The organism is Hymenobacter swuensis DY53, assembly GCF_000576555.1.
GTDB lineage: Bacteria > Bacteroidota > Bacteroidia > Cytophagales > Hymenobacteraceae > Hymenobacter > Hymenobacter swuensis.
Map to the genome: position 1 here is coordinate 1,318,500 of NZ_CP007145.1, position 57,671 is coordinate 1,376,170.

The 57,671-nt window shown below is 58.2% G+C and carries 50 protein-coding genes (2 of these 50 cut by a window edge); 30 read left to right on the forward strand and 20 right to left on the reverse strand.

What is annotated here, in order from left to right; translation table 11 throughout:
* From HSW_RS07130 to HSW_RS07140, 3 genes are all read left to right on the forward strand, one after another.
* On the forward strand, positions 1-66 hold the end of the coding sequence (locus HSW_RS07130) for a 4-hydroxy-3-methylbut-2-enyl diphosphate reductase (RefSeq protein WP_044001386.1). Its footprint begins 783 nt before the window's first position; only the last 66 of its 849 coding nucleotides appear in the window; its start codon lies beyond the left edge, outside the window; its stop codon occupies positions 64-66.
* A 59-nt stretch (positions 67-125) separates the two neighbouring features.
* Complete coding sequence (locus HSW_RS07135) at positions 126-833, forward strand: fatty acid desaturase (protein WP_044004243.1); 708 nt, start codon at positions 126-128, stop codon at positions 831-833.
* Positions 834-1,122: 289 nt separating this feature from the next.
* Positions 1,123-3,015, forward strand: coding sequence for a tetratricopeptide repeat-containing sensor histidine kinase (locus HSW_RS07140; protein ID WP_071883075.1), 1,893 nt, complete (start codon positions 1,123-1,125; stop codon positions 3,013-3,015).
* Here the strand turns inward: HSW_RS07140 and HSW_RS07145 are convergent.
* Positions 2,996-3,733 (reverse strand): LytR/AlgR family response regulator transcription factor, encoded by a 738-nt coding sequence (locus tag HSW_RS07145; protein ID WP_044001388.1) that lies wholly within the window; start codon positions 3,731-3,733, stop codon positions 2,996-2,998. The two genes, HSW_RS07140 and HSW_RS07145, sit on opposite strands and share 20 nt — an antisense overlap.
* A 275-nt stretch (positions 3,734-4,008) precedes the next feature.
* Here HSW_RS07145 and HSW_RS07150 point away from each other — a divergent pair, with 275 nt between their 5' ends.
* A complete protein-coding gene (locus HSW_RS07150; RefSeq protein ID WP_155832864.1) occupies positions 4,009-4,584 on the forward strand; it encodes a hypothetical protein in 576 nt (191 codons plus the stop codon).
* Positions 4,585-4,668: 84 nt separating this feature from the next.
* On the opposite strand, the gene HSW_RS07155 is transcribed toward HSW_RS07150, so the two are convergent.
* From HSW_RS07155 to HSW_RS07165, 3 genes are all read right to left on the reverse strand, one after another.
* The gene (locus tag HSW_RS07155; protein WP_044001390.1) at positions 4,669-5,037 is read right to left on the reverse strand and encodes a heavy-metal-associated domain-containing protein; all 369 of its coding nucleotides are present in this window, start codon (positions 5,035-5,037) and stop codon (positions 4,669-4,671) included.
* 80 nt (positions 5,038-5,117) lie between these two features.
* Positions 5,118-7,409 carry a TonB-dependent receptor gene (locus HSW_RS07160; RefSeq protein ID WP_052346205.1) on the reverse strand — a complete coding sequence of 764 codons (2,292 nt, stop codon included), beginning with the start codon at positions 7,407-7,409 and terminating at the stop codon, positions 5,118-5,120.
* A gap of 95 nt (positions 7,410-7,504) precedes the next feature.
* Positions 7,505-7,942 (reverse strand): hypothetical protein, encoded by a 438-nt coding sequence (locus tag HSW_RS07165; RefSeq protein ID WP_044001391.1) that lies wholly within the window; start codon positions 7,940-7,942, stop codon positions 7,505-7,507.
* A gap of 296 nt (positions 7,943-8,238) precedes the next feature.
* Here HSW_RS07165 and mraZ point away from each other — a divergent pair, with 296 nt between their 5' ends.
* The 14 genes from mraZ (at position 8,239) to ftsZ (ending at position 25,288) form a co-directional block, all read left to right on the forward strand.
* Positions 8,239-8,715 carry a division/cell wall cluster transcriptional repressor MraZ gene (gene mraZ / locus HSW_RS07170; protein ID WP_044001392.1) on the forward strand — a complete coding sequence of 159 codons (477 nt, stop codon included), beginning with the start codon at positions 8,239-8,241 and terminating at the stop codon, positions 8,713-8,715.
* Positions 8,712-9,653: a 16S rRNA (cytosine(1402)-N(4))-methyltransferase RsmH gene (gene rsmH, locus HSW_RS07175; RefSeq protein WP_071883076.1), complete on the forward strand. Its 942-nt coding sequence runs from the start codon at positions 8,712-8,714 to the stop codon at positions 9,651-9,653. The genes mraZ and rsmH overlap by 4 nt, the downstream gene beginning before the upstream one ends.
* 149 nt (positions 9,654-9,802) lie before the next feature.
* Positions 9,803-10,534: an FtsL-like putative cell division protein gene (locus HSW_RS24725; protein WP_231501366.1), complete on the forward strand. Its 732-nt coding sequence runs from the start codon at positions 9,803-9,805 to the stop codon at positions 10,532-10,534.
* Complete coding sequence (locus tag HSW_RS07185) at positions 10,518-12,821, forward strand: penicillin-binding protein (protein ID WP_081768299.1); 2,304 nt, start codon at positions 10,518-10,520, stop codon at positions 12,819-12,821. Before HSW_RS24725 ends, HSW_RS07185 begins: the two co-directional genes overlap by 17 nt.
* A gap of 102 nt (positions 12,822-12,923) precedes the next feature.
* A complete protein-coding gene (locus tag HSW_RS07190) occupies positions 12,924-14,387 on the forward strand; it encodes a UDP-N-acetylmuramoyl-L-alanyl-D-glutamate--2,6-diaminopimelate ligase (protein WP_052346791.1) in 1,464 nt (487 codons plus the stop codon).
* A 180-nt stretch (positions 14,388-14,567) separates the two neighbouring features.
* Complete coding sequence (mraY, locus tag HSW_RS07195; protein ID WP_044001393.1) at positions 14,568-15,788, forward strand: phospho-N-acetylmuramoyl-pentapeptide-transferase; 1,221 nt, start codon at positions 14,568-14,570, stop codon at positions 15,786-15,788.
* A gap of 126 nt (positions 15,789-15,914) precedes the next feature.
* Complete coding sequence (gene murD / locus HSW_RS07200) at positions 15,915-17,300, forward strand: UDP-N-acetylmuramoyl-L-alanine--D-glutamate ligase (protein ID WP_044001394.1); 1,386 nt, start codon at positions 15,915-15,917, stop codon at positions 17,298-17,300.
* Between the two features lie 80 nt (positions 17,301-17,380).
* On the forward strand, positions 17,381-18,559 hold the full coding sequence (locus HSW_RS07205; RefSeq protein WP_044001395.1) for an FtsW/RodA/SpoVE family cell cycle protein: 1,179 nt from the start codon (positions 17,381-17,383) through the stop codon (positions 18,557-18,559).
* A 12-nt stretch (positions 18,560-18,571) separates the two neighbouring features.
* Positions 18,572-18,772 carry a hypothetical protein gene (locus HSW_RS24140; protein ID WP_044001396.1) on the forward strand — a complete coding sequence of 67 codons (201 nt, stop codon included), beginning with the start codon at positions 18,572-18,574 and terminating at the stop codon, positions 18,770-18,772.
* A 4-nt stretch (positions 18,773-18,776) separates the two neighbouring features.
* Complete coding sequence (gene murG, locus HSW_RS07215) at positions 18,777-19,910, forward strand: undecaprenyldiphospho-muramoylpentapeptide beta-N-acetylglucosaminyltransferase (RefSeq protein ID WP_044004251.1); 1,134 nt, start codon at positions 18,777-18,779, stop codon at positions 19,908-19,910.
* 81 nt (positions 19,911-19,991) lie between these two features.
* Positions 19,992-21,449, forward strand: a complete 1,458-nt coding sequence (locus tag HSW_RS07220; protein ID WP_052346792.1) for a UDP-N-acetylmuramate--L-alanine ligase — start codon at positions 19,992-19,994, stop codon at positions 21,447-21,449.
* Complete coding sequence (locus HSW_RS07225; protein ID WP_044001398.1) at positions 21,433-22,197, forward strand: cell division protein FtsQ/DivIB; 765 nt, start codon at positions 21,433-21,435, stop codon at positions 22,195-22,197. The genes HSW_RS07220 and HSW_RS07225 overlap by 17 nt, the downstream gene beginning before the upstream one ends.
* 84 nt (positions 22,198-22,281) lie before the next feature.
* The gene (ftsA, locus tag HSW_RS07230; protein WP_044001399.1) at positions 22,282-23,682 is read left to right on the forward strand and encodes a cell division protein FtsA; all 1,401 of its coding nucleotides are present in this window, start codon (positions 22,282-22,284) and stop codon (positions 23,680-23,682) included.
* A 109-nt stretch (positions 23,683-23,791) separates the two neighbouring features.
* A complete protein-coding gene (ftsZ, locus tag HSW_RS07235; protein ID WP_044001400.1) occupies positions 23,792-25,288 on the forward strand; it encodes a cell division protein FtsZ in 1,497 nt (498 codons plus the stop codon).
* A 70-nt stretch (positions 25,289-25,358) separates the two neighbouring features.
* On the opposite strand, the gene HSW_RS24145 is transcribed toward ftsZ, so the two are convergent.
* The 3 genes from HSW_RS24145 to HSW_RS07245 are packed head-to-tail and all read right to left on the reverse strand — an operon-like array spanning position 25,359 to position 27,795.
* Positions 25,359-25,514 (reverse strand): hypothetical protein, encoded by a 156-nt coding sequence (locus tag HSW_RS24145; protein WP_155832865.1) that lies wholly within the window; start codon positions 25,512-25,514, stop codon positions 25,359-25,361.
* Positions 25,511-26,662, reverse strand: a complete 1,152-nt coding sequence (locus tag HSW_RS07240; protein WP_155832866.1) for an acyltransferase family protein — start codon at positions 26,660-26,662, stop codon at positions 25,511-25,513. Before HSW_RS07240 ends, HSW_RS24145 begins: the two co-directional genes overlap by 4 nt.
* 50 nt (positions 26,663-26,712) lie before the next feature.
* Positions 26,713-27,795, reverse strand: a complete 1,083-nt coding sequence (locus HSW_RS07245; protein WP_197031958.1) for a cytochrome-c peroxidase — start codon at positions 27,793-27,795, stop codon at positions 26,713-26,715.
* Between the two features lie 187 nt (positions 27,796-27,982).
* On the opposite strand from HSW_RS07245, the gene HSW_RS07250 reads away from it, so the two are divergent.
* Positions 27,983-29,257, forward strand: coding sequence for a chloride channel protein (locus HSW_RS07250; protein WP_052346793.1), 1,275 nt, complete (start codon positions 27,983-27,985; stop codon positions 29,255-29,257).
* Positions 29,258-29,423: 166 nt separating this feature from the next.
* Here HSW_RS07250 and HSW_RS07255 read toward each other — a convergent pair whose 3' ends face one another.
* From HSW_RS07255 to HSW_RS07290, 8 genes are all read right to left on the reverse strand, one after another.
* Positions 29,424-30,422 (reverse strand): hypothetical protein, encoded by a 999-nt coding sequence (locus tag HSW_RS07255; protein ID WP_155832867.1) that lies wholly within the window; start codon positions 30,420-30,422, stop codon positions 29,424-29,426.
* A 107-nt stretch (positions 30,423-30,529) separates the two neighbouring features.
* Positions 30,530-31,588: a cytochrome-c peroxidase gene (locus tag HSW_RS07260; RefSeq protein ID WP_052346208.1), complete on the reverse strand. Its 1,059-nt coding sequence runs from the start codon at positions 31,586-31,588 to the stop codon at positions 30,530-30,532.
* 12 nt (positions 31,589-31,600) lie between these two features.
* Positions 31,601-32,368: an MbnP family protein gene (locus HSW_RS07265; protein WP_044001403.1), complete on the reverse strand. Its 768-nt coding sequence runs from the start codon at positions 32,366-32,368 to the stop codon at positions 31,601-31,603.
* A 110-nt stretch (positions 32,369-32,478) separates the two neighbouring features.
* Positions 32,479-32,862 carry a hypothetical protein gene (locus tag HSW_RS07270; RefSeq protein ID WP_044001404.1) on the reverse strand — a complete coding sequence of 128 codons (384 nt, stop codon included), beginning with the start codon at positions 32,860-32,862 and terminating at the stop codon, positions 32,479-32,481.
* An 80-nt stretch (positions 32,863-32,942) separates the two neighbouring features.
* Complete coding sequence (locus HSW_RS07275) at positions 32,943-33,470, reverse strand: NADPH-dependent FMN reductase (RefSeq protein ID WP_044001405.1); 528 nt, start codon at positions 33,468-33,470, stop codon at positions 32,943-32,945.
* A gap of 149 nt (positions 33,471-33,619) precedes the next feature.
* The gene (locus HSW_RS07280) at positions 33,620-34,375 is read right to left on the reverse strand and encodes a succinate dehydrogenase/fumarate reductase iron-sulfur subunit (RefSeq protein WP_044001406.1); all 756 of its coding nucleotides are present in this window, start codon (positions 34,373-34,375) and stop codon (positions 33,620-33,622) included.
* Between the two features lie 150 nt (positions 34,376-34,525).
* Entirely contained in the window at positions 34,526-36,460 is a 1,935-nt protein-coding gene (locus HSW_RS07285) for a fumarate reductase/succinate dehydrogenase flavoprotein subunit (protein WP_044001407.1), read from the reverse strand.
* Between the two features lie 19 nt (positions 36,461-36,479).
* Positions 36,480-37,154 carry a succinate dehydrogenase cytochrome b subunit gene (locus tag HSW_RS07290; RefSeq protein WP_044001408.1) on the reverse strand — a complete coding sequence of 225 codons (675 nt, stop codon included), beginning with the start codon at positions 37,152-37,154 and terminating at the stop codon, positions 36,480-36,482.
* A 610-nt stretch (positions 37,155-37,764) separates the two neighbouring features.
* On the opposite strand from HSW_RS07290, the gene HSW_RS07295 reads away from it, so the two are divergent.
* The 3 genes from HSW_RS07295 (at position 37,765) to fabD (ending at position 41,689) form a co-directional block, all read left to right on the forward strand.
* Positions 37,765-40,263, forward strand: a complete 2,499-nt coding sequence (locus HSW_RS07295) for a T9SS type B sorting domain-containing protein (RefSeq protein ID WP_052346209.1) — start codon at positions 37,765-37,767, stop codon at positions 40,261-40,263.
* A gap of 77 nt (positions 40,264-40,340) precedes the next feature.
* Positions 40,341-40,673, forward strand: coding sequence for a hypothetical protein (locus HSW_RS07300; protein WP_044001409.1), 333 nt, complete (start codon positions 40,341-40,343; stop codon positions 40,671-40,673).
* A 128-nt stretch (positions 40,674-40,801) separates the two neighbouring features.
* Entirely contained in the window at positions 40,802-41,689 is an 888-nt protein-coding gene (gene fabD, locus HSW_RS07305) for an ACP S-malonyltransferase (RefSeq protein ID WP_044001410.1), read from the forward strand.
* Positions 41,690-41,749: 60 nt separating this feature from the next.
* Here the strand turns inward: fabD and folK are convergent, their stop codons facing one another.
* Complete coding sequence (folK, locus tag HSW_RS07310) at positions 41,750-42,229, reverse strand: 2-amino-4-hydroxy-6-hydroxymethyldihydropteridine diphosphokinase (RefSeq protein ID WP_044001411.1); 480 nt, start codon at positions 42,227-42,229, stop codon at positions 41,750-41,752.
* A 4-nt stretch (positions 42,230-42,233) separates the two neighbouring features.
* Positions 42,234-43,106, reverse strand: coding sequence for an alpha/beta hydrolase family protein (locus tag HSW_RS07315; protein ID WP_044001412.1), 873 nt, complete (start codon positions 43,104-43,106; stop codon positions 42,234-42,236).
* A gap of 143 nt (positions 43,107-43,249) precedes the next feature.
* Between HSW_RS07315 and HSW_RS07320 the strand changes: the two genes are divergently transcribed.
* Positions 43,250-44,230: a polyprenyl synthetase family protein gene (locus tag HSW_RS07320; RefSeq protein WP_044001413.1), complete on the forward strand. Its 981-nt coding sequence runs from the start codon at positions 43,250-43,252 to the stop codon at positions 44,228-44,230.
* 110 nt (positions 44,231-44,340) lie between these two features.
* On the opposite strand, the gene HSW_RS07325 is transcribed toward HSW_RS07320, so the two are convergent.
* Positions 44,341-44,640 (reverse strand): hypothetical protein, encoded by a 300-nt coding sequence (locus tag HSW_RS07325; RefSeq protein ID WP_044001414.1) that lies wholly within the window; start codon positions 44,638-44,640, stop codon positions 44,341-44,343.
* Positions 44,641-44,822: 182 nt separating this feature from the next.
* On the opposite strand from HSW_RS07325, the gene HSW_RS07330 reads away from it, so the two are divergent.
* The gene (locus HSW_RS07330; protein ID WP_197031959.1) at positions 44,823-46,211 is read left to right on the forward strand and encodes a cytochrome P450; all 1,389 of its coding nucleotides are present in this window, start codon (positions 44,823-44,825) and stop codon (positions 46,209-46,211) included.
* Between the two features lie 27 nt (positions 46,212-46,238).
* On the forward strand, positions 46,239-46,811 hold the full coding sequence (locus HSW_RS07335) for a GNAT family N-acetyltransferase (protein WP_052346211.1): 573 nt from the start codon (positions 46,239-46,241) through the stop codon (positions 46,809-46,811).
* 105 nt (positions 46,812-46,916) lie between these two features.
* On the opposite strand, the gene HSW_RS07340 is transcribed toward HSW_RS07335, so the two are convergent.
* The gene (locus HSW_RS07340; protein ID WP_081768302.1) at positions 46,917-48,260 is read right to left on the reverse strand and encodes a TlpA disulfide reductase family protein; all 1,344 of its coding nucleotides are present in this window, start codon (positions 48,258-48,260) and stop codon (positions 46,917-46,919) included.
* Between the two features lie 231 nt (positions 48,261-48,491).
* On the opposite strand from HSW_RS07340, the gene HSW_RS07345 reads away from it, so the two are divergent.
* The 4 genes from HSW_RS07345 (at position 48,492) to HSW_RS07360 (ending at position 56,476) form a co-directional block, all read left to right on the forward strand.
* On the forward strand, positions 48,492-50,774 hold the full coding sequence (locus HSW_RS07345) for an aconitate hydratase (protein ID WP_044001415.1): 2,283 nt from the start codon (positions 48,492-48,494) through the stop codon (positions 50,772-50,774).
* 256 nt (positions 50,775-51,030) lie between these two features.
* Complete coding sequence (locus tag HSW_RS07350; protein ID WP_044001416.1) at positions 51,031-51,387, forward strand: hypothetical protein; 357 nt, start codon at positions 51,031-51,033, stop codon at positions 51,385-51,387.
* A 158-nt stretch (positions 51,388-51,545) separates the two neighbouring features.
* On the forward strand, positions 51,546-54,422 hold the full coding sequence (locus tag HSW_RS07355) for an MSEP-CTERM sorting domain-containing protein (protein ID WP_044001417.1): 2,877 nt from the start codon (positions 51,546-51,548) through the stop codon (positions 54,420-54,422).
* Between the two features lie 740 nt (positions 54,423-55,162).
* Positions 55,163-56,476, forward strand: a complete 1,314-nt coding sequence (locus HSW_RS07360; protein WP_197031960.1) for a hypothetical protein — start codon at positions 55,163-55,165, stop codon at positions 56,474-56,476.
* A 41-nt stretch (positions 56,477-56,517) separates the two neighbouring features.
* On the opposite strand, the gene HSW_RS07365 is transcribed toward HSW_RS07360, so the two are convergent.
* Positions 56,518-56,928, reverse strand: a complete 411-nt coding sequence (locus tag HSW_RS07365) for a hypothetical protein (RefSeq protein ID WP_197031961.1) — start codon at positions 56,926-56,928, stop codon at positions 56,518-56,520.
* Between the two features lie 142 nt (positions 56,929-57,070).
* Here HSW_RS07365 and HSW_RS07370 point away from each other — a divergent pair, with 142 nt between their 5' ends.
* Positions 57,071-57,671 carry the 5' portion of a TIGR02117 family protein gene (locus tag HSW_RS07370; protein ID WP_044001419.1) on the forward strand. 92 nt of this gene lie beyond the right edge of the window, so only the first 601 of its 693 coding nucleotides appear in the window; the start codon lies at positions 57,071-57,073; its stop codon lies off the right edge, out of view.

The window sequence follows — 57,671 nt, forward strand, 5'->3', positions numbered from 1 at the left end:
TGCGGGGCTACCAGCACCCCAATGTGGCAAATGGAACAAGTGCGCGACGCTCTGCTGGCGCTATAACGACTATGAGTGCGTTGCTGCCAGCCAACTCTGCCGCGCCTTTGGCCAGCCTCCCGCGCGTGAAACCGACGCCGCTGGGCTACAAAGGCGTACTAGTGGCCAGTCTGATTTTAGGGAGTTGGCTGGGCCTGCTAACGTTTCTGCTGGCTTGGTACGAGCCCGACTGGCGCACGCCCTGGCCTTATCTGCTGGTACTGGTACAGACGCACCTGTACACCGGCCTTTTCATTACGGCGCATGATGCTATGCACGGCGTGGTGAGCCCTCACAAGCGGTTTAATAATGCCATCGGCACCCTTACGGCCGGCTTATTCGCCTATAACTGGTTTCCGGGCATGCTGGCCAAGCACCACGCCCATCACCGCCACGTTGCCACCCCCGATGACCCGGACTTTCATGATGGGGAGCACCCAGGCTTTCTGCGGTGGTTCGGGCGGTTTGCCTGGAACTACGTGACGGTGGCGCAGGTGGTACTGATGGCCGTTACATACAATGGGCTCAAGTATTTCTTTCCGCAGCCCAACGTTATTGCGTTCTGGATGGTACCGGCCATTCTAGCTACGCTGCAGCTATTTTACTTCGGTACGTACCTGCCGCACCGGGGCGAGCATGCGCCGGAAAACCCGCATAAATCGCGCAGCCAGCTCCGTCATCACGCGTGGGCGTTTATAAGCTGCTACTTTTTCGGGTACCACTATGAGCACCACGATCAGCCCTATCTGCCGTGGTGGCGGCTGTGGCAAGCTAAAGAACTGCAGGGGCGCTAAAAGCCCAGAATACAGAATAGGACGGAAGCCATGCCTTTTTGTATATTGAGCAGATAGTCGGCTTCTCCAACAGGCCGATGTCTCTTGTGCCTGTTTCTCCAACCACCTCCCCATGCAGCGAATGTTCCTACTTGGAAGCAGTATGGCTTACCATGGGGTATGGAGGAGATGGGCAGTAGTATTCGGGGCAGCAGCCGTTTTGGTAACTACCTCTGCCACGACAGCAGAATCCACTGATGCGCCTCGTAATGAGCTTTCTGTAACCCAGGCCCAGGCAGTAGTGCTCCGTATGGTTCCGCAACTGGCAGTAGCTCAACGCTACCACGATACCCTGCAGCTCCGGCAGCTGCATTGGCGGATAGGGCAGGCCAACCATACATTGCAGCGTTACGACGCGGCCCTGAGGCATTACCGCCAAGCTGCGCGACTCAGCCCGTCACTTAGTGCGGAAGCAGCTTGGTCGGGTTGGCTGTTGGGGCGCACACTGTTCAGCCAGGGTGACACCGGTAAAGCCCGCCAGACGTATGGTAGTGCCTTCGCCACCTTTCGGCAGTTGCGGCACCTCACGGGCCAGGGTCAGGTGCTGGAGCAGATGGGGGAGCTGTATGGCCAGACCGGTCATTGGCCGCAGGCCCAGACCAGCTACGAGCAGGCCTTATCTGTCTGGCAGCTTACAAACGACCAACCGCATGTGGCACAGGCACTGAATCGGCTGGGAACTGCCCACCTAGAGCAGAAGCACTACAGTCGGGCGCTATACTACCTGCGGCAAAGCCTGAACATGGCCCGCCGCCACCAGGATAGTACCCAAATCAGCCAGACGCTAAACGGAATGGGCCGCGTTTACCAGACGCTCAATAACCAAGAAGTTGCCAGCTCCTTTTTCACGCAGGCACTACAAACTCTGCCGGCCACTGCCCGGCCCCACACCCGGGCAGTGGTTCTGCTCAACCTAGGTGTTATGTCCGATTCGTTGGGTAACCACGTTGCCGCCGCACAGTACCTGCAACTGGCGCTCGGGCCAGCCTGCCAAACGGGTTCCAAGGTGCTGGTTAGTGAGGTGTACGGGGCGCTGGTTGCGCTGCACCGCCGACGGGGGCAGTCCCAAGCAGCCCTGGAGGCGTTGGTTCATTACACCGAATTGCAGGACAGTGTATTTGCAGAACAGCGTTCGGCTCAGGTTGCGGAGCTGCAAACCCGCTACGAAATCGAAAAAAAGGAAAAGGAAATTCAGCTGCTGCTAAAGGGCCGCCAGTTGCAGCAGGCGAACCTGCGCCGGCAAACGCTGTTGCGCAACTTGCTGACTGCGGGTAGCCTACTGTTGCTGCTGACGGTAGTAGTCATGTACCGGGCACATCGTCGGCAGCAGGTTAGCAACAAGTTGCTGCAGCGGAAAAATGCCGCTATTCATCGGCAGAAAGAAGAGCTGGACCGTCTTAATCATACCAAAGACACGCTGTTCTCCATTATTTCGCACGATTTGCGGGGGCCGCTCAGCTCCCTGTATTCCCTGCTGGCCCTCATGAAACTGGGCCGCCTTCCTGCCGAGCGGCTGGCTTCGCACTCCGAGCGGCTCACGCGCATGCTCGACGGCACGCTGCACCTGCTGGATAACCTGCTCAACTGGTCGGCGGCGCAATTAAAAGGTGAAGGTAGCGCCCGGGCAGAACGGATTCGGCTGGATGAGCTGGCCGATGAAACCGTTGCCCTCTTTCAGGGGGATGCCGAGCGGAAGGATATTGGGCTGCACAACGAAATGCCGGAAGTATGCCTAGCCCGCGCCGACGTGAACATGACCCGCCTGATTCTGCGCAACCTGCTGAGCAACGCCCTGAAATTCACCGGTAGCGGCGGCACCGTTACGCTGGCGGCCCGGCGGCAGGGGCAATGGTGGGAAATAACGGTGCAGGATACCGGCGTGGGCATTGAGCCGGCGCATCAGAACCGGTTGCTGGGCAACGGAGCACACTTCACTACTCTGGGCACTGCACGCGAGAAAGGCACCGGCCTGGGCCTGCGCTTATGTCAGGAATTTGTGCTGCGCAATGGGGGCGAGCTTACGTTCCAAAGCCAGCCAGGAGCTGGCTCCCTGTTCCGATTCACGCTACCGGCTCTTGATGAAGGCAGCTTCGCTCAAGCTATGCCACCGGCCGCGGCCGTAGCTAGTGCTGCCGCCGAATAAGGGAGCGGTTGACAATTCGCTCGGTTACCCGCTCCCGGTACGTTTGGCCCAGAGGCAGGGCATGTCCTCCCACTTTCACTTCGAGGTTGCTCACCGAATCGATGCGGGAGGAGTTCACTAGGTAGGAGCGGTGCGTACGTACGAACAGGCCGGGGGGCAGTTGCTCCTCCAGGTTTTTCAGGTTAACCAGCGTCAGGTGCGTGCGGCCGTCGGCGGTGTTGATTTTGGTGAAATCCTTCAGGGCTTCAATGTAGAGTACTTCGCGGTAGTGCAAGCGTACAAACTGCGCATCGGTACGAATGAAAAACGACCCCCAACCCGTCAGAGTATCGTTCTGGGCGTCCGAGTTGGTTGTGTTGACGCGCAGAATGCCGGCCACTTTATTCACGGCTTTCAGAAAGCGGTCCAGGGAAATCGGTTTCAGTAAAAAGTCGATAACATCCAGGTTGAAACCTTCCATAGCATACTGCGGATAGGCCGTCATGAGTACCACCAACGGGGGCTGCTGCAGGGACCGTACCAGGTCAATGCCGCTCAGGTGCGGCATCGTAACGTCGGAGAACAACACCTGCACTGTGTGCTCCATCAGGTACCGATGTGCGTCCAGCGGATCAGTGAAGGCCGCTTTTACGTCCAGAATGTCTGTCATAGCCACATAGGCTTGCAGCAGGTCGAGCACAAGCGGATCATCGTCAAGAAGCAGGCAGGAAATCTTCATAGAGGAAGCAGAATACCGGGGGAGTTGGGTGAATATAAAAGGATAAAACTGAATTGTCTTATAAATTATTGAAAGATAACAATTCTAGGCGCGCTCAGCAGCCTGCTGGTCTACTTTTAAGCTGGCTTGCTATACTTTAACAAGATGAATTATAATTGCTTAACTATCTTATTACGTATTGTACTGTGCTACTACTGCTGCTGCTGCTGCTACCGGCTCGTTTGCGCTTCTCTCGCTGATGACCGCCCACCTGAACACTCCTATTCATATCAGCCATGAAACCTGCCGTCAACCCTGTTCCTGCGAATGCCCCCCCAGTAATGCTGGGGGTGGCACTCACTATTGCCAACCACGAAGGTTTGCGCCGCTCGTTACGCTCTGCTTTCGGGCTAAGTACCAGGGCTATTAACTTGCGCATCGACCCCGGAATGGACCTGATTTTCCTGTGTGAAACCACATTGCCCAGCTCCTTGCCATGTCTGGCTTCGCTCACGCACCCCGGAGTTACGGCCGTCACCCTCCGGGAGGCCGTCCTGACTTGGGCTCCCGACCCGGAACACGCCATTGGTCGGGGTACGCCCACGCTGGGAGCCCTGGAGAGTGGCAGCTGCTTCCTGACCGCGAATAGTCGCAAAATCCCTATTGCCACGTTCAACTCCCGCAACGTGCAGTCAACCCACATTGATATGGAACTGTTAGGTCAGCCCAACCTGCTGGAATTTCTGCGCTCCGAGTGGTTTACGCTGGAAATATCGGGAACTAACCGCCGCCGCCTGAACCGGCCGCTGGCGTTTCAGGCCAACCTGAAGTTTGAGGTCCGAATGCTGCCGCAAACGGCCGCGGCGGCTTAGCCACAAGGCCAGTTGCTTCCCTTGATACACCAGCATAAAAAAGGCTCCGGAAGATATCTTCCGGAGCCTTTTTGCAGCTTCTCGTTAGTGAACGTTATTGGTTTTCTTGCAGCAGTCCGGCAACCGGTCATACGCCCGGGCATCGGCTGTCTGCTTATCGGCGTCGTAGCCTGTTTGTTGCACGGCGGTACGCAGCGCAGTGGGAGTCGTTTTGTCGGGGCGGTAGGTGACGGTGAGAACCTGGCTGGGCACATCGAGGATAGCCGCCTGCACGCCTTTTTCATAAGCCAGCGACTTTTCTAGGCGGGCTTTGCACATATCGCACACGGCGGAAGTTTTTACCTGCAGCGTTTCAGTAGCGGGGCCTTTGGCTTTGGGCTTTCCTTGAGCAAATGCGCCAGTAGAAGAAACAAGCAGAGAAAGTGCAAGCAGGAAAGAAGGGAAGAACTTCATAAAAGCAGAAACAGAAAGGTTTGTTGAAAAATGCCCGCTCGGGCCACTAGAAAGAACTGTGCCGAAAACCAGCAGCGGTTTTACTGTAAGGTGAAACGCAGGCCGGCATACGTGAGGCGCCCAACTACCGGCCCCCAGATCATGGCGGCATCAAAGTTGGGCCCGAAGGGCTGGCTGGCCCCCTCAATGGGGTTAGACTGGCGGTAGTTGGTCAGGTTCTCGACGCCGGCATACACCTCGAACCGCTTAAAGGCCCGCGTGAGTTGGGTGTTGAGCAACGCGTATCGGGGTGCATAAGGCAGGGTTTTCTCGCCGGTGCCGTGCTGGTGGCCCATACTGCCCGGGCCATGCGCCAGCGGCCGGCGCCCGAAGCCCTGCACCGTAACATCGGCCCGCCACTTATCAAACGCCGTTGCGTAACCCAGGTTCAAAAACAGCCGATGCCGGGGCGTGAGCACCTTGGGCAGCAACTCGCCCTCGTAAGAAGTCTGCACATCGAGGTATTTATAAGCTGCCTTGGCCTGCAACCCCTTCACCGGCTCCAACTGCACCTCCGTCTGGAAGCTGCGGGAGTAGCTGCGTCCACCCGGCTCCAGGTTCCCAATCAGTAGTTGGGCTGAAGCCGAATAGGGGTCGGATACCACCTGGTTCTGAAACTCGGTGTGATAGTAGTCGGTGATGAATGTGGCGGGCCGGCCGAAAGCGGTGAAGTACTGCGTGACCGAGCCCCCCACGTTCCAGGCAGTTTCGGGCCGCAGGTTAGGGCTGATAATGAACTCGCGGGAGCTGACCAGCATACCAGAGTTTTCGGCCAGCGGGTTGGCCGTGCGCTGGCCCCGGCCCGCTGCCAGCCGAAGCACGGTATTTTTGGCGGGGTCGTACTTCACATTGAGGCGGGGCGTCAGAAACCAGCCGTACAGGTTGTGGCGGTCGAGGCGCAGGCCGGTTACTACCGTAAGGTTGCGGGCGTTCTGGTACGTGTACTCGGCAAAGGCTCCGGGCACCTGCTCCAGGCGGTTGCGGTGCTCCCGGGCGTACCGCTCGGCGGGCGTCTCCGTCACGTAGGTGAAGCCGGTACGGTACACTTCCCGGAAATCATCGTGCAGGAAGCTCAGGCCGGCCCGGTAGGTGTGCGCCGTGGTACCGATGATGCTTTGGAACAGCAGCGTGGCCAGGCCCGTGCGCTGGGTACCGTCGTAGGTGCGCAGGCCGTAACGGGAGGTGAAGTCGTGGCTGGTGCCGCTCAGCAGCAGCCCCAGGCTCTGGTAGGGGCGGCCGGGCCAAGTGTAGCTGGTTTTGGCGTACCCCGTGTACCGGTCGGTTTCCTGAGTGGTGCCGTAGAAGCCGCCGGGGTTTTCCTTGCGGTAGCCTAGCTGGCCGCCCTGGCGGGTTTCGCGCAGCGCGCCCAGGCCCACTTCCGTCACCAGCCCCGTCCCGGAAATGTACTTCCACTTATTGAACAGGTTGAACTGCGTGGCCAGCGGCAGGTCCAGAAACCGGTCGTCATTGCGGTCCACGCGGCGGCCCAGGTGGTCGGTGTGCAGCAGCAGGGTGGTGCTGAGCTTCTTGCTGACGCGGGTGGCCAAGTTCAGGTTTACATCGAACTTGCCCAGGTCGTTGCCATAGGCGTTGAACAGCAGCCGGTCGGCCTTGTCGGGCTCCTTGAGGCGCACGTTTACCTGGCCCGAAATGCTTTCGTAGCCATTCACCACTGAGCCCATACCTTTTATGATGTCGATGCTCTCAATCCAGGGACCAGCCAGATAATTGAGGCGGTACGGGGTAGAAAGGCCGCGCAAGGCCGGCAGGTTATCAATGGTGAGCAGAGAATAAGCCCCATCCAGGCCAAGAAGCTGAATCTGCTTGGCCCCGGATACGGCATCCGTAGTCGAAACCTCTACTGAAGCGTTGGTTTCGAAGCTCTCGGCCAAGTTACAACAGGCCGATTTAGTCAGGTCGCGGCTGGTAATAACCTGCGTGTTGGCAGGCGTGAGGCCGGAGTAGGAGGGAGCCCGCTCCTCAATTTTCACTTCCGCCAGTTCGCCGGAGCGGCGCAACGGCACGCGCAGGTAGCCGCTGGCGGCCTGCACGGTGTCGGGCAGGTAGCCCAGGAGGTTGACGATCAGGCGGGTATCGGTACCGGCCGGGCGCAGCAAGGAAAACGCGCCCTGATTATCAGTAGTGGCGGCGCCGGTGGGGGTGCTCAGCCAGCGTACTACGGCTCCCGGTACGGGCGTATTGGTGGTGGCATCGAGCACTTGGCCGCGCACGGGGGCGGTAGCCGCGTCGGGCGTTTGGGCCGCCACCGTGGTGGCAACGGCCAGCAGACCGGCCGCTGCCACTAACCGGAAAGGCTCGGGTAAGGCATTCATATCGTCAGGAAGTTAACAGTTCTCGCCAAGGAAAAGCAGCCGGCCCCGTAGCGCACGGCCAAGCTGCCCCAAGCCGGAGCAGCCGCGAGAAAAGACTAGACGACCAGCACGCCCACGAACGTGAGCAAGGTCCGTCCCGCCCGTAGCGGCGGCGACGAATCGGCCGCGTGCCAGGCGGCGGGAGCGGCTACCTGGGCCGCCGGCATTGCACGCCATGCCGGGGCTGTGGGCCAGCCGGGTAACAAGGCTGGCAGCGGAGCGTGTACCCAGTTTAGTTGAGCTGAAGGGGCGTCGAGCTTATGGAAATGCGCCCCGAACTCACAGCAGGGCTTGGTGAACTGCGCCTTATTGGTGTGGTGGGCAAGGGGCTGCGGGGCCGGGCAGCCGTGGCGGGCCGGGCTGAACGCTACGCCTGCCGTGTGCCGCCCGCTCTGCCGACAGGTACGCTGCTGCACCGTGAGTCCCACCGAGGAGGTGAGCACGAGCAGGGCCAACCAGAAGCTGCAGAACCGGTGAAGAAGCGGGCGTTTCATATCCGGAGGCAAAGATACGACGCCGGCGGTATGGATTACGGACTAAGCCGGTATGGAATTTGGCAGCCGGGTGGTACAGTAACCGTTCAGAGTAGAACCCGGCGGAAAAAAACAGGCGAAGTGAGGGCCTGATATTCTGGCTTACGGTAGTGTGGTTGCGAATGAAAATACCTCAAATAGCGTTTAAACGACGCTTTTTTTGCGAGTGGTAGAAAATGGTAAATCGTGGTTGGGTTTTCCGGGGGGTTGCGTACTTTTGCTATATCCCGTTCCCATGGCCACTCCACACCTCGCGCATGTCTCAGCTGCTCTCCGGCGAATACGAGTGCAAACTCGACCCCAAAGGTCGGTTGGTGCTGCCGGCGAAGGTGAAGGCGAACCTGCCGGAAGCATCGGGTAGCCAGCTGGTGCTGGTGCGTGGGTTTGAGCCCTGCCTGGTGCTGTACCCCCGGGCCGCGTGGCGGGTGATTCATGAGAAGGTGATGGCGCTGGATGAGTTCAATGAGGAGTACCGGCAGTTTCAGCGGAATTTCTTCCGGGGCATGACGGAGGTGGAGCTGGATAGCATCGGGCGGTTTATGCTGCCGCGCACCATGCTGCGCTACTCCGGCATCGAGAAGGAGGCCATTATCGTGGGGCTGGGTAACCGTTGCGAAATCTGGGACCCGGACCGCTACGACGACTTCCTTATCAAAGACCAGCAGAGCTTCTCGAAGCTGGCACAGAAATTTTTAACTACCGAACCCGGCCCTGGCGGCCCCCTGGCCGCATGAACGACAGTTTGAACGAATACCAGAACGATACCGCCTACCACCGTCCCGTGATGCTGCGCGAGTGCCTCGAAGGCCTCGACCTGCAGCCCGGTGGCCGCTACGTGGACGTTACCTTCGGCGGCGGCGGCCACTCGGCCCGAATACTAGAGCACCTCCGCAGCCCCGGTCACCTCTACAGCTTCGATCAGGACGCTGACGCTGAGCGGGAAGCCGCCCAACTGGCCCGGCCCGAGTTTACCTTTATCCGCAGCAATTTCCGCCAGCTTTTTCAGGAGCTCAAGCGCCACGACGCCCTGCCCATAGATGGCCTGTTGGCCGACCTGGGCGTATCGTCGCACCAGTTTGATACGCCGGAGCGCGGCTTCAGCACCCGCTTCGATGGCCCGCTGGATATGCGCATGGATTCGGAAGGGGAGGATGCCTCGGCAGCGGATATCATCAATGAGTACTCGGAAGCCGAACTGCACCGCATCTTTGGGATGTACGGCGAGGTGACCAATGCCCGCACCCTGGCCAATACTGTGGCCACGGCCCGGCGCGGCCACAGTATTACGACCATTGCCGGCCTCAAAAAGGCCATTGCGCCCTGCACCCCGCGCGGCAAGGAAAACAAGTACCTGGCCCAGGTTTTTCAGGCGCTACGCATTGAGGCCAACGACGAAATGGCCGCCCTGCGCGAGATGCTGGAACAAACGGCCCAGGTGCTGCGTCCCGGCGGCCGGCTGGTGGTAATGAGCTACCACTCGCTGGAAGACCGGCTGGTGAAGAACTTCATTGCCAAGGGCAAATTCTACGGTGAAGTGGAAAAGGATTTGTTCGGCCGCTCCAACGTGCCGTTTGAAGCTCTTACCCGCAAACCCGTGGAAGCCTCGCCGGAAGAAATTGCCCTCAACAGCCGCGCCCGGAGTGCAAAGCTGCGCATCGCCAGTAAAAATTGAGCCCCCCGAATGAACGACTGCCTCCTTCGCTGCGCCAAGTATTCGCTGCCTGCCCTGCTTCAGGTGCAGCAGTGGCATGCTATAGGTCGTGGTGAGGCCGTTGCGTCTTTGTTCGTAGTTGTTGAGTGCTGATTGTTAATTCCGATACAGTGGCTACTAATACCATCAAACCCATCACGAACCAGCCGCGTACCAACGCGCCTCGTGCCATTATGCCGGAACCGGTAGCCGTGCCGGAGCCAGAGCCGACGCCCCCGCCGGCCCCCAAGCCACCACGGGCGGCGCGGCCGGCCGCGCAACCGCGCGTAGCCGCTTCCTGGAGCGTATTTACGCTGCTGGAGCGCGTGACCCGGGTAGATGGCCTGTTCCGGGAGGGGCTGCCGGTCCGGTTCCTGCCGCACCTGCTGTTCATCATGTTCCTGACGCTGGTATATATCGGCAATACGCATTACGCCACCCGGATGAACCGCAGCATTCAAAAGCTGAAGCTGGAAACCGAGGACCTGCGGGCCGATTACACTACCCTGTCGTCGGATTACATGGAAGCCAGCAAGCAAAGCGAAGTAGCCCGCAAAGTGGCCGCCTATGGCTTAGTGGAAAGCTCCTCGCCGCCCTTCCGCATCACGGTGCCGGCCGGCCATATTGATGAGGCCAAACTGGAGGAAGTGCCGCTGCTGACTGCCGACTCCGTAATAGCCATGACGGCCCGCGCCAAAGCCGACTCCGTGCGCCGCGCCGCCGAGCGGGTAACCACCGACAGCAACGCCGCTGTCACCGAAGCCGCCCCGCCCGCGCCCATCGACGTGGACGTAATCGAACCCGCAACGCCCGAACCTTCTTCCAATCGTTCAGCCCCCCGCCGCAATGAAAGGAAACGTTAAAAAAAGTATTGTTACCCGCATCCGGCTGGCGTTTCTGGGCGTCTGCCTGTTCTCGGTGGCCATCGTCTGGAAAATCACCCAGGTGCAGTTCAACGAAGGGGCCCGCTGGCGCGCCCTGGAGCAGGAGCGGCGCGTGGTGTACCAGCCCGTATTTGCCACCCGTGGCAACATCTTTGCCTCCGATGGCCGCAGCATCATGGCTACCTCGCTGCCTTTCTACCGGGTGGCCTGGGACCCGAGTGTGGTGAACGACGCGCTGTTCAGTCAGAAAAAAGACTCCCTGGCGCTGTTGTTGTCACGCTTTTTCGGCGACCGGAGCACGCAGGAGTACCTGCGCCGCCTGAAAAATGCCAAGAGCGGCAAAGTGCGCTACCTGCGGCTGAACTCCCGCCAGATCAACTTCCAGGAGAAGAAGGAGCTGGCCCAGTGGCCCATTTTCCGGGCAGGTAAGAACAAGGGCGGCGTCATCTTCGAGAAGGTAGATAAGCGGTTCCGGCCCTTCGGCGGGCTGGCCCAGCGCACCATTGGCTTCGTGAACGAGGACAAGAACGGGGCGGGCCTGGAGTTTACCTTCAACCGCCACCTGGCCGGCAAAGACGGGGAGGCCCTGTTTGAGCGGGTACCCGGCGGCAACAAGCCCATCTACGACGGCACCGAGGTGAAGCCCCAGCCCGGCTTCGACATCAAAACCACCCTCGACATCAACCTGCAGGACGTGGCCGAAAACGCGCTGTACAAGTCATTGGTGGACAACGACGCGCAGTACGGCTGCGTAATTCTGATGGAGGTGAAAACCGGCGAAATCCGGGCTGTGGCCAACCTGGGCAAGGTGGCCGAGGGCGTGTACCGCGAGGATTACAACTACGCCATTGCCGACCAGGGCCGCACCGAGCCGGGCTCCACGTTCAAGCTGGCCTCTATGATGGCGTTGTTCGAGGATAACCCCGAACTGGAGCTGACCGATACCGTAAATACTGGCAACACCGGCATGATGAAAATTGCCGGGGCCGTGAAAACCGACACCCACCCCAACGGCCGCATTCCCATCCAGAAGGTGATTGAGCAGTCGTCGAACATCGGGGTGGCCAAGCTCATCAACGACCACTTCTTCTCCAAGCCCGAGAAGTACACCGACTACCTGAAAACCTTCGGGCTGGACAAGCCCCTGGGCTTCCAGATGGCCGGCGAGGCCCGCCCCTACATCAAGGACCCGCGTGACCGGAGCTGGAGCCGCACCTCCCTGTCCACCATGAGCATCGGCTATGAGTTGAAGCTGGCCCCGCTGCAGACACTGGCCTTCTACAACGCCATTGCCAACAACGGCGTCAAGATCGAGCCCATCATCGTGCGCGAAATCCGTCAGGCCGACAAGGTGCTGGAAAGCTACGAGGCCCGGGTGCTCAACCCCAAAATCTGCTCCGAAAGCACCCTGCTCAAGATGCAGTCGATGCTGAAAGGGGTGGTGCTGAACGGCTCGGCCCGGGGCATCCGCACCGATGGCTACTCCATTGCGGGCAAAACGGGCACCGCCTGGAAGTTCAAGAACGGCCACTACACCCGCATGTACTCCACCAGCTTCTGCGGCTATTTCCCGGCCGATGAGCCCAAGTACAGCTGCATCGTGGTGATTGACTCGCCCCGGCGCGGCCGTATCTATGGCGGCACGGTGGCAGCCCCGGTGTTCCGCGAGGTAGCCGACAAAGCTATGGCCCGCGACGCGGCCAGTCTGCGGCCGTTGCTGGCCCGGGTCCCCTTGGCAAAGTCGCGGGTGCCGTTTGTACAGGCTGGTATGCAGGACGAATTGTCATTGGTATTCACGCAGCTGGGCGTAAGCCACAACGGCGTAACCGGCACCGACGACTGGGTGCGCACCAAAGCCGATTCCGAATCGGCCTCATTGGCCCTGAAGCCGATGGCCGTGCGCCCCGGCCGGGTGCCCAACGTGCAGGGCCTGACCCTGCGCGACGCGCTGTTCCTGCTGGAAAATCGGGGCCTGCGGGTGCGTTCCTACGGAACAGGCCGGGTGAAAACCCAGTCGGTAGCGGCCGGCACCACGGCCCGGCGCGGCACCACCGTAGTGCTCCAGATGGAGCCCATCGGCGGCACGCCCGCCCCTGTGGTCCTGCCTACACCCGCGGCAGACCCAGCTACCGAAGCGCGGACACCCCGCACGGCGGCAGAGCCTTCAACAGACGCCAAACGAGCTGCCAACGCCGCCAGAAAACCTACAACTGCGCCTAAGAAAGCCACGGCTGCCGTGAAGCTTGTCACTCGTCCCAAAGCCTGATGAATTGCCGGTTGGTAGTAGTAAGTAGTCTGCTACTCCTTGCTGCCTATTTCTCACTGCACCTTACTTATTGACCTTCCCTCAGCCTTGAACCCCTCCGCTATTTCTCTTTCTGCACTGCTGCCAGCCGTAACCGTGCGCGGCCAGCATGGTCCGGCCGACGTTTTCGTAACCAGCCTCACCCTCGATTCGCGGCAGGCGGGCCCCGGTACGGTATTTTTTGCGTTGCGCGGCACCGCTGCCGATGGGCATCAGTTCATCGCCAAAGCAGTGGAGCAGGGCGCTGCGGTTATTGTGTGCGAGGAGTTGCCCGCCGAGCTGAATCCTGCCACCACTCACGTACAAGTGCCTGATTCGGCGGAAGCTATGGCCAGCATGGCGGCCGAGTTCTACGGCCACCCCTCGCGCCAGTTGCAGCTGGTAGGCATTACGGGCACCAACGGCAAAACCACCTGCGCCACCATGCTGCACAAGCTGTTCCGGGAGCTGGGCTACCATTGCGGGCTGCTGAGCACGGTGCAGAATCAGATTGATGAGGAAGTTATTCCCAGCACCCATACCACGCCCGACGCCATCCGGCTGAACGAGCTGCTGGCCCGCATGGTGAAAGCCGGCTGCACCCACGTATTTATGGAGGTGAGCAGCCACGCCGTGGTGCAGCATCGCATTACGGGCCTGCACTTCGCGGGCGGCATCTTCACCAACCTTACCCATGACCACCTCGATTATCACGGCACCTTCGATGCGTATTTGAAGGCCAAAAAGGGCTTTTTCGACCAGCTGCCGAAGTCGGCCTTCGCCCTCACCAACGCCGACGACAAGCGCGGCCCGGTGATGCTGCAGAACGTACCGGGCCGCCGCGAAGCCTATTCTATGCGCGGCAACGGTGCGTTCCGGGGCAAGCTCATCGAAAATGCCGTGCACGGTCTGCACCTGGAGGTAGACGGCCGCGAGGTGCAGTTTCGCCTGATCGGGGTGTTCAATGCCTACAATCTGCTGGCTATTTACGGGGCGGCGGTGCTACTGGGTGAGGACCCCACGGAGGTACTCACAGTGCTGTCGGGCCTGACCTCGGCCCCCGGCCGTTTCGAGCCGGTGGTATCAGAGAAGGCGCGCATCACGGGCATTGTGGACTACGCCCATACGCCCGACGCGCTGGAAAACGTGCTCCAGACCATTGCCGACATCCGCCAGCACAGCCAGCAGGTAATTACAGTGGTGGGCTGCGGCGGCAACCGCGACGGGGCCAAGCGGCCTATCATGGCCCGTCTGGCGGCCCAGCTTTCCAGCCGCGCCGTACTGACCTCCGACAACCCCCGCTTCGAGGACCCCAACGATATTCTGGCCCAGATGCAGGCCGGCGTGCCCGCCGAAGCGCAGGGGAAAGTCCTGACTATTGCCGACCGGCGCGAGGCCATCAAAACAGCCGTAGCCCTGGCCGGCCCCGGCGATATTGTGTTAGTAGCCGGCAAAGGCCACGAAAACTACCAGGAAATCAAAGGCGTTAAAACCGACTTCGACGATAAGCAGGTGCTGCAGCAGATGTTTGATCTGCTGGGGAAATAAGTTTTTGGTTGTTCGTTTTTGGTTGTTCGGGGCTGTCCTAATAAAACACGCATGTCAACAAGGGCTTGAAAAACAGCGCATAACCAGAAACGAACAACGAAAAACGAGAAACGAACAACGAAAAACTGAATCTTTGCAGCTTGGAAATTCTCTGCCTGCCAACTGCTGACCCCCGCGCTCATGCTGTATTACCTCTTTAACTACCTCTACAAAGTGTACCACCTGCCGGGTACGGGCGTGATGCAGTATAGCTCGTTCCGGGCGGCGCTGGCGGTAGTTACCTCCCTCATTATTGCGCAGTTTTTTGGGGCTCCCCTTATTCGGGCGCTGCAGCGGCAGCAAATTGGCGAGTCGATCCGGGACCTGGGTTTACAGGGGCAGATGGAAAAAAAAGGTACCCCAACGATGGGCGGACTCATCATTCTGCTGGCCATTCTGGTGCCGGTGCTGCTGTTTGCCAAGCTTGACAACATATACATTGTGCTTATGCTGCTGAGCACCGTATGGCTGGGGCTCATCGGGTTCGTGGACGACTATATTAAGGTAGTAAAGAAGGATAAGGAGGGGCTGGCCGGCCGCTTCAAGATTCTGGGCCAGGTAGGCCTGGGCCTCACGGTGGGCTGGGTGTTGTTCTTCTCCAACGACGTGACCGTGCGCCAGTACGCGCTGCCCAACGGCTCGTTCTCGGCCGTGGATGCTAGTTCCGTCTATCAGGATGTGAAGCTGATGATTACCACCGTACCCTTCCTCAAGAACAACGAGCTCAACTACGGCGACCTGTTTGCCACGGCCGGCGACTTCTTCAACGAGTATTACGCCTTCTTCTACATTCCCATTGTCATTGTCATCATCACGGCCGTCAGCAACGGAGCCAACATCACCGACGGCCTCGACGGGCTGGCGGCGGGTACCTCGGCCATTATCGGCATCACGCTGGCTATTTTCTGCTTCGTGAGCGGCAACGCGCTCCTGGCTGATTACTTGGACGTGATGTTTATTCCAAACTCGGGGGAACTGGTGATTTTCTGTGCTGCCTTCGTGGGGGCTTGCGTGGGCTTTCTGTGGTACAACTCGTACCCGGCCCAGGTATTCATGGGGGACACCGGCTCGTTGGCCATTGGCGGCATCATTGCCGTGCTGGCCATCATCGTGCGCAAGGAGCTGCTGATTCCGGTGCTGTGTGGGGTGTTCCTGATTGAAAACCTCTCGGTGATGGTGCAGGTGAGCTACTTCAAATACACCCGCCGCAAGTACGGCGAAGGCCGCCGCCTGCTGCGCATGTCGCCGCTGCACCACCACTACCAGAAGCTGGGCTACCACGAATCCAAAATCGTGTCGCGCTTCTGGATTGTGGGCATCATGCTGGCTGTGCTGACACTCGTAACCTTGAAATTGCGCTAATCCTGAGGAGTAATGAGTAGTGCGTAATGAGTAGTTAGAATAGCAGGAGTTATTGTACTGATTCTTTGCTGCCTGATACTATATGCTGTACTCACTACTAAGTACCCAATACTCAATACTGAAAGAATGCACTACGTCATCCTGGGAGCCGCGGAGAGTGGGGTAGGGGCCGCGCTGTTGGCGCAGGCCAAGGGCCACACCGTGTTTGTGTCCGATAAAAGCCCCATTAAGCCCGCCTACAAGCAGAAGCTGACGGCAGCTGGTATTCCCTTTGAGGAAAACCAGCACACCATGGAGCAGGTGCTGGCGGCCGATGAGGTGGTGAAAAGCCCCGGCATTCCAGAAAAGGCCCCCGTGATTCAGGCGCTCCGCGAGAAGGGCACGCCCATCATTTCGGAGATTGAACTGGCCGGCCGGTACACCCAAGCCCGGTGCATCTGCATTACGGGCACCAACGGCAAAACCACCACCACGCTGCTCACTTATCACCTGCTGAAGGCCGCCGGTCTGAACGTGGGGCTGGCCGGCAACGTGGGCTACTCCCTGGCCGAGCAAATCATTGCCGACGCCCACGACTACTACGTGGTGGAGCTGAGCTCCTTCCAGCTCGACGATACCTACGAGTTCCAGCCCTGGATTTCGGTGCTGCTCAACATCACCCCCGACCACCTCGACCGGTACAACTACTCGCTGGAAGCCTACGCCCAGGCCAAGCTGCGCATAATGCGTAACCAGGACAGCACCGGCCACTTCATCTACAACGCCGACGACGAGAACATCCAGCGCTACTTCAAGGCGGCCCTGCGGCCGGTGCAGCAACTGCCCTTCAGCCTGCACCACCGCCCCGATTACCACTTGGGCGCGTATTACATCGATGAGGAACAGGTGTGCGTAGACCTGCAGCCTGGCTTCTACAGCAAGACCGAGAAAATAAGTACGGCCGCCTCGCCGCTCATCGGGCAGCACAACCGCCAGAATATGCTGGCCGCCGTGCTCTGCGCCCGGCTGGCCGGTATTGATAAGAAGCAAATTGAAGCCAGTCTGGCCTCATTCCACAACGCCGACCACCGCCTGCAGCCCGTGGGCGAGCTGAACGGCACCCGCTTCATCAACGACAGCAAGGCCACCAACGTGGAAGCTGCCTGGTTTGCCCTCGACGGCATTCGGCAGCCCATCGTCTGGATTGCCGGCGGTACCGACAAGGGCAACGACTACTCCTCGCTGATTCCGCTGGCCGAAAACCGGGTAAAGGCCCTGATTTGCCTGGGCCTGGACAATGAGAAGCTGAAAGCCAGCTTCGGGCCGGTGGTATCTCACCTGGAAGAAACCCGTAGCATGGCCGATGCCGTGCAGCGCGCTGCCGCCCTCGCCGCCCCCGGCGACGTGGTGCTCCTCTCACCCGCCTGCGCCTCTTTTGACCTGTTCCAGAACTACGAGGACCGGGGCCGGCAGTTCGCCCAAGCCGTGCAGCAGCTCACTGACAACCAGACCAACGAAGAAGCCAACGAGTAGCATAACAGTCATGCTGAGCTTGCTGAAGCATGACTGTTCTGTTTATCCTCTCATTCACTCACTTCACCGCTTCACCGCCCATGGACACGATTACCAATTGGCTCCGGCAAAACCTGAAGGGTGACCCCATTCTGTGGGGCATCGTGCTGCTGTTTTCGTTTATCTCCATTGCGGTGGTGTACTCGGCTACGGGTACGCTGGCCTACAAGAAGATGGGCGGTAACACCGAGTACTTTCTGTTCAAACATACCAGCCTGATTTTCGTGGGCCTGTTCTTCATGTGGCTGGCCCACCGGATCGACTACCGCTACTACTCGCGCCTCTCGCTCTACGCGCTGCTGGCCTCGGTGCCGTTGCTAATTTTTACGTACATCATGGGCGGCGACATCAACGGGGCTTCCCGCTGGCTGACCATCCCGGTCATCAACCAGACGGTGCAGCCTTCCGACCTCGCTAAGCTGGCCCTGATTTCGCACCTGGCTTCCATGCTCAGCCGCCGTCAGCAGCACGTCGATGACTTCAAAACCACGCTGCTGCCCGTAATGCTGTGGGTAGGCGTGATTTGCGGCCTGATTATTCTGTCGAATGCTTCCACGGCGCTGTTGCTGTTTGCTACCTGCCTGCTGCTGATGTTTATCGGGCGGGTGCCATTCAAGCAGATGGCCGTGATGGTGGCCATTGGTATTGTGGTGGGCGGTGTAGGGCTTACCTCCGGGCAGCGGTACAAAACGGTACTATCCCGTATTGAAAGCTTCACCGATAAAAGCAAACCCGTGCCCTTCCAGTTGGAACACGCCTACATTGCCGAAGCTACGGGCGGTATTTTCGGTAAGGGCCCCGGCAAAAGCACGGAGCGCAACATCATGCCCCACCCATACTCCGACTTTATCTACGCCATCATCATCGAGGAATACGGCCTAGTGGGCGGCGTGGTCGTGGTATTCCTGTATCTGGCCTTCCTGTATCGGGGGCTGAAAACGGTAATGAACAGCTACGGCGCATTTGGCGGGCTGCTGTCGGCCGGGCTGAGCTTTAGTCTGGTGCTGCAGGCCATGGTGAACATGGGCGTGGCCGTAGGACTGGGCCCGATTACCGGTCTGCCGCTACCGCTACTGAGCATGGGCGGCACTTCCCTCATCTTCACCGGCATCAGCATCGGCATCATCCTGGCGGTAAGCCGCGGCGAGCGGGAAATCCGCCCGATGGTGGGTGAGCCCGCCGATACGGCTCGGATTCCCCGCGTGTCGCAGTACGCGTAGTATCGATTAATAATGAAGCTGACCGCCTATCATGAAGATTTTTGCTTTATGATTGAAGAGGACCTGCCGGAAATTGGGTGGTACCTCTTTGTATACAATCAGAACCAGTCTTGTCTTTTTGATTACCTGCAAAACAGTCAGGAGCTAGCGAAAGAATTTGCTCAGCAAGAGTTTGGGGTGCCACTGTCTGCCTGGAACCTACTTGAACATTGATTTCATGTCTATAACCCCCGCAACATCTACTTCGGCTCCCTTCCGCATTATCATCAGCGGCGGCGGTACCGGCGGGCACATTTTCCCGGCCGTGGCCATTGCCAACGAAGTACGCCGCCGTCATCCAGAGGCCGAAATCCTATTTGTGGGTGCTAACGGCCGCATGGAAATGACCCGCGTGCCCGAGGCCGGCTACGACATTGTGGGCCTCGATATTGCGGGCCTGCAGCGTAGCCTCACGCCCAAAAACCTGCTGTTCCCTATTAAAGTGATGCGCGCCGTGCGCAAGGCCGGCAAAATCATCGAGAAGTTCCGCCCCGACGCCGTAGTAGGAGTGGGGGGCTACGCATCGGCCCCGGTGCTCATGGCCGCTACCTCCCGCAGTATTCCGGCTCTGATTCAGGAGCAGAATTCCTACGCCGGCCTCGTGAACAAGCTCATGGCCCGGCGGGTGCAACGCATCTGCGTGGCCTACGACGGCATGGAGAAGTTCTTCCCCGCCGACCGGCTGGTACTCACCGGCAACCCGGTCCGCACCGAAATTGCCGACGGGCAGCGAGCTGAGGCCCTGAAATTCTTCGGACTGGATGCCGCCCGGCCGGTGCTGCTGGTAATTGGGGGCAGCCTGGGGGCCCGCACGCTCAACCAGGCCACGGCCGCCGCGCTGCCGCGCCTGCGTGAGGCGGGCGTGCAACTGCTCTGGCAAACGGGCAAAACCTACTTCCCGGAAGCCGAAAAGCAGGCTGCGCCCTTCGCTGCCGATAACCTGAAGGCATTGGAGTTCGTGCGCCGCATGGACCTAGCCTACGCTGCCGCCGACGTGGTTATTTCGCGGGCCGGTGCCTTATCGGTTTCGGAACTGTGCCTCACGGGTAAGCCCAGCATTTTGGTGCCCTCGCCCAACGTGGCCGAAGACCATCAGACCAAAAATGCCTTAGCCCTCACCCAAAAAAACGCTGCCTTACTGGTGCGCGACGCCGAAGCGGAAGCTGTACTGTACGATCAGGCGCTGAATCTATTACAGGACCCGGTCCGGCAACAGCAGTTGGCTACCAACATCCGCCAACTGGCGTATCCACAGGCCACTACTACCATCGTGGACGAGTTATTGCAGTTGATTCCTAACCGCCGTTCCTAGCTTCCCGCCCCCCGTTTCTTGCTTCTAATTTCTGGCTACTTGAAAAAATACGTCTTCTTTCTCGGTATTGGTGGCATCGGTATGTCGGCGCTGGCGCGGTGGTTCCGGGCTAATGGCTATGCCGTGAGTGGCTACGACAAAACGCCTACCCCGCTAACGGAAGCTCTGACGGCCGAAGGTATTGCCATCCACTACCAGGATGCTGTGGACAATATTCCGCCGGAAGTGCGCCGGAACCGGGAGCAGACGCTGGTAGTCCTCACGCCGGCCATTCCGAAGGACCACCAGGAATGGGCCTGGCTGCGGGAGCAGGGCTACGATATTCAGAAACGCAGCCAGGTGCTGGGCCTGCTCACTCAAGGCCGTCCTACCATTGCCGTAGCTGGCACCCACGGCAAAACCACTACCAGCAGCATGGTGGCCCACCTGCTGCACCATGCCGGCGTGCCCTGCGCCGCTTTCCTGGGTGGCATCAGCGTAAATCTGGGCTCTAACTTGCTGCTGCCGGGGGAGGGAATGAAGAATAAAGAAGTAGAAACGAGCAATTCTTCCTCGTCTACCGAAGCCCCAACAACTAACAACCGGCAACCAACAACCAGCACCATTCCGGTGGTAGTAGAGGCCGATGAGTACGACCGGAGCTTCCTGACCCTGTTTCCCACCGTGGCCATCGTCACCAGCACCGATGCCGACCACCTCGATATCTATGGCCACAAGGAAGCTCTGGTAGAGTCGTTCCGGCAGTTTGTGGGCCAGATTCAGCCGGGCGGCACGCTCATCATCAACCATACTGCCGACCCCAGCGTGGCGGCGGCCGCGCCCGAGGGCGTGCGCGTCATTCGTTACGGCCTTTCGCTTGAGGAAGGGCCGGAATTGTATGCCACCAACATCACCGCCCAGGGCCACCAGTTTCACTTTGCCCTGCACAGCCCTCAAGGCACCACCGATGGCTTGGTACTGGCCGTTCCTGGCTACCACAACGTGGAAAACATGCTGGCCGCCTCCTGCGTGGCCGAACTCTACGGCCTCGGCCCCGATCAACTGCGCGCTGCCGTGGCAGCCTATAAGGGGGTAAAGCGCCGCTTCGAGTTTATTCTGACGGCTGGTACTGTTGCTGCGCCCAAGGTATATGTGGATGACTACGCCCATCACCCACGCGAAATAGAGGCTTTTCTTCGTTCTGTGCGCGCCCTATATCCGGGGCGGCGGCTCCGCGTCATCTTCCAGCCCCATCTGTTCAGCCGCACCCGCGACTTTGCCCCGGGATTCGCTGAAAGTCTGAGTCTTGCCGATGAAGTGGTGCTGCTGGATATCTACCCGGCCCGGGAGCTACCCATGCCCGGTATTACCTCCGAATTGATTTTGTCCCAAATAACTGCCGCAGAAAAATCGTTGCAGACGAAAGCAGAAATTTTGCGGAATGCCGAAACCAATCCGAATTTTGACGTATTAGCCACGGTTGGGGCGGGAGACATTGATCAACTGGTGCCTCAATTAAAGAATATTTTGGATATTCGCTGGAATGGAGCTGAAGCGTAAAGCCAATAACCTATTGTTTGCCTCTGCCTGCCTGCTACTGCTGGTCGGGCTCGGAGCATTTGCTGCCGTAAAACAAGCCAACCGGCCTGTAAACGGGGTTATTGTGTCCATCAGCAATGAGTTCAACAACTTCTTCATCAGTGAGCGGGAAGTAACCAGTCTGCTCACCCGTAAGGGCGAGGAACGCTTGGAAGGAGCCCGCCCCAGCGAGGTTGATCTGAAGGCCTTGGAAGCCCGGCTGAAAGCGCACAGCTTCGTAAAGGAAGCGCAGGTGTATCGTGACTTGGCCGGCAACCTGCACGCCGATGTGCGGCAGAACCGACCCATTGCCCGCCTCGTGCATGCCGATTCGCGGCAGGATAGCTACTTGGATACCGATGGCAACCGGTTGCCTCTCTCGCCCCTGTTCACTGCCCGTGTAGTACCCATTTCTCGCTCGGGCGGCCAGCCGCTAACTGCCGGGTTTTTTCAGGACAGCACCGGCGAGCAATACCTGAAGTTTCTGCGCTATATCGATGAGAAACCCTTCTGGCGGGCTCAGGTAGCCGAGGTGTTTGTCGGCCCGAACGGTAAGATTTCGTTTACCCAGCAAGTAGGTGACCAACGGATAGAATTTGGCTTTCCTGACAATATTTCAGAAAAATTTGCGAAACTGATGGTATTTTACCGTCAAATTCCCCCGGTCCTTGGCTGGGACACGTACCATCGTGTCAACGTCGAGTTCAAAGACCAAATCATCTGCGAATAAAATTATCAGTCTAAAAAGCTACCTTATAGCGGCTTAGGCTACCTTTTCCTGCAACCAACCGCAACTCTCTCGCCCCTCTTCCCCATGCAACACGATAAGATTGTAGTCGGCCTCGATATCGGCACCACCAAAATCTGCGCCCTAGTTGGGCGCAAAAATGAATTTGGGAAGCTCGAAATCCTGGGCATGGGGAAAGCCGTGTCGGAGGGCGTCGTGCGCGGCATTGTGTCGAATATCGATAAGACGGTGGATGCCATTAAAAAGGCAATCCGGCAGGCGGAAGAGCAGTCGGGCATCAACATCGGGGTGGTGAACGTGGGTATTGCCGGCCAGCATATCAAAAGCCTGCAGCACAACGGCAGCATCACCCGTGCTTCGGCTGATAACGAAATCACCCAGGCCGACGTGGAGCGCCTCACCAGCGACATGTACCGGCTGGTTACGCCTCCCGGCTCCCAGATTATCCACGTAATGCCCCAGGACTATAAGGTGGATTATGAGGAAGGTATTCTGGACCCCGTAGGCATGTCAGGTGTGCGGTTGGAGGGTAATTTCCACATCATTACCGCGCAGAGCACGGCCATCAACAATATCTACAAGTGCGTCACCAAGGCTGGCCTTGAAATTGACAACCTGATTCTGGAGCCGCTGGCGTCCAGCATGTCGGTGCTGTCTGACGAGGAAAAGGAAGCCGGCGTGGCCTTGATCGACATTGGGGGCGGCACAACTGACCTAGCGGTGTTCAAGGATGGCATCATCCGTCACGCGGCGGTGCTGCCTTTCGGCGGTAACATCATCACGTCCGATATCAAGCAGGGTTGCTTGGTGATGCAGAACCAGGCCGAGCAACTGAAAGTGAAGTTCGGAAAAGCCATTGCCGAGGAAGCTTCCGATTACGAAATCGTAAGCATTCCGGGTCTGCGCGACCGGGCTCCCAAGGAAATCAGCCTCAAAAATCTGGCCTACATCATTGAGGCCCGGATGGAGGAAATTGTGGAGCTGGTGTACGCCGAAATCCAGCGGTTGGGCTTCCAAGACAAGCTGGCCGCCGGCATCGTGCTGACGGGTGGTGGTTCGCAGCTACAGAATCTGGTGCAGCTGGCCGAATACGTGACTGGTATGGACACCCGCATTGGGTACCCCAACGAGCACTTGGGTAAAAGCAAGATCGAGGCCGTGAAGTCGCCCATGTACGCCACAACCGTTGGTCTGGTGCTGGCTGGTTACCGCTCCATTGACGACCGACTGGCCCAGCGACCCTACGACGAGCCCGAGCAGAATTACTACCGGGCTGCTCCGGAAACCCGGACTGCTTCGGTTGCTGCACCACAACCAGCCGCGCAGCCGCAGCCGCAAACCCAACCGGCTGCTCAGCCTGCGTCGGAGCAAGCCAAGAAGTCGTCGGGTGCCGGCGACTTCTTCCAGAAGATCATCAGCCGTACGAAAGGACTGCTCATTGATGACTTCGACGACAAGCAATACTAAGTTAGTTATGAGTGATGAATGATGAATGATGAATTACATGACGGCGAGAGCCATCTGATAATTCATCATTCATCATTCATCACTCATAATTCATAACTGACCCCAACTCATGAATTTTACCTTCGATATTCCAGCGCAGTCTAAGTCCATCATCAAGGTGATTGGTGTGGGCGGCGGCGGCTCCAATGCCGTGAACCACATGTTCAGCCAAGGCATCAAGGACGTGGAGTTCGTTATCTGCAACACTGATAAGCAGGCTCTGGCTTCTTCTACGGTGCCTAACCGCTTGCAGATAGGTGCTGACCTGACGGAAGGTCTGGGAGCCGGTGCTAACCCTGAGCGCGGCAAACAGGCCGCCATTGAAAGCCGGGAGCAAATCCGGGAACTGCTGAGCAACGGCACCAAAATGGTGTTTATCACGGCCGGAATGGGCGGTGGTACTGGCACCGGAGCCGCCCCCGTCATTGCCAAAGTAGCCAAAGAGCTGGGCATCCTCACAGTGGGTATCGTGACAGCGCCTTTCATGTTTGAGGGTAAGAAGAAGCGTCAGCAGGCGGAGCAGGGCATCAAGGAATTGAGCGATAACTGCGACACAGTGCTGGTAATTCTCAACGATAAGCTGCGCGAGATTTACGGCAACCTACCCATTCGCTCGGCTTTTGCCAAGGCCGATAATGTGTTGAGCACCGCTGCTAAATCCATTGCCGAGATTATTACGGTGACGGCTGATGTGAACGTGGACTTTGAAGACGTGAAAACCGTCATGAAGGACTCGGGGGCAGCCGTAATGGGTAGCAGCATCACGGAGGGCGAAAACCGGGCGAAACGCTCAGCGGAAGAGGCCTTAGCTTCGCCGCTGCTCAACAACACCGACATTCACGGCGCGCAGAAAATTCTGCTTAGCATTATGTCGGGTGACCAGGCCGAGTTGGAAATGGACGAACTCACGGAAATTACGGAGTACATCCAGGACAAGGCCGGTCAGAACGCCGAAGTTATTTTTGGCCACGGTATTGACCCCACGCTGGGCCAGAGCATCCGGGTGACGGTTATTGCTACCGGCTTCGCCCGCGATGCGCACAACATCACCAATGTGGTAGCTCGAGACTCGGAAAATGCGTTGCCGCAGCCTGATCCGCAAATCAACATCTTTGACAAGGACCGGCAGGATGCGCCGACCGTACCCACGTTCGGGACGCCCGTACCGGTAGCAGCCGAGCCGCAGCCCGTTACCCGCTACGACCTGGAAACCTCCGCGCCGGTACCTGTCGGGTACGATGCTTCCGTGGTATCGGCTCCGTCTATGCCAGCCTCGGAGCCGGTGCTTTCACAGCAGCCAGCCCAACCGGTTACCACGCACCACTCCTTGCCCCGGCCGTCGCTGGATGCCCGCGCCGAAGAGCGGCGGCAGCGTTTGCAGGCTCTCAGCAATGGGCTGAGCACGGATGCCATCAAGGATCAGCTGGAGACTCCGGCGTATCTGCGGCGGCAGGTAAAACTGGAGAATGTGGTGCCTTCCTCCGAGCAGAACATCAGCCGCTTCAACCTATCGGATGATAACGAACTGTTGGGCGACAACCGTTTCCTGCACGATAACGTGGACTAGCCAGTTGCTAACCGATCATACTATCAAGGGCCGCTTCCAGAACAGGAGCGGCCCTTGGTGTGTAAGCGAGTTAGCGAAGGGAGTCGGTAGCGGCCGAATCGGGAGGGATACGGTCAGGGGCCATTGGCTCATGGTCGGGGTTTAATGAGCGGCCTTTGGAAGTACGGGGAGTAAGCGTGCAGGAAGCCAGCAGGAGAGTCAGCAGTACTAAAACGAAAGGTTTCATGAGGCAGAGAATTTAGGTAGAGGTAGTACTGGTCGGGGGCGTAACCAGCGGTTCAGGGGCTCTTCCAGGCCGTAATGGAGGGCCACTGCTACGGCGTTGAGCAGTATGAACAATACTAAGTTGTTGGCAGTGAAGTTATTGGCCAGCCAATCGTGCATAACGCCCATATGGATCAGGTAAAACACATAGGAGCTTTTGCCAAGTACCTGCAATAAAGGCGTTGACAACAAGCGCTTTACCCAGGTGTCTTCCGTCAGTAAGCCCGCGAAGAGCAACAGGATGCCGCCGGGCAGAACTACATTATTGAGCGCAACCCCCAGGGGATGTTCCTGGCCATACGTGTAGCCGCCCTTAATGACTACCATAGCGCATACTACCGCTACTATTACCGCAAGGCCCGTGGCGGTAAGCAGCCCTCGGATACGATACCGCCGCAACCGGCCCTGCTGGTACCAGAAAGCCAGCTGCATACCCGCGTAAAACTCGAAACACCGGCCCGGAAAAGTGAACAGCAGCATAAACCCGAACGAACCGAAAAAGCCCGTAAAACGGCTGTAATGGGGCGCACATGCAAGTACCAGGCAAATGCCTACTGCCAGCAGTACAAACGGTTGCCACCACAGGAGTACTACCCGTCTGCGCAGTAGCCAGAAGGCCAGCGGGGCCGTCAGGTAAAAGCATTCCTCCACGGTGAGCGACCAGGCCTGGGCAATACCGGCGTACTTGGAGCCGTCAAAAAAGGAGTGTGTGAGGCTAAGGCTCAACACAATGTCACGCAGAAAAAATGTGCCCTGCTTCCAGAAAGCCAGGTACGTAAGCAGAGTGAGCAGAAAGTAGATGGGGTAAATGCGCGCAAAACGGTTGCGCATGTATCGTAGCCATTGGCTGGGCTGGGTCAGGTCGTGGGTGGAATAGCGGAGGGTAATCAGAAACCCGCTGAGCACGAAAAAAACGGGTACGCCAATGTGAAACTCGCTTACCAGCGCGCTGAATGGCACCAGCGCGGCATTACCCAGAAACGGATTGAAGTGGTGCAGAAACACCAGGTACGCCGCCATTGCCCGAACTCCGGTGAAGGCAGGCAGATAACGTTGCCGGATCGGCGCAGAAAACGCACCAGACTGAGTAAGCAGGAGGGAGGCAGACACAAACACGCAGATAAGGCCCTAAACCTACCGATTTCCAAAAGAGAATTGAACTACTGCCTGAACGGATCTGAAAACCGCTTATCGGTCAGGAAGGTAGAATCGGTGAGGGTTTTTAGAAAGGCCAGGAGTTGGGCCTTTTCCTGAACGGTGAGGTCGAGCTTGGTGCCGTTTGGCGTGTTGGAAAGCAGTACGTTAGGGTCGATGCCGGAGCTGGCCACTTGCACATGCTCATTGTAGTGGTCGAGTACGGACTCCAGGGTCTGGAACCGGCCGTCGTGCATGTACGGAGCAGTTTGAGCAATATTCCGCAAGCTGGGCGCTTTGAACTTGCCTCGGTCTGCAGGCAAACGGGTTATGCCACCCCGACCAGGGTCGGAGAAGGTCAAGTCAAGGCCGTTATTAAAGAATTCGGGCGAGCTGAACAGGCCGTTTTCACTGATGTGGCAGTGGTGGCAGGTGCCGCCCCGAATGAACAACCCGCTCACTTCGCCCGGATGATTATTGAACAAGGCCGCGCCGGCCCGCTCAGTGGGCGTCAGGGTGCCTTCCCGCCGCAGATATTTATCGTAGCGCGAATTGGCTGAGATGAGCGTCCGCTCGAACTGGGATAAGGCTTTTAGTACGTTGGTTTCCGTGATGGTACTGCTGCCGAAAGCCTGCTGAAACAGCGGCGGATACAGGTCGGTCTGCTGGAGCTTGCGCACGCCATCGGCCAGTAGTTGATGCATTTCTACCGGGTTTTCAATGGGAGTGCGGGCTTGCTGCTCCAGGCTGGTGGCGGCCCCGTCCCAGGTAAGCGTCTTCTCCCAGAGTAGGTTGACCAAAGACATCGTGTTGCGGCCGTGGCGTTGGCCTTCGGCGCCCAGAGCGCGTACCTGACCATCGGTGAAGGCGCGGCTCTGCTGGTGGCAGCTGCCGCACGATTGGGTGCCATTGCCCGAAAGACGCACTTCGTAAAACAGCTTCCGCCCCAGCTCAACACCTTCCACCGTCAAGGCATTGTCGGTCGGGACGGTTACGTTTTGCGGCAGGCCGGCAGGCAACACCAAGGCGTAGGGCGTCGTGGTATATGGATTCTGTACTTCCTCTTCGCCATTATTTCCATTCCCGCAACCGACAAGCAAGCTGGCCACGACCAGCAGAAGCAGCAACCGGACGGAGAGGTGAGTACATGATATAGTCATCAGAGGGCAGCCAGGAGTGCAGTTTCAAGATACCAATTTTCAACTGAACAAGCGGGACTCGGGCATGGGTTCCGGCCAGGCCGGAACACTGCCTGAAGCAACGTACTTTTGCTTGCCCTATTGCCGGCAGGTACCCATGAAAAACCGTCTGAATGCTCTATTGGCTGAATACCGGTTACTGCTGGGGTATCTGGGCCGCTGGCTGTTGCTGGGGGCCGCAGTAGCCGTGCTGGCAGGTACTGCATCGGCCGGCTTCCTGGTGGCCCTGGACTGGGTGACGAGCTGGCGGGAAGCGCATCAATGGGTTATTGCCCTATTGCCGGTAGGTGGTTTGCTGGTGGGGCTGTTGTACTATTACCTGGGACAGAGCGTGGAAGCAGGTAACAATCTGTTGCTGGAAGCAATACACCGGCCCCAAGCCCCAGTGCCTTTGCGGATGGTGCCCTTGGTGTTACTAGGAACCCTGCTTACTCACCTGTTTGGAGGATCAGCCGGGCGGGAGGGCACAGCCGTGCAAATGGGCGGTGCCCTGGCCGATCAACTCACCCACCGCCTGCGGCTCCGGCCCCGCGACCGGCCTGTTCTGCTGATTGCGGGTATTAGTGCGGGGTTTGCCTCGGTGTTTGGGACCCCACTGGCGGGAGCCGTATTTGGGCTGGAGGTATTCTTCCTGGGGCGGCTGCGCTACGATACCATTCTGCCCGCGTTTCTGGCCGCTGCCGGCGCCGATCTGGTTACGCGGGCCTGGGGAGTAGGCCATACGCACTACCCGTTGCTGGCGGCTCCGGCTTTATCCATAAGTAACCTGCTGCTGGTCGCCGCCGCTGGTATTGCGTTTGGGCTGACCGGCCGCCTGTTCGCGGCCACCACGCACGCGGTAGGTGCTTTCTACAAAAACCGGATAGCCTGGCCGCCGCTCCGGCCGGTAGTGGGGGGAGTAGTGGTAGCCCTGCTTGTGTGGGCACTGGGTACGACGGACTACATTGGATTAGGGGTGCCGACTATCGTAGCCGCGCTGCAAGGCCCCGTTCTGCCGTATGCTTTTGCGCTCAAACTGACCCTTACCGCCCTTACGCTGGGAGCAGGCTTCAAAGGGGGCGAGGTTACGCCGCTGTTCTTTGTGGGCGCTACCTTGGGCAACGTGCTGGGGCTGGTAGTACCGCTGCCATTGCCACTGCTGGCCGGAATGGGATTTGTGGCCGTGTTTGCTGGTGCCGCCAATACGCCGTTGGCCTGCACATTGATGGCAATGGAGCTATTCGGGCACGAATGCGGGGTGTATGCAGGGTTGGCATGCGTGGTCAGCTACCTCTTTTCCGGGCATCAGGGTATTTATGGGGCGCAGGTAGTAGGGGAGCCCAAACACCGCCGCTGGCTGCGGCAGCAGGGGAAGCGCCTGCGTGAGTTGTAGGTGGAGTGTTGAACGGGTAGGTAAATAAGCTGGATGGGCACCTGTCATCCTGGGCTTGCGAAAAACCTTATCACGTTTGAACAAGCCGGGGCTAGGATTGCCGTTCTTGCGTAGTAAGGTCCTTCGCAAGCCCAGGATGACAGGTGCCCATCCAGCTATTCAGTCCTCAATTCAACAGATACTTACTCTGCTTGAAGCTGTAGCCCACGGCCATCACCAAACGGCCCGCGCTGGCCGGGTGGTCGGTGCGGGCGGTGTACACGGGCAGCTGCACACTGGTGTTCAGGGAAAAGTTTTTGTAGTACACATCCAGCCCGGGGCCCAGCAACGCGTTATTCATGGCATGCTCGCCGGTGAGTTTGCCTTCGAAGGTTTCGCCCTTGGTTTTCTCGTAAAAGAACTGGGCCGAAGGATATACCTGCCAGTTGGTGCCCAGAGCTACCCGGTAGAACAGATTGGCAAACGTAGTAGTGCTGGGAGCTAAGCTTTCCTGCACAGCATTGCGGGTGGCCCGGCGGTAGCTACTGTTTAGGCTCAGGCCAACATTGCGGAAGCTGCCAATGTAATTAGCGTACATAAACCCATCGGTAGTGCCGGTGCCGGGCTGGTTGAGGGCCGGATAACGGCGGCCTAGGCCGTTGCGGCGCTGGTAGTTGCCGGTGGGTAGCTTGGCCCCGCCCCCCACAATTAGGCGACTTTGTACGCCCGCTGTTTCAATGGCCCGAATAAGGTGGTAGCCAGCAAAAACCGTCGCGTCGCCCACGCCGGCCAGGTTCAGCGTTGCGCCGTTGGCCCGGGCCGAGTTCATGACATAGGGCAGAAAGGCGTTCAGCTCCAGTCGTTTGCTCAAAAAGTATTTGCCTCGCAGTTCTACCACCCGGAAAATCTCGTAATCCGACGCATCGCCTTTATGAGAATGACGAAACTCCTCATCTACGTGGTTAAGGGGGCGGGCAATGAACGGCTGGGCTCCGGTGGGGAAGAACTGCGGCTGCTGCCCGTAGCTCTGGTACCCGTTGAACACCCGGTAGCGGTGCATCAGCGAAAAGCCACTCTGGTTATCGTAGGGCGTGATGCCCATGAAGCACCCGCAAATGTCGCAGGCACTAGTTGGCGCGGCCAGTAGCAATACGGGCAGCGCCAGAAATAAAAGTCTCTTGATCATATAGGAAGGAATAGCCCGCCGCCCCAAGCAGCGCATCATTGGGGACCTCTTGAATAGGCGGTTTCTAATGATGCGCACCACCTGAAGTGGCAGCCAGATTTACAGGGCTAGCGGGCTTCGGCCAGCCGCTTGTCCTGAATGAATTCTGTGTCAGTAAGCGTTTGCAGAAAGGCCATCAGATCAGCCTTTTCATTCTCAGAAAGCGAGATGCCCGGCCGGGTGCCTGCCTGCCGAAACTGCGCGTCCAGGGTGGCCGATTCTAGCATTCCATCGGCATAATGGTCCAGTACCTGCCGTAAGGTCTGGAAACGACCATCGTGCATGTAAGGCGGGGTGAGGGCCACGTTGCGCAGGCTGGGCACCTTGAACCGCCCCACGTCCTGCGGGCGGCCCGTAATGTGGGCCCGCCCGGAATCTGCTGCAAAGCTGCGGTCCAGCCCGTTATTGCGGTACGTCTCATCTGTAAACAACTCGCCCGCGTGACAGGAGCCGCACTTCTGGCGTAGCAGGGTGAGGCCCCTCAGTTCCCCGGCTGACAATTCGCCCCCGGCTTCGTGGCGACTATACTGGTCGTAGCGGGAGTGGCTGCTGGTGAAGGCGGCCGTGAACTGTGCCAGTGCCTTCAGCAGCTGCTGGGAGTCGATAGGCTTACGGCCGTACACCTGCGCAAACCGTTGCTGGTAGCCTGCATCCGCATTGAGCTTGTACAGTATGTTTTCCAGGGTTTCGTCCATCTCCACGGGGTTGGTGATGGGGGCCAGCGGCATAGTTTCGAGGTTTTTGGCTCCCCCATCCCACAGGAATTCACTCCGCCACCGCAGATTCTGCAGCGCCGGCGCATTACGGGTGCCCAGCAGATTGTCTACGCCGTGACTTACGCGGTGGTCCTGGTGGGCGAAGGCCACAAACTGCTGGTGGCAGCTACCGCACGAAATATCTCCGGTGCGCGACAAGCGCGGGTCATAGAACAGCGTCCGGCCCAGTTCGAAAGCTTCCCGGGTAGGTGGGTTCTGGCTGGTGGCGTACACCGGCGCCGGGAAGTTCGCGGGAACTTGGGTGCCGGGCACTTCCCAGTCGGGCGCCACGTCGGCATCGGTGGTGCAGCCTCCCGCCAGCAGTCCGGCCAGCCCCGCCAGGGCCAGCCGAACCGTCAGGTTTCGGAACATGATAAACGGCCGTTAGTTAGCGTGCACATGGTCCACGCGGAACATACCGGCGGCTTGGTTATCCGCTACTTTCACCGAGTTGCTGCCGCCCATTGTGTTAGAGAGGGTAGAAAAGTCGATGGGATTCGGACCGGTAAACATCTTCAGTACATCGGCTGCCAGATGCACGGCTGGCGTCCGGTCTTTGCGAATCTGAATGGTGGCCCCATTCAGCGAGGGCGACACGATGCGAATGGTATTGTTCGGCTTCTTAAATCCCCCGATGTGAAACAGCAGCTGCTTGTTGCCTCCAGCCTGCGGTGAGCTGCCCTCCAGCTTGGTATAGATGTAACCGGAATTCCAGGTCCAGAACATGCCATTAGCTGGGTCCAGCGCCCCGGTTTGTGCCCCCGATACGTTACGGGCACTGTCCACGCCAATCGTAAACGTGAGGGCAGTGTAGTCGCCCGCCGGCACGTTGGTTAGGGTGAAGGATTTGGTAACCGCGTCCGATTGTTTGAGCAGGTGGTAGCTCTCCGGCTCGGCATACTCGGTGCCATCAGCCTTTCTCAGTTTGATGTTGGAGAGGTAGTAGTTGAAGGTGGAAACCGTGAACTGCTGACCGGACGAAGTGGTGTAGGTACCCGTATTAAGCACCAGCGGAACGTTGCCAACCAAGTGGTCAACCTCCACATCCAGCGTGCCGGCGGCGGGCGTGGTTACGTCCGCATCATCAGTGCAGGCAGAGAAAGCAACGGTCAGGAAAGAAAGACAGGCAAGAGTAAACAGGCGAAATTTCATCGAAAAAACGGCAAATACAGGAAACTGAAAAACAGCCGTCAGCCGGATATCCTGTGCAGATATCCGGGACGAGGCAGCCCTGCTATGGCAGGCCGGGCGCAATCCGAAATTCAGGCCTGGGCCGTGGGGGGATGAAAAACGCCGTGTACCGACGAAAAAGCGTAGCAGGAGGCCACGCACGGGCCAAAGTGCACCTGGGCTTGGTAAACAGCTGCAAGCTTGGGCAGCACTACGCAAAGCAGGGGTGCCAGTACCTCGTACTTCACCTTGGCGAAACCGGCGCCGGGAGCCTTGCTTTCCGTATCGGCGGCTTTGCCGAGCTGCCTGCGCAGGTGGCACTTGCCGTTACAGTGCAGCCGGGGCTTGTTCTTATTCACACAGAACAGCCGGGTGATTTCCGCCTTCCGCGCCTGGTAATCCATTACCAGCAGCTCCCGACTAAACGTCTGCAGCAAAATAAGTACGGCCAGAAACAGGGCGAAAAAACGGGTCATCCCAACAACGCTACTAGATAAACGCTGCTGCAAGGTACCGCTCAACAGCCGGAATGCGGCGCGTTATTGCTGTTTTCTGTCTAAAAGGCAAGCAATTGTTCTACCTGTTCCTGCAGAAGCTGCTGATACAAAGGCTCAGTAAGCGTGCCCTCAGCCGTCAGGTGTTTATCAATGAACGGGAGCCGGACCCGCTGGGGCAGAACGGCGGTACCCAGGTACATCAGCACGTCGGTCAAGTGGTTCAGGGGAAGAATACCGCCCTGGGCACCGCTGCTCAGGCCTACCAGCGCGGCCTTTTTCCCGCGAATGCCGCCAGGGTAAGGTAATCCATCAATAAAGGCTTTCAGAACGCCGGGAAAAGAGCAGTTATACTCCGGAACTACAAACACCAGCTTATCGGCCGCCTCCGCCATAGCTACCAGGCGGTTGAAATCAGTATGCTGTCCTGTGTTGTGGTAGAGTGCGGACGTAGTGAAATCCAGCGGCAGCAGGACTAGATCCAGAATCTGAGCGTCTGTTCCCTGCTCGGCCAATAAGTTCAGGTATAAGTCCGCAATGCGTCGAGCCCGGGAGTTGGGCCGATTGGTACCGGCAACGATGGTTATCATCAGAAGAAATAGAATTAGAAGTCAGTGGCTGGCACAGAATAGGAACAGCATCTTTGCTGCACTGTTTTCGGCTCGCCTGGGAGCAATAAAAAAGCGAAACGGAAGCCCGTTTCGCTTTTTTTGAGTCCTGATAAGCACAACCGATAACTCTACGCCAAGTTATTCGAAGTTGCCTTAGCCAAGAGGAATTCCTGGTTCAGGATAGCAATGTTTTCGAGTGAAATACCCACCGGGCACTCTGCCGCGCAGCTACCAATGTTGGTGCAGGCTCCGAAACCTTCGATATCCATTTGTGCCACCATGTTTTCCACGCGGGTTTTGCGCTCCACGTGGCCCTGGGGCAGCAACGCCAGCTGGCTCACCTTCGCCGAAACGAAGAGCATAGCCGAGGCATTCTTGCAGGAGGCCACACAGGCACCGCAACCAATGCATGTTGCTGCTTCGAAAGCCCGGTCGGCAATTTCCTTGGGAACCGGAATTTCGTTGGCGTCAGGTGTACCACCGGTGTTGATGGATACGTATCCGCCCGCCTGAATAATCCGGTCGAAAGCCGAGCGGTCCACGCTCAGGTCTTTGTTGACCGGAAACGCAGCAGCCCGCCAAGGCTCAATGGTAATCGTATCACCATCGGAAAACTTGCGCATGTGTAGTTGGCAGGTGGTGGTACCCGACTCGGGGCCGTGCGCCCGACCATTGATGAACAGATTGCACGAACCACAGATACCTTCCCGGCAATCATGATCAAACGCAACCGGTTCCTCGCCTTTGCGGAGCAGGTCTTCATTGAGTACGTCCAGCATCTCCAGGAAGGACATATCCGGCGAGATATCCTTCACTTGGTAATCCACGATGTTGCCTTGAGTATTGCGGTTTTTTTGCCGCCACACTTTTAGCGTAAGGTTCATCGGTTTGGCATTGGGGTTACTTCCAGCCATTTTATTTCTGAATTATGAATTATGAATTAGAGATTATGAATCGAAATCATGAATTATGAACGATACTCCCTGAACAGGCAGACCACTCACAATTCATAATTCCTAACTCATAATTCAGCTCTACTTGTAGCTACGCTGCGTGAGTTTCACGTTTTCGAACACCAGCTCCTCCTTATTCAGGATTTCCGGCTGGTTTTCGCCCACGTACTGCCAAGCAGCCACATAGGCGTAGTTGTCGTCGTCGCGCTTTGCTTCACCTTCTTCGGTGGCGTACTCCTCGCGAAAGTGGCCGCCGCAGCTTTCGTTGCGGTCCAGCGCGTCGTCTACCATCAGCTCGCCCAACTCAATGAAGTCGGCTACGCGACCGGCTTTTTCCAGTGCCTGGTTTAGCTCGTTTTCGGTGCCGGTCAGCTTCAGGTCGCTCCAGAACTCCTTACGCAGTTTTTGGATTTCCGCTTTGGCAAAGCGCAGTCCTTCCGCATTGCGCGCCATACCGCAGTATTCCCACATCAGGTTGCCCAGATGTTTGTGGAAATCGTCAGGTGTGCGAGTGCCATTGATGCTCATCAGCTTCTGCACACGGGCGCGTACTTCGGCTTCCGTTTGCTGGAAGGCGGGGTGGTCGGTCGTAACCGGCTTGGGCGGCGTTTGGGCCAGATAATCCCCGATGGTGTAGGGAATCACGAAGTAGCCGTCAGCCAAGCCCTGCATCAGGGCCGAAGCGCCGAGGCGGTTAGCACCGTGGTCGGAGAAGTTGCACTCCCCGGTTGCATACAAACCAGGAATGGTGGTCTGCAGGTTGTAGTCAACCCAGAGGCCGCCCATAGTGTAGTGTACCGCCGGATAGATGCGCATCGGCTGCTGGTACGGGTTTTCGTCGGTGATTTTGGCGTACATGTCGAACAGGTTGCCATACTTCTGGCTTACTGCCTCCGCACCGGTCCGCTTGATAATATCCGCGAAATCGAGGTACACAGCTAGTCCCGTGCTGCCTACGCCACGACCTTCGTCGCACATCTGCTTGGCATTGCGCGAAGCCACGTCACGCGGCACGAGGTTACCAAACGCCGGGTACTTGCGCTCCAAGAAGTAGTCCCGGTCGTCCTCGGCAATGTCCGAAGCTTTGATTTCGCCTTTGCGTACACGCTCAGCAATTTCTACTGTTTTGGGCACCCACACGCGGCCGTCGTTACGCAACGACTCCGACATCAGCGTCAGTTTCGACTGGTAGTCACCCGATACCGGAATGCAGGTCGGGTGAATCTGGGTGAAGCAGGGGTTGGCGAAGTAGGCACCGCGCTTGTGGGCCCGCCAGGCAGCCGTCACGTTGCAATACATGGCGTTGGTGCTCAGATAGAACACGTTGCCGTAACCGCCGGTAGCTAGTACCACGGCGTGGGCCGCGTGTTGCTCAATCTCGCCGGTAATCAGGTTGCGGGTGATGATGCCCCGGGCCTGACCATCCACTACCACCACGTCCAGCATCTCGGAGCGGGTGTACAGCTTCACCTTGCCATAAGCGACCTGACGCGAAAGGGCCGAGTAGGCACCCAGCAGCAGCTGCTGTCCAGTCTGGCCCCGGGCGTAGAACGTCCGGCTCACCTGAGCACCCCCGAAAGAGCGGTTGGCCAGCAATCCACCATATTCCCGGGCAAATGGTACGCCCTGAGCTACGCACTGGTCGATGATATTGACCGATACCTGCGCCAGCCGGTACACGTTGGCTTCGCGGGCACGGTAATCACCACCTTTAATAGTGTCATAAAACAGCCGGAATACGGAGTCGCCGTCGTTCTGGTAGTTTTTGGCCGCATTGATACCACCCTGCGCAGCAATGGAGTGGGCCCGACGCGGGGAATCGTGGAAGGTAAATGCTTTCACGTTATAGCCCAGCTCAGCCAGAGAGGCTGCTGCCGAGGCACCAGCCAAGCCGGTACCCACCACGATAATATCGTACTTCCGCTTATTGGCGGGGTTTACGAGCTTAACGTTGAACTTATGCTTGTCCCATTTTTCGGCCAAAGGGCCTTCGGGAATTTTGGAATCCGGAAACATCGGCTGTCGAGTTTAGGACTTATTTGAAGAAGAAGAAGTAGACCGGCATGGCGGCAAAAGCAGCGCACACGACAATCGAGAAAGCATACCCTACAAACTTGATGGCGGGCGTGTACTTGCGGTGCGTGAGGCCCAGCGTCTGGAAGGCGCTGCTGAAGCCGTGAAGCAAATGATAGAGTAGTGCGAACTGAGCTACCACGTACAGCGCCACGTAGAACGGATTTTTGAAAGCGTCCAGTACCAGCGTGTAAGCATCTTCGTTGCCGTTGGCGTCGCGCGGTACATCTCCAAACCGCAAGGAGCCGAAGAAGTTGTACAGATGCACAACCAGGAAAAATAGCACAATGGAGCCCAGCATAGCCATGCTGCGGGAATGCCAAGAGCTATTCTGCTCAATGTGGTTGGATACATAGCCCTGGCTGCCCCGGGCGCTACGGTTTTTGATGGCCAGGGAAAGACCTTCGTAAATGTGAAATCCGAAGCCCAGTACCAGCACAATTTCCAGCGTGCGGATAATGGGGTTGTGGCCCATGAATTCGGAGTAAGCATTGAATGCTACTCCATTATCGGCCTTGAATAACTGTAGGTTACCAACCAAGTGAACTACTAGGAAGGAACAGAGAAACAGGCCGGTTACGGCCATGATGATTTTGCGGCCGATGCTGCTGGAAAAGGTTTTGGAAATCCAACTCATAGAGAGTTACTGAATGGTTTGGGTGGGTTGGTTGTACCGGCCAAAGGTAGCTTCCAACCTAACAGGAAACAATCTGAATAAGCTGGCTGCGTTAGATGCATCAGAGTGAATCTATCCCCGGCCAACTCCGTTAGTACCTTGCGCTGGTTACCTAACCTGAAGCATAGATTTTTGTTAGGTTCCTGCTGGGTTTTTACTGAACTTCCTCTTCTTCCTGTCTCCCGCCTGTTAAGCCGTTGATTGTATGAATCATGTAGTACATAATCGCCCGGTACGGCTTTGGCTGGCTGGGCTGCTTTTATTGGTCGTCTGGTTAAGCTCGTGGTCAACGGCGCAGGCCACACACCTGCGCGCTGGCGACATTCAGGCCAAGACCGATACCACTGCTGCCCGTAACCCGCGCCGCATCTTCTTCAAACTAGTGCTATATACGGATGCATCAGCCCCGAATGCGGTAGATGAGCCTTTCGTAACAATATTTTTTGGTGACCGGACCTGTACCGGGGAAAGAGCTGTACCTCGGGTCAAGAAGGAGTTAATTTCCCCGGATTACTATCGTAACGTCTACTATTTCGAACATACGTACAATTCGCCAGGGACTTATAAGGTTATGTACCTGAGCGAGAACCGGGTGGCAGGCGTGGTGAACATGGTTAATTCCGTTAACCAGTCCTTTTTCATATCGACCACGGTCACCATTGACCCGTTTCTTACGAATACCTCCCCGGTTCTGAAGGCTCCCGCAATTGATAAGGCCGCTATCCGGCAGGTATTCCTTCACAACCCTGCCGCGTTTGATGCCGACGGGGATTCTCTGGCCTACGAACTGCAGCCGAGCCAGCAGGCCGGAACCGTCGCTTCGGCCCTTAATAACTGCACTCCGGTGCCATCAACAGTTGGTGGATTTCGCTATCCGAATGACCCGGCTTTGGGAGGCAGTCCGGTGCAGGTAGCCTATTCCGGCCCTCCGGTAGGGCGACCAGGGGAAGCGGCCATCTTTGAGCAGGATGCCCGTACCGGCCAGATTGTGTGGAACTCGCCCGCCATTCAGGGCGACTACAACGTGGCATTTGTGGTAAGAGAATACCGCCGGACCCCAGGTGAGAAGGCGCGTCTGATTGGCGAAGTGGTGCGGGACATGCAGATTACGGTGCGGGCCACCAACAACCTGCGCCCCACCATCATGGTGCCCGCCGATATCTGCGTAATAGCCAACACGCCGGTTCCTAACGGTATTATTACGGCTACTGACCCCGATAATAACCCGATTACGTTGGAAGCCTTCGGGGGAATGTTGCCCACGCCGGGTTCCTTCGTACAGACGGCGACCGGGCCTCCTACCGCGCGGGGCGTGTTCCAGTGGACTCCCACCTGCGCCAACATTCGCACGGACCCTTACCCGGTGCTGTTCAAGGCTACTGACCGTCCGGTGGCCGGACAGACGCCGCTAATTGACGAGCGTACCTGGCTGATAACGGTTATCGGGCCAGCACCGCAAAACCTGCGCGCTACGCTGCAGGGAAGTACCAGCCGACTTGACTGGGACAGTTACAGCTGCCAGAACCCCGGAGCGCAGATCCTGATTTTCCGCCGCGAAAACTCCTACAACTTCATTCCCGGGCCGTGCGAAACCGGCCTGCCGGCTGCGGCCGGCTACACGCAGGTGGGCTCGGTAAGTGCCGGCACCCGCACCTTCTTGGACGATAACAACGGCCGGGGGCTGGACCGGGGCAAAACGTACTGCTACCGTATCTATGTGCAATTTGCCGCGCCGGGAGGGGGCGCCAGCATTGCCTCCAACGAGGCGTGTGTAACCCTTAATGGCCGTGCGGCTCGCCTCACTAATGTTACGGTGGACCGTACGGATCCGGCCAACGGGCAGATTACCGTACGCTGGACCAAACCAACTTCCTCGGTAGGCTTTGGTACGCCGCGTGGCTACCGCCTGTATCGGGCCCCAAGCCTGAACCCGGTTGCCGCTGATTTCGCGCAGGTGTATACCACCACGAACCTGGACGATACGACGTTTGTGAATACTGGTCTGAATACCACTGCCAACACGTATTCTTATCGACTGGAGTTCTATAACACGGCGGTTGCCGGGGCGGCCGAAACGGTGGAAACGGCTGGTCCGGCCTCCAGCGTGCGGGTTGCGGGCACTCCCAATCCGCTTGCCAACACCATCACGGTTGCTTGGACATACAGAGTGCCGTGGGATAACAGCAAACGGCCAACCACGGTGTATCGTCGGGAGCCGGGTGGGGCGTTCCGGCCGGTTGCCAAAGTAACGGGCACGGCTACCGGTGGCACCTACACCGACGCCGGCAGCAGCACCGCACCGCTGGTAAAGGGCCGCACGTACTGCTACTACGTGAAAACCAACGGCACCTACGACAGCACGCTGCCTGACTCGCTGATTAACCTTAGCCAAGAGCAGTGCGTTGATCTGCGGGCTATTCCCTGCACGCCGGTTCTTACGCTAAAGCCCACCAACTGCGACAGTCTGGCCAGCCGCTTGTTTGACTTGCCGACCACGCCTCTTAGCGGCCAGGTATATACCAACTCCCTGAGCTGGACGCTCAGCAATCTGCCCAACGCCGACTGTAGCCGCAACATCGTTTCCTATATCATCTTCTACGCGGCTACCGATGCGGAGCCGCTGCAGGAACTGACCCGCGTACCCGGCTCCCAGACTACATATCTGCATCAGGGTCTTACTTCGGCGCAGGGCTGCTACGCCGTGCAGGCGGTAGATGCCAATGGCGCAGTTAGTGCGCTCAGCAATAAGGAGTGCAAGGATAATTGCCTGCTGTTCCTGTTACCCAACATCTTTACCCCCAACGGCGACGGTAAAAACGACACCTTCCGGCCCAAGGTCTTCAGCCCCATCACCCGCACTTCCGTAAAGATTTTCAACCGCTGGGGAGTGAAAGTGTACGAAAGCGACAAAGACCCGCTCATCAACTGGACCGGCGGCGGCAGCGGCACGGAGTCCGGCTCTAACGCTAAGGTGTCGGATGGCATGTACTTCTACCAGGCCGAGGTAGAGTTTCAGGATACGAACCGTACCAAGCGTACTTTCAAAGGCTGGGTGCAGGTCAACCACTAATAGCTGCCATAACGCTTAGTTGCGTAAAAGCCGGATGACCCAGTTGGTTCATCCGGCTTTTTTCATTCCCTTTTCTCATGAAAAACACTTTTCTTCTTGGCTTCCTGCTGTTGGCAGCTGCCTGCACCTCACCCCAGCAAACCACTACTGCTGAAACCCAAACTACTACGCAGGAGCCCGTTGGTGCTGCTGCAGTCAGCGAAACCCAGGCAGCTACCATTGCCACGCGCTACTTTCGTTCCCAGCCTGATTCGGCCGTGTACCAACTCAATACGTTGCAGGTAATGGAAGCCGGACCGCATTGGCAGGTGTTGGTAAAACGCTCTGACCGCGTCGGCCGCATGCCTGATAATTCGGCCATTGAGGTAGATAAGCAGACCGGAGCCGTTAGCACCGTGATGGTGAAGTAAAACCTGCTGCTCCATAGTGCGAAGCGTTGCGCATTCCCGGCTATTTCTGCAGCTTGCGCCTCCAAATTCCAACCCCTGCCTGCTGCTCTTGCTGGTGTACCGCTGGACAGCAGGTTAAAAGATCGACCATGAAAGCAGTGATTTTCCCCGGCCAGGGCAGCCAGTTCAGTGGTATGGGCCGTGAGTTGTACGAGCAGCACCCAGCCGCCCGGCAGCTGATGGACCAGGCCAACGAAATCCTGGGCTTCTCACTAACCGAGGTGATGTTCTCGGGCTCTGAAGAAGACCTGCGCCGTACTGATGTAACGCAGCCGGCTATTTTTCTGCATTCAGTGGCGCTGGCCGCCGTATTGCCCAATTTCCGCCCCGCTATGGTGGCCGGCCACTCCCTGGGTGAGTTTTCGGCGCTGGTTGCGGCCAAGGTGCTGCGCTTTGAGGATGCCTTGCAGTTGGTTGCAAAGCGGGCCAATGCTATGCAGGCTGCCTGCCAGGAGCAACCCGGCACCATGGCGGCTATCCTCGCCTTAGACGACGACACGACGGCCCGTATCTGCCAGGAAATTACTGACGGCGGCAACGTGGTGGTAGCGGCCAACTATAACTGCCCCGGTCAGCTGGTCGTATCCGGTTCTCAGCGTGGCATTGAGCTGGCTTGTGAGCAGCTGAAAGCCGCCGGAGCCAAGCGGGCTCTGCCGCTGCCGGTGGGTGGCGCATTCCATTCTCCCCTCATGAAATCGGCGGAAACGGCGCTGGCGGAGGCCATTGCCCGTACTACCTTCTCGGCGGGTATCTGCCCGGTATATCAGAACGTAGATGCGGCTCCGCACACCAACCCCGACGAAATCCGGGAGAATCTGGTGCGGCAGCTGACGGCGCCCGTTCGTTGGACGCAGAGCGTACAGCGCATGGTGCAGGACGGCGCAACGGAATTTGTAGAGTGCGGCCCCGGCAAAGTATTGCAGGGACTTGTAAAGAAGATTGCCCCGGAAGCGGCTATCAGCTCGGCTATAGTATAGCTGCACCACAACCCAAAAAGAGAGGCCTGCCGATAACTTCGGCAGGCCTCTTTTTTCGGTTCAGATGCGTTGCACTTCCAGCGGGTCGGGGCAGGTTGCCAGCAGCATTGCTACCGTACGGTCCAACGCCGGGTGTAGCACATGGGCCGCAATTTCAGCCAGCGGCACCAGGGCAAACCGGCGTCCCGGCAGGCGCGGGTGCGGTAGCTGAAGTTGAGGTGTATCCAGCACCAACGTATCATACAGCAGAATATCCACGTCCAGCGTGCGGGCTCCCCAACGCACCAGCCGTTCCCGCCCTGCCTGCTGCTCAACGGCCTGGCAGGCCGTCAAAAGTTGGTTGGGAGTAAGAGAAGTCCGGATACTCACGGCTTGGTTCAGGAAAGCCGGCTGGTCCTCTAAGCCCCAGGCCGCCGTTTCATACAAGCCCGAGACGGCCAGCACGACGCCCGCTGAAGCCTCCAACTGCCGGACTGCTTCGAGAAGAATGGTGGCCCGGTTTCCGAGGTTGGAGCCGAGTAGGAGGTAGGCGGTGGGCATGAGCTTACAGGACGCGCCGCAGAAACTCCAACGTAGCCTCAGCCGCTTGTTGGGCTTCAGTAGGCAACTCGGTTGAGGGCCAGGGGTGGCCGCCGCCGAAGTTGTGTGTTACGCCGGGCAGAATACGTAACTCGGCGGCCGGCTGCCACTCCTTGAGTTGATGGGCACGGTCTACCGGTACCGTTTCGTCCTGGTCGCCGTGCAGAATGAGAACGGCGCGGCTCCTGAGCTTGCGGCGCAGGCCATGGCGGATATCGAGCCGCAACCGGTTCTGATGGTAATCTTCCACAATCTGGAAATACAACGGGAGCTGCTGCTTGGTGCGGCTGTTCTCAACGTGAAACACGCCCTGCTGCTGCCATTGCTGCATAAGTGGCTCCGACCAGCCCGGATTCACGTCACTGATGGCGGCCCAAGATGCTACGGCTTTTACGCGGGCATCTTCAGCCGTTTTCAGCAGCACCAGGCCGCCGCCCCGGCTGTGACCGATGAGCGCCAGCCGCGTCAAGTCCATTTCCGCAGCCGGAATGCCCGCCTGACCGGACGTATGCAAATAATCCAGCAGGGCCCCAATGTCGTCAAGCTCCAGGCTGAAATTGTTGCGGCCAAAGGCTTCCAGATCCTCCAGGTCGCCGGTGCCGCCTACTACCAGGCCATTGTGCGAAAGGTTCAGCTTCACGAACACGAAGCCCTGATGGGCAAACCAATCGGCCAGCAGATTGAAATGGCCCCAGTCTTTAAAACCCTTGAACCCGTGCACAAATACCACCACCGGCTTGGGTTGCCCGTCGGCCACAAACCGTGCATCGGCCGCGAATGGCCGGCTGTGGCGGGCGCAGGAAAGCAGAAAATCAACGGATGTCGGTTGAGTTGCCATAGCAGCGAAGGTAAGTGGATTGTTGAACTGGTGGATGGGCGAATAGTTGGATGGCTGGACGAGTGACCAGTTCACCTATCCGCCAGTTCATCCGTCCAACAATTCAACAATCCACTTACCTTCGCAGCGCCCAAAATACCCGCATGACCGTTACGCTGGATCAGATACAGGCTCCCATAGCCGCCGAGATGGAGGAATTCGAACAGAAATTCCGCCAATCCATGCAAACTAAGCAGTTGTTGCTGGACAAAATCATGGGGTACATTGTGAAGCGCAAGGGCAAGCAGATCCGGCCCATGTTCGTGTTCTTCACGGCCAAAATCAGCGGCGGCGACCCGCTGCCGGAGGCGTCGTTTCGGGGCGCGGCCCTCATTGAGTTGCTGCATACGGCTACCCTCGTGCACGACGACGTGGTGGACGAAAGCAACTACCGGCGCGGCTTTTTCAGCATCAATGCGCTCTGGAAAAACAAGATTGCCGTACTCGTGGGCGATTATCTGCTCAGCAAAGGCTTGCTGCTGAGCCTAGAAAACGACGATTACGAGCTGCTCAAAATTGTGAGCAACGCCGTGAAAGAGCTGAGCGAAGGGGAACTGCTGCAGATTGAGAAGGCCCGCCGCCTCGACATTACGGAGGATGTATACTTCGATATCATCCGGCAAAAAACGGCCTCCCTCATTGCGTCCTGCTGCGCCGTGGGTGCCGCCTCGGCCGGGGCCGACAAGGAAACCATTGAGCGCGCCCGCCTCTTTGGCGAGAAAGTGGGTATGGCGTTCCAGATCAAAGACGACCTGTTCGACTTCGGTACCGCCGAAATCGGTAAGCCGGTGGGGATTGATATCAAGGAGAAAAAGATGACGTTGCCGCTCATCTACGCCCTGCAGCAGGCCGACTGGCTTACCAAACGCCGCGTTATCTTCAACGTGAAGAACAACGACGGCCGCAAAGACCGGGTGCAGGCCGTTATCAAGTTTGTAAAGGAGTCGGGGGGGCTGGAATATGCCATTCAGGTGATGGAGCGTTACCGCAACGAAGCCCTGGAAATCCTGCGCACCTTCCCTGAATCGGCTTCCCGTACTTCACTGGAGCAGCTTATCAACTACACTATCGAGCGGGAAAAATAACCCGCTACGTCCGCAACAGAGCGTGTGCGTTTACGCAAAAAGTCCTTGACGCCGGTAGGCTGTCAAGGACTTTTTGCAGTAATAAACTGACTGTTTTTACAAACTGTCAGTTAGGCTTTCACCTGGTACGCTACGCTTTCCGGTTTCACTTCCGATACATCAAAGTGTACTCCTTCATGGTTGCTCTTGACGGTGATTTCGTGGGTCATGTCGCAGCCGGGGCATTTGATTTCCTCGGTTTCATACTGGCCTTCTGTATCCGCGCTGTTGGCAAAGTGTTCGGCTGCGGGTACGCCGATGAGGTCGGTGAAAACCTCGGTGTTACACTTGTTGCATTCGAATTTGAGGCCCACGGTGCGGCCTTGGAGCTCATCGACGGGGGCGGGGGTACTTTTCTGTTGAATCCACATAAGGAAGCGCTGGTTGGTTGTTGGAGAAAGAACGGGAACTGGCCAGTAGGCCTACCTGTCTGTACGCGGGAAACCAGGAAATGGGTTAGGTACTGATCGTCATGCCTTAGCCAACGGGGTTGTACCTTCCGCAAATGAAAAGCTGACTTTTATTTTACCGGATGTCTGTTTCGACTACTTCTGTGCCAGTCGCTGCGGCTTTGCCTCGGGTGCCGCGCTGGCGCACCCTGCTGGGTTCATTGGCTATGGCCCGCCGGCCCATTCAAAACCTCGACCGTGCCCTGGCTACGCACGGCGACACGGTAGGCCTGCACTTGGGTGGCGTGCGGCCCTGCATTGTTACGCGCGACCCGGCGCTGGCCCAGCATATACTTCAGAAAAACCACCGTCGCTACCTTAAATCCGACCTCACCCACGGCCTTATTCGCTACCTGGGCCGGGGACTGCTCACCAACGAAGGTGCCGACTGGCTCCGGCAGCGCCGACTGATTCAGCCGGGTTTTCATAAGCAGCGCCTCACGGCCCTCACCCAGCTCATGCAGGCCGCTGCCGAGCAATGGAGCCAGAGCCTGCGCGCCCGTCTGGCCGCCGCCGGAGGGCAGCTCCGCCTGGATATCCACGCGGAAATGACGCAGGTGGCCTTTGATATTATTGCCCGCGCTACCTTCGGAACCAGCATGACGGACGCCGAGCGAAACCGGTTATCGGCCATTCTGACGCAGATTCAGGCATTCTATGTGCGCACCGTACGCCAGCCGTATCTGCAGCCGTGGTTTAGCGCCGTCGGCACTTTCCAGCGGCACGATGCGCTCAGCCGGGAACTGCGGGAACTAGTGCGCGGCTACATCCGGCAGCGCCAAACTGCCCCGGCTGCCGGAGCACCCGTGCCCGACGACCTGCTGCAGATGCTGCTAGATGCCCGGTATGAGGATAGTGGCGAGCCAATGACCGAGGACCAGCTGCTGGACGAAGCCAATATTCTGCTGCTGGCGGGCCACGAAACCAGTGCCAATGCGCTCAGTTGGCTGTTTTATCTGCTGGCCCGCCATCCGGACGCGGCTGCGCAGGTGCGGCAGGAGCGGAGCACGGCCGGCCTGGCCCACCGTGCCCCCGCTTTTGCCGAGCTGCCGCAGCTGCTTTACGCGCAGCAGGTGATTCAGGAAACGATGCGCCTATACCCGCCCGCCTGGATTCTGGACCGGGTGGCGCTGGAAGATGACGAGTTTCGCGGGCTGCCAATTCCCAAAGGCACGCTGTTTTCTATTTACATCCACGGTATTCATCGGCACCCAGCATTGTGGCCGGAACCCGATGCTTTTCGGCCCGAGCGGTTTGCCGCTGGTCAGCAGCCGCCCATTCCGGCTTACGCCTACCTGCCGTTCGGCGGCGGGCCGCGCATGTGCGTGGGCAACCACTTTGCCCTCACCGAAATTCAGCTGGTGCTGCTAGAGGCTCTGCACCACGTTGAGTTTCGGCCGGTTGCCGCTACGCCTGCTGAAACGGATCCGCTTGTCACGTTGCGGCCCAAGGGGCCTTTGTGGCTGGATGTATCTGGGGTGGTAGGAAATTGAGCCGGCTATTTTGCTATACTTGCTCACATGACGCATCCTCTAAGCCTGTTGCCTGTTCCTAACGCCTTGGTGCCCCAGCTTGAAACGCCCGATTTGCTCCTGCGCGGCCCCCAGGTTTCCGATCTGCCGGAGTTTACGGCTCTTCACAACGACCCGGTATTTTACCGCTTCCTGGGTAACAAACCGCAGACGGAGGAAGAAGTGTGGCGGCGCATGCTGGGCCAGTTGGGCCACTGGGCCATGTTCGGCTACGGGGCTTGGTCTGTTGAGGAAAAGGCTACCGGCCGCTACATTGGCTCCGTAGGCTTCTTCGATTTTCAGCGCGACCTGACGCCTTCCCTCAAGGGTACGCTGGAGGCGGGCTGGACCATTGCGCCGCGTCTGCACGGCCGAGGCTATGCCACTCAGGCCTTGCAGGCGGCTCTGGCCTGGATTGAGCCGCGCTTCCCACAGGCCCGCCTCACCTGCATCATCGACCCTGATAACGCGGCTTCCCTGAACGTGGCCCGTAAGTTTGGTTTCTACGAATTTGCCCGCACTACCTACCACCACGAGCCGATTGTGCTGCTGGAACGCGCCCGTGTCTCTCCGGATAAATAACGCAACGTCATGTTGCGCAAAGGCGCAGTTGAAGCATGAAGTTGCGTTAATTGAAAGGGCCGTTTTCATGAAAACGGCCCTTTCAATTAACGCATAAAGCTGGAATTACTCCGCCAGCAGTTGGTCAATGGTTTTGTTGAATTCGGCTACTTCCTGCTCGTAGTACTTGCCGGTGCCGGGGCCCGAGTAGCCGGTGTGGATCTTGCGCACCTCGCCTTTCTTGTCCAGAAAAATGGTGGTGGGGAAAGCCAGCACCTGCTGCAACTGCGGCAGCGACTTGCTGGCGGCGTCCTTGTTGGCCTCGCCGGCCACGGCAATATCGTAGCCGATGTTCATGCGCTCCTTCATCTTCAGCAACTTCTTGGTCGCCACGGCCTGGTCGGTGGTGCGCTCGTAGCCCAGCCCGATGATTTCCACGCCGCGCTGCTTGTTCTTCTCGTACCAGGGGGCCAGGAAGTTGGTTTCGTCCATGCAGTTAGGGCACCACGAGCCCAGCACCTGCACCACCACCACTTTGCCCTTGTATTTGGGGTCGGAAGGGGATATGCTGCCGCCTTCGTAGATGCTGGGGAACTTGAAGGCGAGCTTTTTCTGGCCGGGCTTCATGCCGGTCAGGGCGTTGGCGTCGGGTAGTTTGGCGTTGGGGTCGAGCATGGCGGTCCAGGTTTCGTGGCCAGATTTGCCGGAGTAGAAGTCACCCACCATTTTCGACGGCTCGAACCCATAAGGATTGTTTGGCGGGAGAAACTTCGCACTACTTATCAGTTTTGCTACGAATAAGAAAGCGTGGCTACCATCGAAAGTAGATAAACGTAGTGTGTCGTTTTTTACGATGCCGTCCAAATAGCGGTAATCACCGGTTGAAGTCAGGAAAGTGCCCGATACCATCTCTTTGTTCTGCTGAAAAACACCAACAGCCTGATAAGACTCGCCTCCTGCATCTTGGAATGTAGTGGCCCAGTTGCCTGCAATCTTGAAGCTCGAATGGGGGGCTTTACTACCTTCAAGTGAGAACAATTGCTGCTCGCCCTTGGTCGCCGCAAACGGCACGCGGTACGGCTCCTTGCCGTCGTACTTTACCCAAGTGCCTTTGAGCTTATCTGCCCCATCAGCCCGCACCACCAGCGCGGCATCGAATACGCCTAGGCGGATGGTGGTGGAGTCGCCGGCCGAGCTGATTTCGTCGAGCTTGAGGCGTTCCTCGCCGTTGCGCAGCGTTACAGTGGGCTTGCCGCCGTCCTGGGCTACATCAAACAGAAACGGAATTTCCTGGCCCTGGGCCGAGAGCACGCCCCGCCAGGTGCCAGCCGTGAGGGCCGTAGAACCGGAGGCTTCCGCCGCGCCGACGCCCGGAGTTTCGGTGGAAGTAGAGTTGGACTGACAGGCCACCGCGGCCAGCGCGAGTCCGGCCCCGAGTACTGCCTTGCGAAATTCAATGGCAACGGGCATACAAAGTAGGGTTAAGTTGATTCGGGGCTAAACTACGGCCGGGGCATATTAGTTTACCGCTGAAGGCCGCGAATGTAGGCCAACTTTTAACGCCAGCCGTTAGAATCATTCTAAATGCGGCCCTGGCCCGGCTTCCAGGCCCCGAAAAGTTGGGCTACGCAACGGCCGGTACCTATATTTGCGTACCTGTCTATGATAGGCACGTTCTCTCCACTTTTTCCCTTTTGAATTATGGCGTTTGACTTAGAAATGATCAAGGCTGTGTACGCTGGCATGGGCTCCCGCATTGAGGCCGCCCGTACCGCCGTTGGCCGCCCGCTTACCCTGACGGAGAAAATCCTGTACGCTCACCTCTACGGCGGCACGGTTTCGCAGGCGTTTGAGCGGGGCGTTTCCTACGTCGATTTCGCTCCCGACCGTGTGGCCATGCAGGATGCTACCGCCCAGATGGCGCTGCTCCAGTTCATGCAGGCCGGCAAGCCCCAGGCCGCCGTGCCCAGCACCGTACACTGCGACCACCTGATTCAGGCCAAAGAAGGCGCTACCGAAGATCTGGCCATTGCCAACTCCGAAAACAAAGAGGTATACGACTTCCTGGCTTCGGTTTCCAACAAATATGGCATCGGCTTCTGGAAGCCCGGTGCTGGTATCATCCACCAGGTGGTACTCGAAAACTACGCCTTCCCCGGCGGCATGATGATCGGTACCGACTCGCATACGCCCAACGCGGGTGGCCTTGGTATGATTGCCATTGGCGTGGGTGGTGCTGATGCCGTGGATGTAATGTCGGGCATGGCTTGGGAGCTGAAGTTCCCGAAGGTAATCGGCGTGAAACTGACCGGTAAGCTCTCGGGCTGGACTTCGGCCAAAGACGTTATCCTGAAAGTAGCCGGCATCCTGACGGTGAAAGGCGGTACCGGTGCCATCGTGGAGTACTTCGGCGAAGGAGCCAATAACCTGTCGGCTACCGGCAAAGGCACCATCTGCAACATGGGCGCTGAAATCGGGGCTACTACCTCGGTGTTCAGCTACGATGAGAAGATGGGCGACTATCTGCGTGGCACCGGCCGGGCCGAAATTGCCGACCTCGCCGCCGGTGTAGCGGCTCACCTGCGCGCCGATGACGAAGTTCTGGCCAACCCCGCTGAATTCTACGACCAGCTGATCGAAATCAACCTGTCGGAGTTGGAGCCTTACGTGAACGGCCCGTTCACGCCGGATGCCGCCTGGCCGATTTCGCAGTTCGCCGCCGCCGTAAAGGAGCACGGCTGGCCCGAGAAGCTGGAAGTAGGCCTGATTGGGTCCTGCACCAACTCCTCGTATGAGGACATCACCCGCGCCGCCAGCATTGCCAAGCAGGCGGCCGACAAGGGCCTGACCGTACAGGCCGAGTACACCGTGACGCCCGGCTCGGAGCTGGTGCGCTACACTGTGGAGCGCGACGGTTTGCTGGACACCTTCGCCCAGATGGGCGGCGTTGTGCTGGCTAACGCCTGCGGTCCGTGCATCGGCCAGTGGGCCCGTCATACCGACGACCCCAAGCGCCGCAACTCCATAATCACGAGCTTCAACCGCAACTTTGCCAAGCGCAACGACGGCAACCCGAACACCCACGCCTTCGTGGCCTCGCCCGAAATCGTGACGGCCTTCGCCATTGCCGGCGACCTGACCTTCAACCCCCTCACCGACACGCTGACCACCAAAGACGGCCAGCAGGTGAAGTTTGATGAGCCTGTAGGAATTGAGTTGCCCCCCCGTGGCTTTGCCGTGGAAGATGCCGGTTTCCAGGCGCCCGCCGAAGATGGCTCGGGTGTGCAGGTGCTGGTAGATGAGGCTTCTGACCGTCTGCAGCTGCTTGACCCGTTCAAAGCCTGGGAAGGTACCGACCTGAAAGGGTTGCGTCTGCTCATCAAGGCCCAGGGCAAGTGCACCACCGACCACATTTCGATGGCCGGCCCGTGGCTGAAATACCGCGGCCACCTGGACAACATCAGCAACAACATGCTCATCGGGGCAACCAACGCATTCAACGGCGAGGCTAACTCGGTGAAGGATCAGCTGACTTCCGGCACGCCGCACGGCACGGTGCCGCAGGTAGCCCGGAACTACAAAGCCCAGGGCATTGGCTCGGTGGTAGTAGGTGACGAGAACTACGGCGAAGGCTCATCGCGCGAGCACGCTGCCATGGAGCCCCGCCACTTGGGCGTGCGCGCCGTGTTGGTGAAGTCGTTTGCCCGGATTCACGAAACCAACCTCAAGAAGCAGGGCATGCTGGCCCTGACCTTCGCCAACAAGGCCGACTACGACCTGATTGAGGAGGACGATACTATCGACATCATCGGCCTGACCACGTTTGCCCCCGGTAAACCGCTGGAAGTACGCCTGCACCACTCCGATGGCGACACTGACCTCATCACGGTAAACCATACTTACAATGAAGGTCAGATCGAGTGGTTCAAAGCCGGTTCGGCACTGAACCTGATCCGTTTGAAAGAGTCGGGCCAGCTGGCGTAAGCAACCAGTAGACCAGATAAAACGGCCGCCTTCCCGGATAGGGGAGGCGGCCGTTTTTGTGGATGGTAGGTGCAACGTTTTGGCAGGAAACAGCCTCTACAGGTGAAATGCCATATTCAACCTTACACAGTAAGCATGTATGAAACAGCTTTTTACTTTGGGAACAAGTGTAGTGTGCGCGTTGCTGCTTAGCGGCTGTGTAACCTGTGGGGGTGACACCGAGCCCTGCATAGATACGCCAGTCGCGTTTACTAGCTTGGAAAAGGAATATGGTTGCACAAATACCCCACGGCAGCTGAGCATAAATCTGCCTCAGACCTACACCGTTGTTCGTTCCCAAGCGGAGTTCGACCAGCAGGTAGCCGGTGACTGCCATCCGCAGGTTGACTTCACAAAGTACGACCTAGTGATTGGCAACGCAGGCTCCAGCAGCGGCAGTTCTACTATCACGTACGCTTACCAGCGGGAATGTGAAACCGGCAAGTCGATTCTGAAAGTCGTATTTAAGGCGGGTATGACCAATGACGCCCCCATCCTGACGTATCACGCACTGGTGCCCAAACTGGCTCCCCAAGAAACGGTGCTGGTGGAGGTAGAAATGAAAGCCAATTAAAGACCATCTGAACAAACGGCCGTCTACGCATCCCTAGCAGGCGGCCGTTTTTATTATTTCAAAACTTTGAAATGCAAAGTTCTTTGATTTATGTTTGTCCGACTAAAGTAGCCGGGCAGGTGTCCCGGCTTAGCCCGGAGTCTTATTCACTTTGCGTTATGCGTAATCTATTGCATCCCAAGTGGCTGTTGCTGCTCAATACGGCGGCCGTTATAGTGCTGGCGCTGCTGTGCTACGGGCAGTTTGCGGTTATCCGCAGCCTGTTGCCGGCGGGTAGTGTAAGTACTTGGAGCTGGCTGGGCGGCGCATTGGCCGGGGTAGCACTAAGTACGTTAGGGTACGCGCTGGGCCAATGGCGGCGGCAGCAGGAGGTGAGCACGCTGTATTGCCTGTTGACGCTGGTGGGATACTCGGCCTTGATCTGCATCGGCGTGAGTCTGGATACGGAATTGCTACCCCGGGACGTGCCGCGCTGGATGGTGCCCACCGATCCGCTGGTGTACTTGATTACTTTCCTGATGCCCACGTTGGCTCATGCCGGCTACGCGTTGGTGGTGCGCCTCACGCCGGCAGGAAAGGACTATTCGGTACTGACCAACGTGGGACTGGCACTGGCCGCGCCGCTGAGTTGGCTCGTGCTGATTATGCTGCCCGGTGGCTTGCTGCTGGGCAGTATTCTACCCGACTGGCTCGGTAGCGGCCTGCTGGTGACGGGCTTGGTAGTAGGTACCGTGATGTTCCTGTTTTATCTGGTGCGGGTAGTATACATTCTGGACCTGCGGCGCGGCGAATATGGGCAAGAGTTCAGTCTGCTCTGGAAAATACTGCTGGGCATTGTGCTGCCGCTGCTGGGCCTGATGGTAAACAACGGGTTGTTCTGGGGCAATTTCGGCGGCACGGAAACCGGTATTTTCGGCAACTTCAGCAGTCCGTGGTTTTATGGGCTGGCGGTGCTGAACGGTATGCTGCTCTGTCTGCCGGCTAGCCCCAACCGGTGGTTGCATCTGCTGCTGCTGTTCGGGCGGAGTGTGCTGCTGGGCTATACGTTCTACTTCTTCCTGGTTTTTCTGCCGTTTCTGCCGCTGGCGTTGCTGGCCGTTATCCTTATCGGAACGGGGTTTCTGATGCTGACGCCACTGGTGTTGCTGCTGGTGCACGTGCGGGAGTTGGCGGCCGACTGGGAGCAGCTGCGGCTTGCGTTTTCGGGACGGGTGCTGCTGGTAGTGTTGCTGAGCGGTGTCTGTACGCTGCCGCTGTTCATCACGGCCCGCTACCTGGCCGACCGCCACACCCTGCACCAAGCTCTCGACTACCGCTATGCCCCCGACTATACCTGCCGGTATACCCTCAACGAACACGCACTGGCCCGCACCCTAGGCGTGGTGAAGCAGCATAAGGACCGCAACAGTGGAGGTGGGCCTTTTGGCTCGCATGTCCCGTACCTGTCGTTGTATTTCAACTGGCTGGTCCTGGATAACCTCACGCTGTCGGATACTAAAATAGCCGACCTGGAGCAGGTGTTTCTGGGCGAGTTACCAGAAAAAACCGAACAGGCCGCCCGCCCGTTTGCCGTACCCGCGCCAGCCGCGCCGGTTCTGACCGATGTCATCACCAAAAGCACTTACGACGCCCGCCAGCAGGCCTGGGTAAGCCAGGTAGAGTTGCGCGTGGCCAACACCGATACCACTCAGCGCGCCGGCGAGTACACTACTACGCTGGACCTGCCGCCCGGCTGCTGGGTAGGCGACTACTATCTGGACATGAACGGGCGTCGGGAGCATGGGATTCTGGCTGAGAAAAAGGCCGCTGCATGGGTGTATGCCCAGATTCTCAACGAAACCCAGGTCCGCGACCCAGGCCTGTTGGCTTACCGGAACAACCGTCAGTTGAGCCTGCGCGTGTACCCCGTAACAGGCCAGACTCCCCGCGTGACGGGCATGCAGCTGCTGCACAAAGAACCAGTTACGCTGCTGCTGGATGGTCGAGAGGTAAGGCTAGGCACGGCCGCCAGCGTGCCGGTTACGGTGCCGGTGGTGGCCAATGGGGGCGACGTGGTATATATGAGCGGGGCAGCTAAACAGCGCCTTCCGCTGGTACGGCGGCGACCCTATTTCCATTTTCTGCTGGATGTTTCAGAGCGCCAGCAGCAGCAAAAGCAGGCGTATGCCCGCCGTCTGGAGCAGCAGTTCGGGGCCGGAGTTCTGACGGATACAGCCACCCGCTTTACGCTGGTAGATGCCTACGCTACTCCGGTAGCGGCCGGTGCCAACTGGAAGCAGGAGCTGGCAAACCATGAGCATACTGGCGGCTTCTACCTGGATGGCGCCTTGCGCCAGCTGCTGGTACAGGCTTTCCTGCGGCCCCGTGCCACTTATCCGGTTCCCGTAGTAGTTACCGATAACCTGGCCGCTGCCGTGCTGGGGGCAGATTTAGCCGAATTCCAGGCTGCCTACCCGGAATCTGACCGGTTCTACGTGCTCGATGCCAACAGCCACCTGACGGCTCACTCGCTTCGCCACGAAGCCGGCCGGGTACTTTCTGAGGTGGCGGCGGGCACTTCCTTGCCGGCCCCGGCTTCGTTGGTGCGCGCTTGGCCCACGGCTGCCCAGCCCCAGGCGTATCTGGCCGATGATACCCTGGCCGAAATAGTGCTGGTCCACCCGGTGGCCCCAATGCGGCCGGCACTGGCGGCTGGTGGGCGCTGGCAAACGGGGCTGTTGCTGCACGGCTATCAGCAATGGCAGGCTTTCCACCCGGAGGCCGCCGAAGACCAGCGCGTTCCGTTCGTGCGGGCCAGCTTCCGGGCTGGTATTCTGACGCCCTTCACTGCGTATCTGGCCCTCGAAAACCCAGCCCAAAAAGCCGCGCTGCAACGAAAGCAGGATCAGGTGCTCAGCGGCAAAGCTGCGCTGGATGTGGATGAAGGCGAATCAAACCAACCAACTGCCGTGCCGCTGGATGAGTACATTGGGCTGTTGGTGCTGGCGGCGGTAGGCTTGGCCGCGTGGCACCTTCGGCGGCTGCAGCCGGTGTAGCGCCGGATTGCTGGCAGGCACGGCTTCTGTGCCAGACGCCAAGTTCTGCACGAAGTGGGATTTATCAGGTAACACACCTACTCTAGCCACAGGCTAGAGTAGGTGTGTTACTTTGCTTTGGCAATGTATAATCGGGTGTATCAATGCATAGATATTGCGCGTGGCTTATATGGATGGGGTTACAACTGCTTCTCTTGGCTTTTCCAGCCGAGGCACAAACCCTGCAGCTGGATACGCTTCATGAGCAGGCCCAAGTTGGTAGCCGCCCGGCGCTTAATAAGTTGATCCAGCTTACTAAAAGTCGCCGGCAAGTGCATTACGCTATTGGTCGCCATCAGCGGAAAGGCCAACTGGGCAAGCTGGCTAGTAGCAATCTGCGGAGTCTGGTCGTATTTTCGGACGCAGAACTAAAAGGGCGGCCTCTGGATTTTTCGCGAAATCACCTGGCTCTGGTGCGGGCTAAAGCAGCAGCGTTACGCTACTTTCCCCTGTACCAGCACTGGGGGCTAAGCCCGCTGGAAGACGATTCCAGCAGCATATATCATGCACGCCTTCTACCGGCCGGTAGTGCGCAACCCATGCAAAAGTCACTGCCCGATATCCTATTTAAGCAACCCGGCAGTGCCCGGTTGGACTCGCTTTGGCAAGCCAGAAATCCATTAGTGCTACGGGAATTGCCTCGCTACGTGTATGCGTGCCGACACAAGGGCTTCTTCTGGACAGAGGACGTAAAGGCATTTATGGAGCAAGCTACTGGCCTGCAGCTGGGCGTTCAGAACTATGCAGCTGACACCGTGTATACTTTAGAATATGATCACTATGACGTAGCCCTACACCACTACAACATCTTCTGGGCCCGGCATTACCAGGAATTTCGTTGGAATCAGCAGCTGGCTCGTTTTGAAGCCCCCAATCTGACAGTGTATCCCCGCTCGGTGGTGCGGCAGCTGCTGGATCAGATTGTCAGTCAGGATTCCAGTGCTGCCTTTCGTGCTTATACTATTCTTATCGAGCAGGGAATTCAGGTGGATAGGACTTATAGAAAAGAAGCAGCAATGGGTTTTTTTGCCAACCCGAGCCTGCCAATCTTCTGGGATAGTTTTGTGGCAAGTAAGCAGACGCTCCGCGCCTATCTGCTCCCTACTGGGCTGCCACTCACGCTGCCGACCGCCCTAGCCGCTCAAAGCCGGCAGCTATTGCAGCCGCTTTCGTTCGGGCAGCGCTACCGTTTGGAGAACCAGCTCATGCAGGAGCTGAGTCCGCAAACTGTTACGGCGTTCGAGTTGCTGATGCTGGATTACCAGCGAAATGCGCTGGCCCAGGAGTCGGTAGGGCGTATTCTGGATGTATTATACTCTCGTTATTGGCCAACCATAATAGCAGATAAGGTGCTGCTGGCGCTGTATCTCAAAAAAGTACGTGTGTATGACGAACTGGGTATTGTGGGCAGCTGTAATGATCTGGCGGTTAAACTGAGTGGGCTGACTGGCAGTGCCCGGCGGACCCTGCTTGCCGTGCAGGATGCTACCTCGGATGCTGATGTGCGTAAAGCAGCCCGGACGGCGTTACGGCCTCACCAACGCCACGAGTCCCGACGGACCTTCAGTCTGGTACGGCCCGGCTCCCGCCCAACGGTAACGTACAATCCGGACAGCTTAAGGCACGTACTGCAGCAACAGGGCCTGATAGTGTACACGGGCAGTCAGTTAGACCTGGCGCGCCTAGATACCGCCCTGAAATATGATGCTCCTTTGGGATTTGTGGGGGGGCATATGCCCCGCACTACTACCCTGGAGCCATTGATTCGGTTACTGGAAGCAACGTTCCGCACTGACCTGGGTTTCGGTGCCACCTTCGGCGACTGGCGGATTTCTGGTTCCCCGTCCGTAGTGCACAGGGCCCGCGCGTGGCAGGCGTACCTGCGGCAGCAAGGACTGATAGCCAAGGACAATGCGCCGATTTCCTTCGTGCAGGAGAATACTTTTTACACCCGGTTTAAAGCCAGCAGGGCCAAGCGGAGGATTAAAGTATTCCTGTACCGGTTATCTCATTAGCTTCCACAAGCTCCTGTGCAGAAAGAGAGTTACAACTGCTGCTATGATCCTGCCACCTGTTCTGCCCGGTTTTCCCGGGGCCGTTGCACCAAGTAATAGTACAGCAGAATCACGAGGCCCGTCAGGAACGGCAGCAGGGCCAGATGTTTGCCGGTAAGGCTGCCCCACACTATCACGGTATCAAAGCCCATGAATTCACTGAGCATCCAGTAGGAGTTGGCGGAAATCCAGAAGACGATGGCCAGGTTGTGGGCCAGCTCGGCCGCCATGTGGCGGGTGCGCCAGGTGATAAGCACGGCAATGGTGAGCGTCGGGAAAATTATGCTGATGCCCAGCGGTTTCCAGATCATGCACCAGCCAATGTCCTTGAGCAGCCAAAACAGGATGTGCAGGTTTTCCATCCGCCGGTACGGGGCCGGGATGGTGTAGGGCTGGTCGTTGGGCGCGGGCATGGCAGGCAAGGGAAAGTGCTAAAGATAATGGCCGGTCACTATTCCATCGGGCCGCCAGGGGCGGGTTGGGCCAGTCATCTGGTTCAGCTTTTTTGGCTGGGCCGCGTATGAGGGGCAGCTTTCCACTTTTTCAGTTTGCCTTATGATAACGCCGGTAGTTCGAAAAATAGCCAAAGGAGTTGCCTGGACGGGCGGTGGCATCCTGGGCGCGGTGGCCTTGTACCTGGTGGCCGCCGCCGGATTATCGGTTATTCCGGTAGCTGCCGAAAATCCGGACACTGCGCCGGATGAAGTGGAGGCCTACCTGCTCTCCAACGGTGTGCATACTGACCTGGTAGTGCCCGTGCGCAGCCCCCAGATGGACTGGACCCGGCTGGTGCCCTACGCTCATACGCCCGCCGCCGACAGTACCATGCAGTTCGTGGGCTTTGGCTGGGGAGATAAAGGCTTTTACCTCGATACGCCCACCTGGGCAGAGCTGAAGCCCAGCACCGCCGTAAAGGCTATGTTCTGGATGAGTACCACGGCCATGCACACCACTTTTCACCACCGGCCTACTTTGGGGCCCGATTGTGTGCCGCTGCACCTGAGCCGCGCCGAATATACCCGGCTGATTCAGTTTATCGAGAGCAGTTTTGCTCATGATGCGCAGGGACGCGTGCAGCACATTGCGGGCCATAGCTACGGGCAGCACGATGCTTTTTACGAGGCTAAACGCACGTACAATCTGTTCTACACCTGCA

Coding starts and splice junctions, on each gene's coding strand:
- mraY (WP_044001393.1), top strand. CDS start 14,568: ATGCTGTATTACCTCTTTAACTACCTCTACAAAGTGTACCACCTGCCG.
- murD (WP_044001394.1), top strand. CDS start 15,915: ATGCACTACGTCATCCTGGGAGCCGCGGAGAGTGGGGTAGGGGCCGCG.
- HSW_RS07290 (WP_044001408.1), bottom strand. CDS start 37,154: ATGAGTTGGATTTCCAAAACCTTTTCCAGCAGCATCGGCCGCAAAATC.
- ftsZ (WP_044001400.1), top strand. CDS start 23,792: ATGAATTTTACCTTCGATATTCCAGCGCAGTCTAAGTCCATCATCAAG.
- HSW_RS07140 (WP_071883075.1), top strand. CDS start 1,123: ATGGTTCCGCAACTGGCAGTAGCTCAACGCTACCACGATACCCTGCAG.
- HSW_RS07315 (WP_044001412.1), bottom strand. CDS start 43,106: ATGGCAACTCAACCGACATCCGTTGATTTTCTGCTTTCCTGCGCCCGC.
- HSW_RS07340 (WP_081768302.1), bottom strand. CDS start 48,260: ATGCCCGTTGCCATTGAATTTCGCAAGGCAGTACTCGGGGCCGGACTC.
- HSW_RS24140 (WP_044001396.1), top strand. CDS start 18,572: ATGAAGCTGACCGCCTATCATGAAGATTTTTGCTTTATGATTGAAGAG.
- HSW_RS07285 (WP_044001407.1), bottom strand. CDS start 36,460: ATGTTTCCGGATTCCAAAATTCCCGAAGGCCCTTTGGCCGAAAAATGG.
- HSW_RS07260 (WP_052346208.1), bottom strand. CDS start 31,588: ATGTTCCGAAACCTGACGGTTCGGCTGGCCCTGGCGGGGCTGGCCGGA.
- HSW_RS07345 (WP_044001415.1), top strand. CDS start 48,492: ATGGCGTTTGACTTAGAAATGATCAAGGCTGTGTACGCTGGCATGGGC.
- HSW_RS07360 (WP_197031960.1), top strand. CDS start 55,163: ATGGAGCAAGCTACTGGCCTGCAGCTGGGCGTTCAGAACTATGCAGCT.
- HSW_RS07275 (WP_044001405.1), bottom strand. CDS start 33,470: ATGATAACCATCGTTGCCGGTACCAATCGGCCCAACTCCCGGGCTCGA.
- HSW_RS07205 (WP_044001395.1), top strand. CDS start 17,381: ATGGACACGATTACCAATTGGCTCCGGCAAAACCTGAAGGGTGACCCC.
- HSW_RS07300 (WP_044001409.1), top strand. CDS start 40,341: ATGAAAAACACTTTTCTTCTTGGCTTCCTGCTGTTGGCAGCTGCCTGC.
- HSW_RS07325 (WP_044001414.1), bottom strand. CDS start 44,640: ATGTGGATTCAACAGAAAAGTACCCCCGCCCCCGTCGATGAGCTCCAA.
- rsmH (WP_071883076.1), top strand. CDS start 8,712: ATGAACGACAGTTTGAACGAATACCAGAACGATACCGCCTACCACCGT.
- fabD (WP_044001410.1), top strand. CDS start 40,802: ATGAAAGCAGTGATTTTCCCCGGCCAGGGCAGCCAGTTCAGTGGTATG.
- HSW_RS07145 (WP_044001388.1), bottom strand. CDS start 3,733: ATGAAGATTTCCTGCCTGCTTCTTGACGATGATCCGCTTGTGCTCGAC.
- HSW_RS07155 (WP_044001390.1), bottom strand. CDS start 5,037: ATGAAGTTCTTCCCTTCTTTCCTGCTTGCACTTTCTCTGCTTGTTTCT.
- HSW_RS07270 (WP_044001404.1), bottom strand. CDS start 32,862: ATGACCCGTTTTTTCGCCCTGTTTCTGGCCGTACTTATTTTGCTGCAG.
- HSW_RS07165 (WP_044001391.1), bottom strand. CDS start 7,942: ATGAAACGCCCGCTTCTTCACCGGTTCTGCAGCTTCTGGTTGGCCCTG.
- HSW_RS07335 (WP_052346211.1), top strand. CDS start 46,239: ATGACGCATCCTCTAAGCCTGTTGCCTGTTCCTAACGCCTTGGTGCCC.
- HSW_RS07265 (WP_044001403.1), bottom strand. CDS start 32,368: ATGAAATTTCGCCTGTTTACTCTTGCCTGTCTTTCTTTCCTGACCGTT.
- HSW_RS07225 (WP_044001398.1), top strand. CDS start 21,433: ATGGAGCTGAAGCGTAAAGCCAATAACCTATTGTTTGCCTCTGCCTGC.
- ftsA (WP_044001399.1), top strand. CDS start 22,282: ATGCAACACGATAAGATTGTAGTCGGCCTCGATATCGGCACCACCAAA.
- HSW_RS07365 (WP_197031961.1), bottom strand. CDS start 56,928: ATGCCCGCGCCCAACGACCAGCCCTACACCATCCCGGCCCCGTACCGG.
- HSW_RS07150 (WP_155832864.1), top strand. CDS start 4,009: ATGAAACCTGCCGTCAACCCTGTTCCTGCGAATGCCCCCCCAGTAATG.
- HSW_RS07250 (WP_052346793.1), top strand. CDS start 27,983: ATGAAAAACCGTCTGAATGCTCTATTGGCTGAATACCGGTTACTGCTG.
- HSW_RS07295 (WP_052346209.1), top strand. CDS start 37,765: ATGTACCTGAGCGAGAACCGGGTGGCAGGCGTGGTGAACATGGTTAAT.
- HSW_RS24145 (WP_155832865.1), bottom strand. CDS start 25,514: ATGAAACCTTTCGTTTTAGTACTGCTGACTCTCCTGCTGGCTTCCTGC.
- HSW_RS07160 (WP_052346205.1), bottom strand. CDS start 7,409: ATGAATGCCTTACCCGAGCCTTTCCGGTTAGTGGCAGCGGCCGGTCTG.
- HSW_RS07255 (WP_155832867.1), bottom strand. CDS start 30,422: ATGATCAAGAGACTTTTATTTCTGGCGCTGCCCGTATTGCTACTGGCC.
- HSW_RS07355 (WP_044001417.1), top strand. CDS start 51,546: ATGCGTAATCTATTGCATCCCAAGTGGCTGTTGCTGCTCAATACGGCG.
- HSW_RS07185 (WP_081768299.1), top strand. CDS start 10,518: ATGAAAGGAAACGTTAAAAAAAGTATTGTTACCCGCATCCGGCTGGCG.
- HSW_RS07320 (WP_044001413.1), top strand. CDS start 43,250: ATGACCGTTACGCTGGATCAGATACAGGCTCCCATAGCCGCCGAGATG.
- mraZ (WP_044001392.1), top strand. CDS start 8,239: ATGTCTCAGCTGCTCTCCGGCGAATACGAGTGCAAACTCGACCCCAAA.
- HSW_RS07280 (WP_044001406.1), bottom strand. CDS start 34,375: ATGAACCTTACGCTAAAAGTGTGGCGGCAAAAAAACCGCAATACTCAA.
- folK (WP_044001411.1), bottom strand. CDS start 42,229: ATGCCCACCGCCTACCTCCTACTCGGCTCCAACCTCGGAAACCGGGCC.
- murG (WP_044004251.1), top strand. CDS start 18,777: ATGTCTATAACCCCCGCAACATCTACTTCGGCTCCCTTCCGCATTATC.
- HSW_RS07220 (WP_052346792.1), top strand. CDS start 19,992: ATGTCGGCGCTGGCGCGGTGGTTCCGGGCTAATGGCTATGCCGTGAGT.